Source organism: Pontibacter beigongshangensis (genome assembly GCF_014332515.1).
In the GTDB taxonomy this organism is placed as follows: domain Bacteria; phylum Bacteroidota; class Bacteroidia; order Cytophagales; family Hymenobacteraceae; genus Pontibacter; species Pontibacter beigongshangensis.
Map to the genome: position 1 here is coordinate 1 of NZ_VFSD01000008.1, position 57,671 is coordinate 57,671.

41 protein-coding genes (1 of these 41 running past the window's edge) are annotated in these 57,671 nt (G+C 50.9%); 23 read left to right on the forward strand and 18 right to left on the reverse strand.

The features are described from left to right. Positions 1-1,031: 1,031 nt before the first annotated feature. Positions 1,032-2,249 carry an NAD(P)-dependent oxidoreductase gene (locus FJM74_RS08275; RefSeq protein WP_187262129.1) on the reverse strand — a complete coding sequence of 406 codons (1,218 nt, stop codon included), beginning with the start codon at positions 2,247-2,249 and terminating at the stop codon, positions 1,032-1,034. A gap of 255 nt (positions 2,250-2,504) precedes the next feature. Here FJM74_RS08275 and gcvP point away from each other — a divergent pair, with 255 nt between their 5' ends. The 3 genes from gcvP to FJM74_RS08290 all read left to right on the forward strand — a co-directional run bounded on the left by gcvP (position 2,505) and on the right by FJM74_RS08290 (position 7,509). After that, the gene (gcvP, locus tag FJM74_RS08280; RefSeq protein ID WP_187262130.1) at positions 2,505-5,420 is read left to right on the forward strand and encodes an aminomethyl-transferring glycine dehydrogenase; all 2,916 of its coding nucleotides are present in this window, start codon (positions 2,505-2,507) and stop codon (positions 5,418-5,420) included. A gap of 869 nt (positions 5,421-6,289) precedes the next feature. Next, complete coding sequence (locus FJM74_RS08285) at positions 6,290-6,601, forward strand: hypothetical protein (RefSeq protein ID WP_187262131.1); 312 nt, start codon at positions 6,290-6,292, stop codon at positions 6,599-6,601. 293 nt (positions 6,602-6,894) lie between these two features. Next, complete coding sequence (locus tag FJM74_RS08290; protein WP_187262132.1) at positions 6,895-7,509, forward strand: DUF4136 domain-containing protein; 615 nt, start codon at positions 6,895-6,897, stop codon at positions 7,507-7,509. A 379-nt stretch (positions 7,510-7,888) separates the two neighbouring features. On the opposite strand, the gene FJM74_RS08295 is transcribed toward FJM74_RS08290, so the two are convergent. After that, the gene (locus tag FJM74_RS08295; protein WP_187262133.1) at positions 7,889-9,958 is read right to left on the reverse strand and encodes a glycoside hydrolase family 3 protein; all 2,070 of its coding nucleotides are present in this window, start codon (positions 9,956-9,958) and stop codon (positions 7,889-7,891) included. 41 nt (positions 9,959-9,999) lie between these two features. Beyond that, on the reverse strand, positions 10,000-11,172 hold the full coding sequence (locus tag FJM74_RS08300; RefSeq protein ID WP_187262134.1) for a M20 metallopeptidase family protein: 1,173 nt from the start codon (positions 11,170-11,172) through the stop codon (positions 10,000-10,002). A 988-nt stretch (positions 11,173-12,160) separates the two neighbouring features. Here FJM74_RS08300 and FJM74_RS08305 point away from each other — a divergent pair. The 6 genes from FJM74_RS08305 to FJM74_RS08330 all read left to right on the forward strand — a co-directional run bounded on the left by FJM74_RS08305 (position 12,161) and on the right by FJM74_RS08330 (position 17,936). Continuing rightward, positions 12,161-13,468, forward strand: a complete 1,308-nt coding sequence (locus tag FJM74_RS08305; RefSeq protein ID WP_187262135.1) for a hemolysin family protein — start codon at positions 12,161-12,163, stop codon at positions 13,466-13,468. Between the two features lie 192 nt (positions 13,469-13,660). Further along, positions 13,661-14,620 carry a calcium/sodium antiporter gene (locus FJM74_RS08310; RefSeq protein WP_187262136.1) on the forward strand — a complete coding sequence of 320 codons (960 nt, stop codon included), beginning with the start codon at positions 13,661-13,663 and terminating at the stop codon, positions 14,618-14,620. Between the two features lie 387 nt (positions 14,621-15,007). Beyond that, a complete protein-coding gene (locus FJM74_RS08315; protein WP_187262137.1) occupies positions 15,008-15,364 on the forward strand; it encodes a hypothetical protein in 357 nt (118 codons plus the stop codon). A gap of 131 nt (positions 15,365-15,495) precedes the next feature. Then, on the forward strand, positions 15,496-16,167 hold the full coding sequence (locus tag FJM74_RS08320) for a DedA family protein (protein WP_187262138.1): 672 nt from the start codon (positions 15,496-15,498) through the stop codon (positions 16,165-16,167). Between the two features lie 100 nt (positions 16,168-16,267). After that, on the forward strand, positions 16,268-17,353 hold the full coding sequence (locus tag FJM74_RS08325; protein ID WP_187262139.1) for a lysylphosphatidylglycerol synthase transmembrane domain-containing protein: 1,086 nt from the start codon (positions 16,268-16,270) through the stop codon (positions 17,351-17,353). 367 nt (positions 17,354-17,720) lie between these two features. Next, positions 17,721-17,936: a Sec-independent protein translocase subunit TatA/TatB gene (locus FJM74_RS08330; RefSeq protein WP_187262140.1), complete on the forward strand. Its 216-nt coding sequence runs from the start codon at positions 17,721-17,723 to the stop codon at positions 17,934-17,936. Between the two features lie 357 nt (positions 17,937-18,293). Here the strand turns inward: FJM74_RS08330 and FJM74_RS08335 are convergent, their stop codons facing one another. The 6 genes from FJM74_RS08335 to FJM74_RS08360 all read right to left on the reverse strand — a co-directional run bounded on the left by FJM74_RS08335 (position 18,294) and on the right by FJM74_RS08360 (position 29,832). Further along, positions 18,294-20,495, reverse strand: a complete 2,202-nt coding sequence (locus FJM74_RS08335) for a TonB-dependent receptor (protein WP_241739006.1) — start codon at positions 20,493-20,495, stop codon at positions 18,294-18,296. 725 nt (positions 20,496-21,220) lie between these two features. Beyond that, complete coding sequence (locus FJM74_RS08340) at positions 21,221-23,185, reverse strand: OmpA family protein (protein ID WP_187262142.1); 1,965 nt, start codon at positions 23,183-23,185, stop codon at positions 21,221-21,223. An 18-nt stretch (positions 23,186-23,203) separates the two neighbouring features. Continuing rightward, positions 23,204-24,136, reverse strand: coding sequence for a PorP/SprF family type IX secretion system membrane protein (locus FJM74_RS08345; protein WP_187262143.1), 933 nt, complete (start codon positions 24,134-24,136; stop codon positions 23,204-23,206). Positions 24,137-24,172: 36 nt separating this feature from the next. Next, on the reverse strand, positions 24,173-26,956 hold the full coding sequence (locus FJM74_RS08350; RefSeq protein ID WP_187262144.1) for an ice-binding family protein: 2,784 nt from the start codon (positions 26,954-26,956) through the stop codon (positions 24,173-24,175). Between the two features lie 697 nt (positions 26,957-27,653). Continuing rightward, entirely contained in the window at positions 27,654-28,565 is a 912-nt protein-coding gene (gene lipA, locus FJM74_RS08355) for a lipoyl synthase (protein ID WP_241739008.1), read from the reverse strand. A gap of 538 nt (positions 28,566-29,103) precedes the next feature. Further along, positions 29,104-29,832 (reverse strand): hypothetical protein, encoded by a 729-nt coding sequence (locus FJM74_RS08360; RefSeq protein WP_317175545.1) that lies wholly within the window; start codon positions 29,830-29,832, stop codon positions 29,104-29,106. A 67-nt stretch (positions 29,833-29,899) separates the two neighbouring features. Between FJM74_RS08360 and FJM74_RS08365 the strand changes: the two genes are divergently transcribed. Then, entirely contained in the window at positions 29,900-30,307 is a 408-nt protein-coding gene (locus tag FJM74_RS08365; RefSeq protein ID WP_187262145.1) for an OsmC family protein, read from the forward strand. Between the two features lie 34 nt (positions 30,308-30,341). Here FJM74_RS08365 and ytxJ read toward each other — a convergent pair whose 3' ends face one another. The 3 genes from ytxJ to FJM74_RS08380 all read right to left on the reverse strand — a co-directional run bounded on the left by ytxJ (position 30,342) and on the right by FJM74_RS08380 (position 33,305). Beyond that, the gene (gene ytxJ / locus FJM74_RS08370; RefSeq protein WP_187262146.1) at positions 30,342-30,683 is read right to left on the reverse strand and encodes a bacillithiol system redox-active protein YtxJ; all 342 of its coding nucleotides are present in this window, start codon (positions 30,681-30,683) and stop codon (positions 30,342-30,344) included. Positions 30,684-30,697: 14 nt separating this feature from the next. Beyond that, a complete protein-coding gene (locus tag FJM74_RS08375; protein WP_187262147.1) occupies positions 30,698-31,051 on the reverse strand; it encodes a hypothetical protein in 354 nt (117 codons plus the stop codon). 274 nt (positions 31,052-31,325) lie between these two features. Next, complete coding sequence (locus tag FJM74_RS08380) at positions 31,326-33,305, reverse strand: alpha-ketoacid dehydrogenase subunit alpha/beta (RefSeq protein ID WP_187262148.1); 1,980 nt, start codon at positions 33,303-33,305, stop codon at positions 31,326-31,328. Positions 33,306-33,566: 261 nt separating this feature from the next. Here FJM74_RS08380 and FJM74_RS08385 point away from each other — a divergent pair, with 261 nt between their 5' ends. From FJM74_RS08385 to FJM74_RS08415, 7 genes are all read left to right on the forward strand, one after another. Then, positions 33,567-34,829 (forward strand): M16 family metallopeptidase, encoded by a 1,263-nt coding sequence (locus tag FJM74_RS08385; RefSeq protein WP_187262149.1) that lies wholly within the window; start codon positions 33,567-33,569, stop codon positions 34,827-34,829. A 624-nt stretch (positions 34,830-35,453) separates the two neighbouring features. Beyond that, on the forward strand, positions 35,454-35,903 hold the full coding sequence (locus FJM74_RS08390) for a MarR family winged helix-turn-helix transcriptional regulator (RefSeq protein ID WP_187262150.1): 450 nt from the start codon (positions 35,454-35,456) through the stop codon (positions 35,901-35,903). Positions 35,904-35,955: 52 nt separating this feature from the next. Continuing rightward, positions 35,956-36,774: an aldo/keto reductase gene (locus FJM74_RS08395; RefSeq protein ID WP_187262151.1), complete on the forward strand. Its 819-nt coding sequence runs from the start codon at positions 35,956-35,958 to the stop codon at positions 36,772-36,774. Positions 36,775-37,034: 260 nt separating this feature from the next. After that, entirely contained in the window at positions 37,035-37,520 is a 486-nt protein-coding gene (gene ispF, locus FJM74_RS08400; protein WP_187262152.1) for a 2-C-methyl-D-erythritol 2,4-cyclodiphosphate synthase, read from the forward strand. Between the two features lie 54 nt (positions 37,521-37,574). Beyond that, positions 37,575-39,248, forward strand: a complete 1,674-nt coding sequence (locus FJM74_RS08405; protein ID WP_187262153.1) for a M28 family peptidase — start codon at positions 37,575-37,577, stop codon at positions 39,246-39,248. A gap of 1,053 nt (positions 39,249-40,301) precedes the next feature. Beyond that, a complete protein-coding gene (locus FJM74_RS08410) occupies positions 40,302-41,675 on the forward strand; it encodes a LutB/LldF family L-lactate oxidation iron-sulfur protein (protein WP_187262154.1) in 1,374 nt (457 codons plus the stop codon). A 715-nt stretch (positions 41,676-42,390) separates the two neighbouring features. Further along, positions 42,391-42,849 carry an Lrp/AsnC ligand binding domain-containing protein gene (locus FJM74_RS08415; RefSeq protein ID WP_187262155.1) on the forward strand — a complete coding sequence of 153 codons (459 nt, stop codon included), beginning with the start codon at positions 42,391-42,393 and terminating at the stop codon, positions 42,847-42,849. Positions 42,850-42,933: 84 nt separating this feature from the next. Here the strand turns inward: FJM74_RS08415 and sdaAA are convergent, their stop codons facing one another. Further along, positions 42,934-43,842 carry an L-serine ammonia-lyase, iron-sulfur-dependent, subunit alpha gene (gene sdaAA, locus FJM74_RS08420; protein WP_187262156.1) on the reverse strand — a complete coding sequence of 303 codons (909 nt, stop codon included), beginning with the start codon at positions 43,840-43,842 and terminating at the stop codon, positions 42,934-42,936. Positions 43,843-44,106: 264 nt separating this feature from the next. Here sdaAA and FJM74_RS08425 point away from each other — a divergent pair, with 264 nt between their 5' ends. The 6 genes from FJM74_RS08425 to FJM74_RS08450 all read left to right on the forward strand — a co-directional run bounded on the left by FJM74_RS08425 (position 44,107) and on the right by FJM74_RS08450 (position 52,998). Then, positions 44,107-44,598 carry a hypothetical protein gene (locus FJM74_RS08425; RefSeq protein WP_187262157.1) on the forward strand — a complete coding sequence of 164 codons (492 nt, stop codon included), beginning with the start codon at positions 44,107-44,109 and terminating at the stop codon, positions 44,596-44,598. Between the two features lie 98 nt (positions 44,599-44,696). Then, complete coding sequence (locus tag FJM74_RS08430) at positions 44,697-44,981, forward strand: acylphosphatase (protein ID WP_187262158.1); 285 nt, start codon at positions 44,697-44,699, stop codon at positions 44,979-44,981. A 296-nt stretch (positions 44,982-45,277) separates the two neighbouring features. Further along, on the forward strand, positions 45,278-46,360 hold the full coding sequence (locus FJM74_RS08435) for a site-2 protease family protein (RefSeq protein ID WP_187262159.1): 1,083 nt from the start codon (positions 45,278-45,280) through the stop codon (positions 46,358-46,360). Positions 46,361-46,904: 544 nt separating this feature from the next. Then, positions 46,905-49,028, forward strand: a complete 2,124-nt coding sequence (locus FJM74_RS08440) for an IPT/TIG domain-containing protein (RefSeq protein WP_187262160.1) — start codon at positions 46,905-46,907, stop codon at positions 49,026-49,028. Positions 49,029-49,730: 702 nt separating this feature from the next. Next, on the forward strand, positions 49,731-51,110 hold the full coding sequence (dgt, locus tag FJM74_RS08445; protein ID WP_187262161.1) for a dGTP triphosphohydrolase: 1,380 nt from the start codon (positions 49,731-49,733) through the stop codon (positions 51,108-51,110). Positions 51,111-51,486: 376 nt separating this feature from the next. Next, complete coding sequence (locus FJM74_RS08450) at positions 51,487-52,998, forward strand: NAD(P)H-hydrate dehydratase (protein WP_187262162.1); 1,512 nt, start codon at positions 51,487-51,489, stop codon at positions 52,996-52,998. On the opposite strand, the gene FJM74_RS08455 is transcribed toward FJM74_RS08450, so the two are convergent. The 5 genes from FJM74_RS08455 to atpA form a co-directional block, all read right to left on the reverse strand. Beyond that, positions 52,989-53,909: a UbiA prenyltransferase family protein gene (locus FJM74_RS08455; RefSeq protein WP_187262163.1), complete on the reverse strand. Its 921-nt coding sequence runs from the start codon at positions 53,907-53,909 to the stop codon at positions 52,989-52,991. The two genes, FJM74_RS08450 and FJM74_RS08455, sit on opposite strands and share 10 nt — an antisense overlap. A 282-nt stretch (positions 53,910-54,191) precedes the next feature. After that, entirely contained in the window at positions 54,192-54,755 is a 564-nt protein-coding gene (locus tag FJM74_RS08460) for an inorganic diphosphatase (protein WP_187262164.1), read from the reverse strand. Between the two features lie 60 nt (positions 54,756-54,815). Beyond that, positions 54,816-56,516, reverse strand: coding sequence for an alkaline phosphatase PafA (gene pafA, locus FJM74_RS08465; protein ID WP_187262165.1), 1,701 nt, complete (start codon positions 56,514-56,516; stop codon positions 54,816-54,818). A gap of 174 nt (positions 56,517-56,690) precedes the next feature. Further along, positions 56,691-57,584 (reverse strand): ATP synthase F1 subunit gamma, encoded by an 894-nt coding sequence (gene atpG, locus FJM74_RS08470; RefSeq protein WP_187262166.1) that lies wholly within the window; start codon positions 57,582-57,584, stop codon positions 56,691-56,693. Between the two features lie 70 nt (positions 57,585-57,654). Further along, positions 57,655-57,671 carry the final stretch of a F0F1 ATP synthase subunit alpha gene (atpA, locus tag FJM74_RS08475; protein ID WP_187262167.1) on the reverse strand. The gene runs 1,561 nt beyond the window's last position, so the window shows 17 of its 1,578 coding nt (coding positions 1,562-1,578); its start codon lies beyond the right edge, outside the window; its stop codon occupies positions 57,655-57,657.

The window sequence follows — 57,671 nt, forward strand, 5'->3', positions numbered from 1 at the left end:
ACATCTTTCCTCCTCTTGCGCCGCTCTTCAGCGGCTGCGCCTCAGCGCCTTGTACTCTTAATATTTACTCTAACGCTACTCTCTTTCCTCCTTCGAACCGTCCGCTCTGGAAGGGGATGCAAAGGTAAGAAGCTTTTCTTTCTCTGCAAGCGATTCAGGGAAATTTTTTTTTCTTTTTTCCCTTCCCTCTTTCACTCTTTCCTTCTCCTGCGGCCCCTGTTACGATGCCCTCATGAACAGCTTCCCTCTGGAAGCGGGTGCAAAGGTAAGAAACTTTTTTCGAAGGTGCAAAACAAAAGCGAAAATATTTTTTTCAGCTTCCTTTTCTCTCTCCCTCCCCGGCGCCACTGCCTGGCCATCCGAGCCGCCCTCCCTGGAACGGGATGCAAAGGTAAGAACCTTTCCCGGTCCCGCAAGGGAGCAGGTAAACTTTTTTTTCAACCTCTTAGCAGCCTGCCGGCCGCTCCCCCGTCCCTGCCGGATGGGGATGCAAAAGTAGCAAACATCCCCCGGTTTCCAAGCACCAGGCGCCCATTTACCGGAAGATTTACGCAAACGCCTCAGAAACAGCCAGATTATTTTTCTACTTGCCTATCCTTTTAATGGAACAGCTTTAATTTTCTCCTCCTCTTGTTAGGCTGTTAATTAACAGCTTTCATAGGACCGTTTGTTCCATGGACAGCTGCTTTTTTTCTTAAGGTTTCTCTTCATTTATCTATGCATGCCGTTGAGAAATTTTATCCTACGGCGCAGCAGGTGCAGCAGCAGTAAGGTATTATCGTGTAGAGGGCACTTTTGACTAGAATAATCTGAGGGTTATGACTTCCTTGGTTTCAGATTAGATAAGGATATTCCTGATAGGAGCAGCAGCTATAGCAGAACCTCTGGAGGCATGTTTTCATTCTAATAATTCAGCATAATGCTTTGAAGTATTGCTCCCAAGAAAGCAGCAGTTTCTCTGCAGGCGTTTTATTATTGGTGCCAAGCCAAGTTCAAGTATTTAATTATAGCCCCGCCCACTATTCCATATATCAGCCTGCCGCATCCACATAATCCTGCAGATAAGCGAACCGCTCTGTTAGCGAACCACCCGTGGCTATGGTACCTCGTTTTAGTACGCCATCTTTATCGCCGTTGAACAGGTGCGGGAACACCCTATCGAGTAACTGACGGCTAAAGTTGCGGGAGGCGTTGCGTGGCAGCTCGCAGGGCAGATTGTCTACGGCCATCACAGTTATATTAGTGCTCTTAGTATAAGGTGCCTCCAGGGCTCCCGTCTCTGGATTATAATCGTAGGCGGGTGCATCTATGGTAGCAGATCGCTTGGTGCAGGGAATGGAGCCGTTCACATCGCAGGTGATGTCGGCGATGGTGTTTATCCTGAAGTCAGGTTGCCGGGTTTCCTCCTCAGAAAAAAGCCGGGGCGCGTGCGGGTCCCAGTAAGCGCAAGCCAGCAGCAGGTCCGTTACGCGCGTAAACTTCCGGAAGGTGGATTGGTACAGCTGCGGGTGCTGGTAAAAGTCAGGCGAATCCCACACCTCCACATCGGGTCTTGTGTTGTAGTCGCCGGAGTGGAGCTGGGCGTATACTGGCTCATAAAACTGCTTATAGAGGTAGTCAAAAACGCTCACCTTTTTGATGCCCATTTTATCCAGCACCTCCATGGCGCCTCCTGCTACTCTGCCACCGCCTGTTACCGCAATTTTTATCGGGGGCAGCTTTACCTTGAAGTACTCTTCCTGCATATCTTCCATCTCGCGGCACAGGTAAGCGGGCTTCAGGTCGAAGAGCTTCCATTTGATCCCGTAGGTGCGGATGCCATTGTAAGCCCCTACTATGCCGGCGTAGCGTCCGAAAGCCACCAGCCGCTGCCCCTGTGCATTCGTTAAGGTTTCATAATCAATTAAAGTGATGTTTTTCCGGAGGATGGCACGGAGCAGTTTGGCGTTGTGTGGCTGCTTCTTAATAGTATGGGAGAAGAAGAAATAGGTTTTGCCCGGAATCAGCTGCTCCACCGGCACCTCCTTCACTCCCATCAGGATGTCGCAATCTTCCAGATCCTGCTGCAACGGGACCTCCAGCTCCCGGTACTCGGCGTCGGAAAAGCAGCGCTTCGCGCTTGGCTGCACCACCACCTGCGCACCCGGGAAAGCGGCCATCAGCTCCACGCATTTTTTGGGAGTGAGCGGCACCCGTTTATCTAAAGGCGTTTTGCCTTCCTCTATAATTCCGATTTTCAGTTTCTGCATGAACGAACAAACTTGAATTTTTATGCTGCTTCAGATGTTGAAAGAATGCGGCAACGGGCTTCAGCGCAACAGCTTTCCTTTTGATTAACAACATATAGCGGCCAACAGCAGCATATACGTAAAGTCAGAACTATTTAGCCTTGCCGCATCTGTACAATACACAATTCCTGTTACTTTTGTGTGAACAATAAATAAAGTATTTTAGCTGTAAAGCCTTTTAATAAATGCTATATTCCCAATCTATATTTCGTACCCATGATATTCAAAACTAAACCTGCCGATGTGTTTAAAGAACGCCACAATGGTCCGGATAAGGAGCAGATGCTGGACATGCTTAACACGATCGGGGTAACTTCGCTGGATCAGCTGATAGAGGAGACAGTGCCGGCTGCTATTCGCCTGAAAAAGCCGCTGAACCTGCCCAAAGGCCTTTCCGAAAAAGATTTCCTGAAAGAGTTTGGCGCCATTGCCAGGCAGAATAAGGTGTTTAAGTCCTACATAGGCTTAGGATACCACGACACGATTATGCCGCCTGTTATAATGCGCAACATTCTGGAGAACCCGGGCTGGTACACCGCTTACACACCGTACCAGGCAGAAATTGCGCAGGGGCGCCTGGAGGCGCTGATCAATTACCAAACCATGGTGATGGAGCTGACAGGCATGGAGATCGCCAATGCCTCCTTGCTCGACGAGGGCACGGCAGCCGCAGAGGCCATGGGTATGTTTTTTGCCCAGCGCAAAGGTTCCCGCAAGAGCGCCACCCGCTTTTTTGTATCGGAGCTTTGCCTGCCACAAACTATTGATGTGCTCGTTTCGCGCGCCACACCGCTTGGCATTGAGCTGGAGATCGGCGATCACCGCCAGGTTAACCTGGAAGATCCTGCCTATTTCGGAGCCATACTACAGTACCCGGCCGCAGATGGCGAGGTGTTTGATTACGCTTCTTTTATAGCTGCTGCACATGCACAGGAAATATTGGTGGCCGTGGCTGCCGACCTGCTTTCGCTTACCCTGCTCACTCCTCCGGGCGAGATGGGAGCCGATGTGGTAGTAGGCACAACGCAACGCTTTGGCGTTCCGATGGGGTATGGCGGCCCGCATGCCGGCTACTTTGCTACCAAAGATTCCTTTAAGCGCGTAATTCCGGGCCGTATTATAGGTGCCTCCATAGATGCGCAGGGCAACAAAGCCTACCGTATGGCGCTGCAGACGCGGGAGCAGCACATCCGCCGCGAGAAAGCAACCTCCAACATCTGCACAGCGCAGGTGCTGCTGGCCGTTATTGCCGGCATGTATGTCGTTTATCACGGGCCGCGCCGCCTCCGGTACATCGGCCTGAACACGCATGCACTGGCACAGCAGCTGGAGAACGGACTCAAAACCCTGGGCTTTGAGCAGCAGAACAAGCAGTATTTCGATACCTTGAAAATAGCCGTGGAGAGTGCCGACATGCAGGCAGCTGTGCGCAAAGAGGCTGAGGCAGCAGGCATCAACTTCCGCTACTTCAACAATACCTATATTACTATCTCTCTGAACCAGAACACCGACCTGCAGGATGTGAAAGACATTCTTGCCGTGTTTGCCAAAGTGGCCGGCAAACCGGCAGAGGTTTTAACAATAGACGAGCTGCCGGGCGAGACAGATATTACCTGGCCCGAAAGCCTGATCCGGAAAAGCGAATACTTAAAGCAGGAGGTCTTTAACAAGCACCACTCCGAAAGCGAGATCCTGCGCTACATGAAGCACCTGGAGAACAAAGACTTCTCGCTGGCACATGGCATGATTCCGCTTGGCTCCTGCACCATGAAACTCAACGCCACGGCCGAAATGATTCCGATAACCTGGCCGGAGATCGCGCAGCTGCACCCTTTTGCCCCTGCTGACCAGGTGCAAGGCTACAGGCAGATCTTTGAAAACCTGGAAGGCTGGCTCTGCGAAATAACCGGTTTCGATGCCGTGTCGCTGCAGCCGAACTCCGGTGCGCAGGGCGAATTCGCCGGTCTGATGGTGATTCGCGCCTACCACGAGTCGCGTGGCGACCATCACCGTAACATTGCGCTTATCCCTTCTTCGGCACATGGCACCAACCCGGCCTCTGCCGTTATGGCCGGCATGAAAGTGGTCATAGTGAAGTGCGATGAGAAAGGCAACATTGATGTGGCCGACCTGCACGCAAAGGCGGAGCAGCACAAAGACAACCTTTCGTGCCTGATGGTGACGTACCCGTCTACCCACGGGGTGTACGAAGAGAGCATCATCGAGATCTGCGAGACCATTCACCAGAACGGCGGCCGCGTGTATATGGATGGTGCTAACATGAATGCCCAGGTAGGCCTGACCTCACCCGCCACAATTGGTGCCGATGTTTGCCACCTGAACCTCCACAAGACCTTCTGCATTCCGCACGGCGGTGGTGGTCCTGGTGTGGGCCCTATCGGTGTGGTAAAAGACCTGGCTCCTTTCCTGCCCGGGCATGCGGTTGTTAAAATAGGTGAGGAAACGGCCATCAATGCGGTATCGGCGGCCCCATGGGGTTCTGCCAGTATTCTGCCTATCTCCTATGCTTACATCTCGATGATGGGTGGTGAGGGTCTGGCAGAAGCCACGAAATTCGCCATCCTGAATGCCAACTACATAAAAGCCCGCCTGGAGAAACACTACCCGGTGCTGTATGTGGGCAGCAAAGGCCGTTGCGCTCACGAAATGATTCTGGATTGCCGTGGCTTTAAGAAATTTGGCATAGAGGTAGAAGACATCGCCAAACGCCTGATGGACTATGGTTTCCATGCGCCAACAGTTTCGTTTCCGGTAGCGGGCACTTTGATGGTGGAGCCGACGGAGTCGGAGGCGCAGGAAGAGTTAGACCGCTTCTGCGAGGCCATGATCCTGATCAGGGAGGAAATTCGTGCGGTGGAGGAAGGCCAGGCCGACCAGAAAAACAACGTGCTGAAAAATGCGCCGCACACCGCACAGGTAGCGCTTGCTGACAACTGGGACAGGCCGTACAGCCGTGAGAAAGCGGTATACCCTTACGAACATGCACGGCATTACAAGTTCTGGCCAACCGTTAGCCGCATCGACAGTGCTTACGGCGACCGTAACTTGGTCTGCTCCTGCGCCCCGATAGAGAGCTATAACGAAGAGCAACAGGAAATGACGGCTGTGTAAGCTTTTGCCCTGTCCGGGTTTCATTTATTTTTTACTTTTACAAAAGAGGCTGCCCGGTTGGGGCAGCCTCTTTTGCTTTTTAGTGCACCAGTTACTACCAATTCTCCTCAACCCCCTTCCATATAACTTTTATTTTTCTGTCAGCTCGGAAAGATCTGGGTAGCTAGATCCATCAGTGGTCGCGAAAGGCAGAAAGAAAGTACCGAGGCAATAGAAGGCAGTTAATATGAATTGGTAAAATATGGCTTAGACAGCCTTCCTATAATGGGAGTCTGGACTAACGAAAATCCCATAATGGGAAAAACGATTACTCAGAGGTGCATGTCGAAATATAGTCACGGAAAAAATCTAAAATATATTTACTTCGCCATATATATTATTATTCCAGAAAGTGTACAATTTAAGGTGCTGGTTGTAACACCTATTGTCCAATTACAGGGGTATGTAGCGTTGGCTGACTGTGCCAGACATGCCTTACAACGATCCTGGAGCCTGCTTCCTAAAATTAGTGGTACTTAAATTGTTTTGCTTAGGCATACCAGGCCGGGCAATTAAAACCTCATCCTGGCCCGAGCCACTACTCCCATTCCTGAAAGCAAACCTATAACAGAGCTGTGTGATCTTACAAACGTATTAGGATCAGCCACAACACTTATGCCTGGCCTTTAGCAGCAGCAGAAAATACCTCTGGAGGGGCATTTTGATTTAAATAATTGCCCCGGTGCCTGACAGACCATCAGGTATCGGGCGTTAAGTGCTACCAGCTAACAGAGAGGCTGGCATTAAGGAGGTGGTTATCGTCGTAAATAATTCTGTCCTGGCCCGCACTTATCTTACTAAGTAGAAATTGTGCGGTAAAATTTGCTAACATGAAAGTGCTCCTATTTGTTACTTGCCTTGCAGGCTTCAGCCTGACAGCAGCTTCCTCATCTGCTCAAATGTCGGCAGCAGGTGCCACCGATAGCAAATATGTATATCCAGCTGCCTTAGATGCTCAGCAACAGGCCCTGGTCTATCATATGGCAGAAACACCCGGAACGCCAGAAACAGAACCTGACGCTAAAGCAGCCGCGGCAACAAAAACCATGTCTGAAGAGCTGAGCATATGGGTAGAGAATAAGCAGGCTGTTATTGATTCCTACAAACGGCCAAAGCGCCGTAAAGCGCAGCCTCCGCTGTAGCGATCCTTTTAAAGGCTGAATGAGTGAGTGACTAGCGTTTTACAGTACATTGAATTTTTTGAGCTGAAAAGTATGTCCGCTTATGGTCAGCAATTCAACTGATCGGCATTTGTTTCAACTTTTATACAAATAATAAAATGTCGTGATACGAGTGTCGTTTTTCTCAAGGTGATGCCAGGTATGATTCCGGGAAGGTAAGTTCAGAGTATACTTAGTTTATCGCAGTTTAGTCAGTTGTGGCACCTCTTCCGTATAGTTTGTGAACAAATCGCTAAAACTATCTTCACAAACATATGCGCGCCAACCCCATTTCTCTTTATCGCAGGCTGGTTCTTGCTTCTGTCTGGGCACTTGCCCTGCTGGCAGGATGTGGCTACGTCAGGCTCAATGTGCAAAGCGACTACGACCGGACGGTGAGCTTTCAGCCCTACCGCACGTTCGCCTTTTACGAGCCTGAGGTCTCTATGCAGCTCAATGGCGAAACTCCTCAGTACAATACCTCTATAGACGAGCAGCTAAAAGCAGCCATTGCCAGCGAACTGGTTATTAAAGGCCTGACCCCTGCCACCGATACCACCCCCGATCTGCTGATTGCCTATGATATCGCCATCGAAACAGGCCCCGAAACTGAAAGCAGCACCGTTGTGCCCGGCTACGGGTATGGTTACGGGTACTGGTATGGCTACCGCTTCAACTACGATTTTGCCGGAGTTCCGACGTACCGCAGCATACACGATTACCAGGTGGGCACCCTCGTTATCGACTTCATTAACACTGGTCTCAATGCCCTGGTCTGGCGAGGATGGGCAGATGGGGGCATCACGGTAAATGAATCGAACCAAGGCCGACTAAACAGGGCTGTATCCAGTATTTTAGCCCAGTACCCTCCCGGAGACATCCAACGCTGATTTTTTATTTGTCGATTGTTGGTTGGTGATTGTTCATGGTTGATTTTTAATCTGAGGATTTGGAGATTTGGAGATGAATTTCAGGCAACCTTTAAGAATGATCAACCCACAACTCTTGACTATCAAAAAAAGTCCTGTGTCTTAAAAAAACCTCCGGAGGGGCAAAATCATTGGAATAATTTGCGGAACAGGCGCCTTGCCTGCCACTGCGGCCTTGGTCCTTGCGCTCCATTCCTGATTTGAAAGGCAGAAGGGTTGGCACATCCTGGTTCTTTTCCTGCTGCTTTCAGAGAGAAGCTGAAGCAGGCGTGGCGGGGTGCTTTGAATCATCAGGCCCTGCACACGCCGGGTGCAGGTGTACAAAGCACTTTTCCTGAGGCTATTTATTGGAGCCGTACCCCAGCCCTTCCCCAAACCGGAATAAAGCATAGCCATCGCCTTCCTTGTACCCGGGCAGATCTTCCTTGTTATTTTCTACAGCCTGCTGGCTTACGGGCGTGGTAAAGGGCATTTTGCCGGTAGGGTTAAATTTCCCGGACACCACATCCAGCAGTGCGGTGGGCTCTACTCCAAAGGTTGCCAGTATACCAGGAAAACGGTTAGTCGTCTGCTGGTTATACACCTCATCAATTACAAAAGGATTGGCAAAGTTGATAGCCAGAATAGTCGGCTTCCTGGCAGTAAGCTTATTTACATAGTTCACATCTACCGCGCAGGCCGAAAGATTCACCTGCAGGGGCGAGTTGTTTGAGGGAAAGAGCGGGCGGATGGAAGGCTTCAGCCAGAGCAGGATCACATCTGCTTCTTCGGGAGTGGCGACAAAGGTAAGCCCTTCGTAGACTTCTGAATAGACCTTGCCCGGGCCCGGTGACATCTTGTTGTAGAGTTTACCGTAATCCTCGAAGTAAACTTTTGTGCCCTTTGCCAGCGGGAGAGCATTTTTATTGTTGCGCAGCAGCACGATGGACTTGCGCTGGGCTTCTTTCCCGGCCTCTACAAACTCCGGCTTGCCCACTACCTCCCCAGCCTTATTCTCATCTACATACGGGTTTTCGAAAAGGCCGAGCTGAAACAGCTCCACGAGCAGCAGCGTAACCGATTCGTCTACATACTGCATCACCTCCGGGTGCGCTTTCAGGGTTTTCAGGAGCTGGGTAGGATCGGCATTGCCGGCAAACAGGTTGGTTCCTGCCTCCAGCGCTTTTACATAGCGCTGTTCAATCGTGAGCTTCTCCACCCCCCACGGCATGGATTCGATAGGCCCGGTGTCGGAGTTGATGATTCCTTTAAAGCCCAACTGGCCGCGCAGCACGTCGCGCAGCATGCCCCGGTTATAGGCATAGGCTACTTCTTCGTACTTAGTGTCTTTGGGCAGCGAGTAATATGGCATGATGGAGGATGTGCCGGCTGCGATGGCAGCCTTAAAGGGAAGCATGTTTTCTTGTAGCTGGCCTCCCGGAAACACGGCAAAGCGGCCATAGTCGTAGTGCGGATCAAACCCTTTGTACGCTGACCCTCCTCCCGGAAAGTGCTTGGTGGTCATGGCCACCGACTGATGATTGAGCCTGGGCCCCTGAAAACCTAAGGTGATGGCCCCGATGGATTGTGCGGCCAGGGCAGGGTCTTCCCCGAAAGTGCCTTCAATGCGCTGCCAGCGGGGCTCGGTGGCCAGGTCGGCCATGTACATATACCCTTTGCGTATGCCTACTGCCAGCCATTCCTGCCGTGCCATATCGCCGAACCGGTGAATCATGGCTGAATCAGCCATGGCTCCCAGCCCGATCTCGGAGGGCCACCTGGAAAAGCCGATGGTAGTGGAGCCGGTGGCACCCAACGACCCGGTGCTGATATGGTTGCGAGGATTGGAAGCGAACAGCACCGGTATGCCCAGGCTATCGCTTTCAGCCAATGCCTGCACCTTGTTGGCCCAGCGCGCCATGGTATCAGCCGGAGCCGTGGTTGTTCTCCAGATAAAACGGCGCATCTTATGCTGCAGTATTCCTTTAGTAGTGCCTACCGTGTTCATTACCGGAAATGGGAGCGGCTCGCCGGTAAACTGGTTTTTGTCGATGACTATATCCTGCTCATTAAACGTGCTGGTGATAGGCTCTGTCTGCCCGGAGGCCTCGAGCATAAACGCTTCGTTGTGCATGCGCATGTCTGCTATCAGCAGCATCCCTGCCTTCTCCTCCAGCGTCATGTTGCGTAGCAGGTCCTGGCTTCTTTCCTCCGGCGATAACCGCCAGTCTTCGTATTTGTCTAACCGGCCATTGCGGTTGAGGTCTTTAAACTGTAAACCGTCAGTCTCCAAAATTTGAGCGGAGCGGTAACCCAGGTCAGGCTGGGTGGCCTTTCCTGCTCTGGTTTCGGTTTCGGTATTGGACCGGCCGCAGGCATTGAGCATGGCAAACAGGATGGTCATAGAGAGGAGGGTATGGATAGTTTTCATATTTGATTAAACATGTTGCCGGCGAAGAACAGAGATGCTTGCTACTTGTTCAGGTAATCGAGGATTATTTGTACCTGGGCTTTTACCCCGCTCTGCAGGGCGCTTTCATCCACCATGAATTTGGGGTTGTGGTTTGCTGCCCCTTTCCCGATGCCAAGTGTCATAAAACTGACGGGAGCTATTTTTCGGTAGTAGGAAAAATCTTCACTGGCCGTCATCATGGGACCGTCGAAGACCTGATCCTTTCCTAATATGGCAACCGCACTGTTCCTGGCATGGACATTGAGGGCGGCATCGTTTTGTATGGCCGGGTAGCTCGGGGTGTAATCCAGTTTGTAGGTAGCCCCGTAGGCTTTGGTGATGTTGTCGATGATTTCTTTTATCCTGATTTCCACCATTTTCCTGGTTTCATCTGAAGTGGTGCGGATGCTGGCACCCAGCTCCGCCCTGTCTGCAATCACGTTGAAGGCATTGCCCGACTGAAACTTACCGATGGTGACCACTGTCATCTCGCCCGGCTCCACATTTCGGGATACGATAGATTGCAAAGCACTGACAATGGCAGAGCCTACCACAATGGGGTCTATGCCTAAATGCGGCATGGAGCCATGCGATCCTTTGCCGATAATGGTCAGACGGAATCCGTCCTGCGCGGTAGAGGCAGCTCCATGAGGCAATATACCCACGTGGCCGGCAGGGAAATCGGGCAGCACATGCATCCCGAAAAAGGCATCCACGTCCTTCAGAGCTCCTGAGTTTACAATATCCAGCGCCCCACCGGGTGGCTGTTCTTCTGCGTGCTGAAAAATAAAGTAGACCGTTCCCTTTAGCTGGTTCTGCATTTTGGAGAGGGTGGCGGCAGTTCCCAGCAGCATGGCCGTATGGGCATCATGGCCACAGGAATGCATCACATTCTTCACTTTTGAGCTGAACGGCAAACCGGTTTCTTCCTGCATGGGCAGGGCATCCATATCGGCCCGAAAAGCCACTGTCCTGCCCGGCCTGGAGCCTTTGAGTACGCCGATAACGCTTGTTTTGGCAGGTTTTATGATCTCGATGTTGGGGAACGACTTCAGCACCTCTTCCACATACTGGCTGGTTTTCTCCTCCTCAAAAGACAGTTCCGGGTTTTGGTGGATATGCCGCCGCCAGGTGATCACATCGTCTGCCGGAATGTTCTTCGTCCAGGCAGCGGCCGGTTTCGTGCTTTCCATTTTAGTGCTTTTTTTTGGTTTGGGCACACAGTACGCCACTTAGTAATACGGCAAGTATAAACGGCGGAAATCTTTTCATGCTCCTTTTTATTTTAAATGCCAGGCTCCAGCCTCTTAGTACGCCTTGAGTTTACTGTTTACGTACTTATGTGGCCCATATAAGCGGCAGGCCAATCATTTGCCAGGCGGGCGGGTAAAGAACAGCACCTCCCGCCATTAAAGCAGGCGAAGTACCGAAAGGCTGCGCAGGGCGAAAAATGGTATAACCGCAGAAAATCAGAGCAAGTATCTGGTTGTACGACAGATGGCTGCCATAGTTGATCCTACTGGCCGCTCTGCCAGGTAGTCAAATAAAGATAATCTACTTTGGCTAAGAACCTCCTTACCTGCTGATCCGGCAAGGCATGCATGCAGCCTCCTTTAAAAGAGCTTTGGAGGATGAGAAAGGAGGCCCTTTAAAAAGCCTTGTTAAGACTGAGACATTCCTGCTGCCTGAGCGGTTGTTTTCAGGTTCTGCCACAATTATTTGAATAAAAATGCCCCTCCGGAGGTTTTTTTTAAGACACAGGACGCAAGACACAGGATTTTTTCTTCCTCGCCGGGCGCAGTTTCCGACTACGCCCGGCGTTTTTTAATGTCTGCACGCGCCATTCATCTTTAAATTTCAAAACCCTCAAATCAACAAAAAGCAACCAGCAAATTATTTAAATGGGAACGGCCCTCCGGAGGTTTTTTTGATCACTTTGCCTGGCGGGTTCCTCCGGTGTGTTTTCCATTTTCGCTGCACCGGAATGCGGTTGCGGGGAGCGGGGAGCAGAAACCAAGGCAGCATCTTTGTGTCCGGATGGTCGGAAAGCCCATTGCCTTTTTTGTTTTCGTCGCCCAAACTTATTTCACCAAATCACAAGCATCCATTATCTTTCTGCGTACGAGACATTTGAAAATTCCTCATCTTTGAACCGCGGTATATAGAAGCTCTGCTCATGCTATGGAAATAATCGTTTTGCTGGTACTGACACTGCTCAACGGGTTTTTCGCCCTTTCAGAGATATCCATTATCTCGGTGAACAGGAACAGGATCGAACACCAGGCACAGGAAGGCAGCAAGCGGGCACAAACCGTGCTGCGGCTACTACAGAACCCGGAAGACTTTCTTTCGGCGGTGCAGGTCGGTATTACGCTGATCGGTATTGTTTCGGGCGCTTATGGTGGCGCCGCCCTGTCTGGCGATGTACAGGCCTGGCTGCTTACCATACCTGTTCTGGCTCCTTATGCCAGCACGCTTTCGCTGGTTGTCGTAATCGGTGGGATCACGTATTTTTCCATCGTCATCGGGGAGCTTATTCCCAAGACCATCGCCCTCGGCAACTCCGACAGCATTGCCCTGGCCGTAGCCCCCGTCATTAAGGTGTTCACCTCCCTCACTATGCCTTTGGTAAAGCTTCTTTCCGGCTCTACAAACCTGGCCATCAAACTTTTCGGAATAAAGGAGCCTGCCGAAGAAAAAATGTCGGAAGAAGAGATCAGGCAGATTATTAAAACGGCGGGCCGGCAGGGCATCCTGGCCAAAGAGGAGCTCGAACTCCACCAGAATATATTTGTCTATTCCGATCAGCGGGCCAAGAACCTGCGCACCCACCGCATGGAGGTAGAGTGGATTGACATCAATACTACAGTAGAAGGCATAAAGGAGGGCATTAAGTCTAGTGCCCACTCCAAGTTCCCGGTTTGCGATGGCAGTCTGGATAACCTGGTGGGCGTGCTTCAGTCCAAGGATTTTTATGAGTATCTGCTCTCAGATCAGCAGGAGCCGCTGAGCAGCATCCTCCAGAAACCACTCTATATTTCGGAGTCTATGCTGGCAAACTCGGTCCTGAATCTGTTTAAAAGACAAAAGCAGTACCTGGGCATCGTGATCGATGAGTTTGGGGCCATTGAAGGAATTATTACCTTGCACGATATTCTGGAATCGATTGTGGGGGACCTGCCCGATGTGGATGAGCAGGACGAGCCCGCCATTGTGCGGCGGGATGATGGCTCTCTGCTGGTGAGCGGCTCTATTTTGGCCCGGGACCTGAACAGGTGGCTGGAGCAGGAACTGATTCCGGAAGAGTCGGAGGCCTTCTCCACCCTGGCCGGCTTTATCATCTATCACCTGGACAGATTCCCCAAGGTGGGGGAGACGTTCCGCTACAAGGATTTTGACCTGGAGATTCTGGATATGGATGGCGTGCGGGTTGACAAGATTCTGCTGTCGCACAAACCTGAGCCCCAGAACATGGAGAGTCCACAATAGCGTTTCCCTGGTTATACCGGTTTGTCTGCCCAGTATATATAGGCAGTGACAAAACGTATCGGAACTCAACATTTTATTTGTATTGATTATTAAAAATCCTGCGTCTTATGTCCTGCATCTTGTGTCCTGTAGCAAATGGCCGTACAAATGCGATCCCGGGAAAATTAAGTAGCTGTTTATAACCCTTTTATCATGATACTGAACATATTCCTCTTACTGGTAGGCTTTGTAGTGCTCATTTATGGAGCAGACAAACTTGTAGAGGCTGCCTCCAGCCTGGCCGCCCGCCTGGGTGTCCCGTCTATCGTTATTGGCCTTACCATTGTAGCTTTCGGCACTTCTGCTCCGGAACTGGTCGTGAATGTTTTTGCCTCGTTGGAGAACAAGACAGAACTAGTGCTGGGCAATGTGCTGGGCAGCAACATTTTTAATGTGCTGGGCATTCTGGGTGTTTGCTCCTTAATCTACCCTTTAACGGTAAAGTCAAATACTACCTGGCTTGAGATCCCGCTTAGCCTGCTGGCTGCCGTTGCCGTACTGACAATTTCCAGCGACGTGCTCCTGGATGGCGCCACCGTTAATTCCGTGAGCAGAGTCGAAGGGCTTATTCTGCTTTTATTCTTCTTTATTTTTCTGGTGTATAACCTGATGGTGGCAAGGAGAGGCGCAGGAGAAGAGGTAATAGAGACGAAGGGCTACAGCTACCTTAAATCGGCGCTTTTTATTTTGGTGGGACTGGTAGGGCTTGTGCTGGGAGGCAGGCTTATCGTAACAAGTGCAGTGAGCATTGCGCAGACGCTAGGTATGTCGGAACGCATCATCGGGCTCACGATCGTGTCGGTTGGCACCTCGCTACCGGAACTGGCCACCTCCCTTGCGGCTGTCCGGAAGCGGAACGTAGACATCGCGATCGGCAATGTGGTGGGGTCCAATATTTTCAACATATTTCTTATCCTGGGCATTTCCTCTGTTACCAGGCCGCTCCAGGTACAACAGGCGGCCTTCACCGATATCGCCGTAAACATAGCGGCTGGCCTGCTGCTGTTCATCTTTGTTTTTACAGGCAAAGGAAGGCAGATAGTTCGTTGGGAGGGCGTAGTGCTGCTGGCGGTGTATGCCGGGTATTTGTTTATGCTGGTCTCCAACGAATAGAGTATGCCGGGGCACCACCGTGTGTGGTGCGGTTGGCCAGGGCAAAGTCAAATTATTCTAATGAAAAGGGCCCTCCGGAGGCTCTTCTGCTCCGATCAAAACCTGGCTGCTTAAGCGCAACAGGCGGTTTAGACATAAGAATGCGTCGGCTTTATAAATGAAGCCGTGCGCACAGGGGCTTTAACTTCCTGAACTCAGGGGGCCGAAATGGCAGACCAGCTTCACTCCTTTAGTAAAGGTGGAGCAGGTGGCCGGCATGTTCGGTTCGATTTCACGTCGGGGAAAGCGGAAACTGCTAGTCCTTCGCCACCACCACGTCGGCTTTCAAGTATAAATTAAAGCCGGCTCCTATTTGTTTTCGAGCAAACTACCAGTTTTATTTGTAGCATGGGTATACACAGGACACAGATAAACAGTGTCGGCACCATGGTGCTGACGATGCTATTGTGCCTGGTTATCTGTATTGCGCTGCCCCCGCAGACACAGGCCAGCAGCCTTCCTGAAAAGGATTTGCTGGAGTTGCGACAAAAGGAGCAGGCCCCCATCACCATAGCCCTGCAGGAATCAGGCAAGAAAAGTGCCCGCCATGTGGCCCAGAACGACAGGCTGCTGCTGGCCCGTTTAACTTCTTTTAAGCTTTGTATTGGCTCCCTGCCTTATTACAGCCACATTACCCCCCTGCCTGCGGTGCCGGTTTTTAAACGGGTCTCGCCATCCAGCCCCATTCAATCCAAAGGCCCTTAATCTCTTCCAGAACCACTTTTGTCGCGTAGCCTTACCTTATAGGCTTAGTTGTTTGGCTGCAAAGGTCCTCCCTAAAGCGTGCCGCATCATTTTCTGGCCTTCATCCTGAGGCCTCCTCATCTTTGTTATGTATGGAATTCATAGAACACCTTATTTCTTTTATCCTGCACATAGATCAGCACCTGGTGGAACTGGTCAGCACCTATCAGGGATGGATCTACCTGATCCTGTTCATCATCGTTTTTTGTGAGACAGGGTTGGTCGTTACTCCTTTTTTGCCCGGCGATTCGCTTCTTTTTGCCATCGGGGCTCTGGCTGCTAACCCGTCGTCCGGGCTGCATTTGTCTATCTTGCTGGTACTGCTGATTGTGGCCGCCATTCTGGGAGATTCCTTTAACTACTTTGTGGGCAGCAAGATCGGGGAAAGGGTCTATCTCCGCGATTTCTGGTTTCTGCGCAGGCGCTATATCGACCAGACCCAGCGTTTCTATGAGCGCTATGGCGGAAGGACGATCATCTATGCCCGGTTTGTGCCCATCATCCGTACGTTTGCCCCTTTTGTGGCGGGAATAGGCCAAATGGATTACCGCCGTTTTCTGTACTTCAACATTGTGGGCGCTGTGGTCTGGGTGCTGTTTTTTACTCTGTCCGGCTACATATTCGGCAATATTCCTGCTGTAAAGAGCAACTTCTCGCTGCTGATCCTGGGCATTATTGTGCTTTCAATTCTTCCGCCCATCATAGGTATCCTGAAGCGCTGGTTCGCCTCCAGACGGGCGGCCGTAAAAGCGGACAGCGACTAAACCTGCGGGTTATGAAAGGGAAAGACTATGGCTGCGTGTTTGCTGCCCATACCCTAAGGGTGGACCTGACAGAAACGGTGCGGCAAAATTTTACCTAAACATGGCGTTAGACGATCAAAAATTACAGCGGCAGTTCTCGCTCCGCAAGGTGCTGCTGCCCATGCTGCTGGGGCTTGGCGTGGTGGGCTACATGTTTTACCAGACTTATGAACCCGGCCAGCTTCAGACATTAAAACAAGCCAGCTTGCTGTGGCTCTTTGTTACGTTTCTGGTGCTGCTCATCAGGGACTTTGGTTATATGTACCGCATCCGGTATGTAACAGACAAAGCGCTTTCGTGGCGGCAGAGCTTCAGCGTTATCATGCTGTGGGAGTTTGCCTCCTGTGCCTTGCCCTCGGTGGTAGGCGGGTCTACGGTGGCGGCGTACCTGCTGCTGAAGGAGAAGATTCCGCTCGGCAGGTCTGTTGCGCAGGTGATGGTTACCGCCATGCTCGACAACATGTACTTTGTGCTGGCCATGCCCCTGGTGCTTCTGTTGGCTGGCAGCGAGACCTTACCGGCCCTGGAGTCTTTGGGCGATACCGTGAGGTACGGCCTGGGCACCGCTTTTGCCGTTAGTTACCTGCTCGTTACCCTGTATGCCTTCCTGATGTGTTACGCGCTTTTTTTGAACCCGAAGTCAGTGAAGCGGCTGCTGGTCAGGATCAGCAGGCTGCGCTGGCTACGAAGGTGGCGCCTTGGCATCTACAACCATGCCAACGAGTTGCTGATCTCGTCGCAGCACCTGCGCCGGAAGGAGCCGGCCTATTGGTGGCGCGCCAGTATTTCCACCATCTTTGTCTGGACAGCCCGGTACGCCATTATTGGCTGCCTGATAGCGGCCTTTACCCACCTGGAGGCCCATGAGCACCTGCTGATCTTTGCGCGGAACCTGATTTATAAAATCGTGCTGATGATGTCGGTAACGCCAGGTGCGGCCGGGGTGGCGGAGATTGCCTTTCCCGCTTTCTTCGGCATGTTCCTGGGGAGCTTTACCACCGTTATCGTGCTGCTGTACCGGCTGCTTACTTACTACCTTTACCTGCTGCTGGGAGCGATCGTGTTCCCCAGGTGGGCCGCCCGCGTGTTCAGCAGCAAGTCTGAGATGGCGGAGCAGGCACCAGTGGTAACCGAAAAACAACTATAACATTGCCATTTACATCGAAGCTGCACAGATGAGACAGCACCAACCAGGCGAAAAAGGGAGCCGGCAGGCAATTATTCTAATGAAAATGTCCCTCCGGAGGTGCTTCCAGCTATACCGACAGGCATAGGGCAACAGCAGCTTGTTTGTGTATGGCATTAGGCACCATACTCCCCGCTTTACAGGCAAACTATTTTAAAAAGCTATTAGCATGCGTCTGATCTATCTTTTTATCTTTCTTTTCCTGCTGACCCTGCTTGTATTTTACTTTCGTTGGGTAGACCGCCATAAATAAGACCGCCGGCCCGGAGCTGCCAGGGAACAAAATAATGCGCATAAACATTTATTAACTGATTAAACAAAAACGAACATGACTACTTTAATAATCTTCGCCTTTATTGGTGGTATCGGAGGAACAGAAATGATGGTAATTCTTTTTGCTATCCTGTTGTTCTTTGGAGCCAAACGCATTCCTGAGCTAGCCCGAGGGCTTGGCCGTGGTATCCGTGAGTTCAAGGACGCCACACAGGAAATCAAAAGTGAGCTGGAAGATTCTGTGAAGGACACTGACAAAAAGCAAAAATAGCAGCTGCCAGCCCTTTTGGTAAGGCAGGCCGCCCCTGTCTGGCAAGTCACGAGCCTATTTCCCGTTTGGCATGAAGGAATTATTAGCTGAATGGAGGTAGTGCTCCTCCAATGCGATTATTGGAGGAGCACTATTAATGGCTATACTAATACTCCAATTATGTGTTAGGCACTCAAATTATTCTAATCAAAATGCCCTTCCGGAGGTGAGATCTGCGCTGCAGTTGCTCTCTATTTGAAATAACTGGAATCCAAACCCATTTATAGGAATTCCTCTTCTAAACTCACCCTTAAATACGACACCATTCCATAAAAAACATTCAGTCATTCACTAACCCACTCATTCAAAATTCACCATTCAAAGTGTGTATCTGAGCGAAAGGCCACCATAATAATTTCTATCGGCAGCGGGTTGGAAGAAACGGCCACCGAAGGCGTTGAGGTCATTGCCAAGGCTGTACTTTTGGTTGGTCAGGTTCTCGGTACCTGCAAAGGCATCTAGTGTAAGGTTTTTGCCCAAAGGCTTTCTAAAGCCGGTGCGCGCGCCCAGAATCAGGAAGGAGTCTGAAAAAACGGTGTTTTCATCGTTAAGCGGAATATCAGCCACATAATTTGCCGTCAGGTTCAGGTAAAACCCGGGGCTGGTGGCCAGGTCGAGGCCAGTAGTAGCCATGTGCGGAGCCACTCCCGTGAGTCTGTTGCCAGATAAAACCGTTTCCCCCTGCTGATATTCTTTAAACCTGAAATGGTTGTAGGTGTAACTTCCCCAAATCTTCAATAAGCTCAGAGCAGCCGCTGGTTCTTCCACCACCGTAAAGGCCAGCGCTGTTTCTACCCCATTCTGCCTGGTAGAACCCACGTTCCGAAACACGGCAATGCTCGACACCTCCTGGCGGCTCACAATGGTCTCGTTCAACCGGAAAGAAAAGCCCACCACATCGAAACTCAGGCGGCCACCCAGCAGCAATCCCCGAACGCCGGCCTCATAGTTCAGCCCTTTCTCCGCCTCCAGCTCCTGGTTCAGTACGCCATCGGAGGTCAGAATTTCTTCTTCGGTTGGGGGGGAGTAGCCGGCACTCACACTGGCATGCGCCGAAATAGTATTGGTAAGCCGTTTGAGCAAGGCCACTCTCGGCGATAGCACCGCGTTAAAATCCCGGACAAACTGGAAATCGGTGCCAGCGGCAGCTTGTTGCAGCCTCGTTATGTCGTAGCGGGTGTCGTTGTAGCTGAGGGCTGCCGTGGCGAGCCAGTTGCCGGGCAGCTTAAACTCGGCCTGTGCAAACAGCAGTCCTGTTTCAGAAATCAGTTCGTCGTCAGACCGCATGGCACCCACCGCACCGCCGTTGTTATCGTAGGTGCGGGCCACCTGAAATCCTCGCTGATACTCTCCGCCTACCGTAAAAATTGCCTCTGCTGCTCCTAACCTGGTGGTGTAGGCAAGCCGTGATCTGGCACCGTATTCCTGGTTGGCATTGCGCTCGTAGTCAGTGTTGAAGGGATGGTCCTGGGCACGAATCAGCCCGTAAACCGAGGTGATATTGCGCCACTTGCTGCTCAGTTTATACTCATGCGACAGCCCTACATTCACCCCATCCATGTTCATGGTGGCATTCTGTGCTACACTTCCGAACATGCCGCCACGTGCCTGCCGTGGATTTTCGTTGTACTGCTCCTGGGTTAAGGCTCCCGGCAACTGGTAAAACAGGTCCGAGTATATCAGGAAGGCCGATATGGTTTGCTTTTCGGTAGGGTGAAACTGCGTAGAAAGGAGAAAAACGTCGCGGTTCATGGCCGTATGCTCGCGGTAGCCATCGTATTGCTGCCGGGTGTACTGCACGAGCGCATTGGCTTTCTCGCCTCCTGTAGCGGCAGTTACGGCATAGCGCCTGAACCCGTAAGAGCCGGTGGTCGCACCTACCTCCAGCCGGTGCTCACCAGGCGCGGCACGTTTAGGCTCCAGCAAAATGGCCCCGCCTGTGCCTGCCCCATACATACTGCCTACCGGGCCTTTCAAAATCTCCATCCGGTCGATGTTGCCGGCATCGAGCATGTTGAGCATGGTCACGCCACTGGCCTCGGTAAGCGGCACATCATCCAGATACATTTTTACGTTACGCACGCCGTACGGAGACCGAAGACTGCTGCCCCGTATAGAGATGCGGTAACTGGCGGGGGCTCTCTCCTCCATCCGTACTCCCGGCACGGTGTTCACGGCCCGCACCAGCGAGCTCTCGTCGAACCGCTGCATTACCTCGCTGTCTACTATGCTTATGGCTCCCGCCGTTTCGAGCAGTGGCCGGTTTGCTTCATAACCCGTCACCACTACTTCTGACAAGTTGGTGGCGCTGGGCTGCAACGACACCAGTAACGTTTCGGAGTAAGGCAAACGAACAGAAACCGACCTGGTTGTGTACCCGATCAGCTGGAAATTGAGTGTGGCAGCGGCTCCTTCGGCAGGCAAACTGAAATGGCCGTTCGCATCGCTGATTATTTGCTGGCCGGTAGCACCAGCCGTAATGGTTACCCCATCGAGCGGCTGCCGGGTTCGAGCATCCATCACCTGCCCGTTAAGTACTGATTGAGCCTGTACGGGTTTGGGAAAGATCGTTATCAGCAAGAAAAATAAAACGAATATTGCTTGTAGGTGATGTTTCATGAAATGGAGCATAATTTTAACAACAACGTGCAGGCCCGCCTAAGGGTTGATCATTATTCAGGCGAAGGCAAAATACAGCGCTTAAACTATGTTGCTTTTAAACGAGGAGCAAATTATTTGAGTGTATACCATATTTTGAGGCAATTATATTCTGATACATCTTGGTTCCACCATTTTTAGCTGATGCTCTTTCCGTTGCCCTCTTACTATCTTGTTGTATGGTGGAAGTCTTAGCGCTCACGGCTGGGGAAGGGGCCCCCTTTTAGGCTCGCTCTCGCTCAGGCTGCCACTAACGTGGCACCGGACCTCTCAAATAGAGAGCCCCTACCCCCTGCGCCTCAAGCCAGAGACCGGGATTTTTTAAATAGCCTGCTCAGGTCATTTATTTGCAAATCTTCTCATCTTCAAATTTCCAAATTGAACAATTAACACATCAGCACATTAAACCATCAGCACATTAAGCTAAATTATTCTAATGAAAAAGCACCTCCGGAGGCTCTGCTGCTACTGCTCTTACACTCGTGCTGCTTCGCGATGCTGTAACCATGTAAAAGGAAAAAGCTCTGCAGAAACTGCAGAGCCTTTCCAAGCTATGAAATTTAAAAAACAATGATCTTTGGTGAGGCTTACCTGATTTTGAATTCGGTTCTTCTGTTCAGCTGATGCTCCTGCTCAGAGCAGGGAATCCCATCGATGCAATGGTTCACCAGCCTGGTTTTACCATATCCCTTGGCGGTCAGGCGGTTTCTGTTAATGCCTTTAGAGACCAGGTAATCTACCGCTGCATGTGCCCGCCTTTCAGAAAGCCGTTGGTTATACTCAAATCCCTCGCGGCTGTCGGTGTGGGAGCTCATCTCAATCCTGATGCTCGGGTTGGCTTTCAGTACTTTTACCAGCTTGTCGAGTTCCCGGGCAGCATCCGGACGGATATCCCATTTGTCGAGGTCGTAGTAAATTTTCTCCAGCACAATGGCTATGCCTGCGGTGCTCTTATCGAAGAGGAGCGTTACCTCTACGGTATCGTGTGCTGTTTCCGGCACTTCCAGATCTACTGCCTGGTTCAGGAAACCTTCTTTTGTGCCCTGAAAGGTGTAAGTGTTTCCTTTGCGGCTATCGAGGAAGTATTTCCCGTTTACATCTGTTACAAACACTGTAGAGTCGGATTGCTGCTGTTGCGTAGCCACTACCCTTGCCTGCGGCAGCGGCGCTTCTACGGTCCGTTTCTGCTCGTTCTGCTTCCGCTCGAGTGTTCTGATGGCAAGTACCACCGGCTCCTGCAGCATCCTGAACTGGTAGATATCGTCAGTTCCGTTGGCGGCATCGCGGTTAGACGACAACAGGCCACTTACGTTCACACTGTCGAACATAATGCCGTAGTCGTTTTTGGGAGAGTTTATAGGGTAGCCAAGGTTTTTGATGCCGGTCCAGGCATCGTGCTGCCCGTCTGCCACAAAAATATCTAGGCCGCCCAGCCCCATGTGGCCATCGGAGGCAAAATACAGCTTGCCGTTCTGGTCTACGTACGGGAAGCTTTCGCTGCCTGCGGTGTTTATAAGGCTTCCGGCATTAGCGGGTTCGCTCCAGCTGCCGTCCTGCTGGCGAATGGAGTAGTAAATATCGGTTGCTCCTTCTCCACCAGGCATATCAGACACAAAGTACAGGATGTTTCCATCTGGCGACAAAGCCGGATGCCCTACCGAATACTCCGCTACTTTATTATGAACGAAAGGTTCCACGTTGGTCCAGGCATCTCCCTGTTTCCGGGCACTGAAAATCTCGAGGCGGCTCACATACTCCTGCTCCTGCTTGTCCTGCTTTACCCAACTGGTAGGGTCAGGGTTTCGGTAAGCCTGGTTTTTAACGAGCTGCGTTCTGGTAAAGTAGATCTCCTGTCCGGCTTCGGCCGCTGTGGCCGTGGCATTGTGGTAGGGCGCATTTACTTCGGCAGCCAGTGGGGCAGGCGCACTATAGGTGCCGGCTGCATCTTTTTCTGCCTTAAAAAGCTTTAAATATGGCCTGCCGGTCCAGCCAAATGTCGCGGCCTGGGCACCGGCACCCCGGTCAGAGCTAAAAATAATTCCCTGCTCAAAAGCTAACGGACTGAAGTCGGCATATCCGGCTGCATTAAGTTGTGGCACGGCCTTAACCTCTGCCACCGGAAGCCGGCTCATGAGTTCTGCCGCCTTATCACAGGCCAGTATCAGTTCCTGGGCCCGGGCAGCAAATTCAGGCATCTCTTCGCCTAAGGCCATGTATTGTTTCTTGGCTTCTTCGCACTTGCCGTTGCTGCGGAGCGCTTCGGCATAATAATACAGGTTCAGGGGGTGCCGCCCTTCCATGCCCACTACTTTGGCGTACCAGGTTTCTGCCTCCTGGCTGCGGCGCGTCAGGCGGTAGGCATCGGCTATGCGCTGAGCCGTTTGCAGATCAGGGGTACGCTTGGCAACAGCCTGCTCATACTGTTCCAGCGCCAGGGCAAACTGGTAGTCATGGTACAGTCTGTCTGCTTTGCGCAGCTGCGCCTGTGCACTGGTTGCCAGGCATAGCATAAGGGCAATAGAAAAGTAAAGAGTAGTATATTTAAGGTTCATATAATCTGATGCTAAAAATTAAAAGTATTGAGGGGTGAGCATAGGAGCATCTTTTTTCCCGAACAGGTAATACCCTACCGAGATCTCGTGCGTGCTAACTCCTCTGAAATCATTCAGCATTACATCATAAGCATACCCCAGCCTGAATGATCTGTTTACATGAAGTTCTCCGATCAGCGCCACAGCTGTTCTGTTGCGGGCATCTGTTGCAGGGTTGTCGTTGAAGAGGTTCATGCTGGTGCGGTAGGAGCTGCCCAGCCACAAAATCTCTTTAATCAGCAGAAAAGCATTCAGGTCCACGTTGGCGGGCGCGTTAAAGTCTTCTTTCACGAGTACGCTTGGCTTAAACTTCAGGGAGCTGCTCAGGTCGAATACGTAGCCGGAGGTGAAGAAATAGTGCCTGTGGGTGGTCAGGGCCATGTTATCGCTAAACTGCAGCAGGTTAGAGGCCGACACTCCGGCGTAGAAACGGCTCGTGTTAAAATACATCCCCAGTTTCACGTCTGGTTGCAGGGCTGTCTGGTTTCCTGTCGGAATCGACGGATCATCCATAATCCCTAATTCGTTGCCGTTCATAGAACGCTGTATGAAGCCCGGTGCCACCCCTAAACTTAGGGTAGCCCCCTCACTTAGTGGCACCCTGGCCGCCACATTGGCATAAGCCGAGAGGTTTGTGAGTGCCCCAATCTTATCTCGGGAAATATCCAGGCCCACACCAAGTCTATTTTTGGCCACCAGCCCATCTACGAGCAGGCTGCTGGTAGTGGGTGCTCCCTCCACCGATGCCCATTGAGAGCGGTGAAAAGCATTGAAGTTAAGCACCTGCTTGCTCCCGGTATAAGCCGGGTTAATGGCCATGCTGTTAAAAATGTATTGCGAGTACTGTGGGTTTTGCTGGGCACTTGCCACAAACGTCAGCAGAAGGGCCAGCAGCGTATAAAGTAATTTCATATTCTGATTCGTATTATATTATTATCACCTCTGAGCCTATCGGAAGATCATGACATAGCCCGTATATTCCCGGCTGGTATTATCGCACTGCTGCACGCTTACTCTGTAGAAGTATGTTCCCGCTTCCAGGCCATTGCCATTCCAGTCGTTCTGGTAATTGGTTTTGCGGTAAACCTCCGATCCCCATCGGTTAAACAGCGTTACCTGGTTTGCGTATTTGGTGATATTGGAGACAGCCCAGTTATCGTTAATGCCATCGCCATTCGGGCTAAAGGCTTTCGGAAACTCCAGTGCTCCATCAGCACGGGCCAGGTCTATGGCAGTTCTAACTAGAGGGGCATCGCAAACGCCGTTGCTGGTTACCAGCGTTACATCCCCAAAGGCATTCGGCGAATCGGCCCGCACCCGGATAGAGGCAGTTCCCTGGCCAGAAAGAATAGTAAAGCCATTCGGTACGCTCCAAGTATAAGAAGTAGTTCCGGCAACCGGGCTGACGCTATAGCTAAGGCCATTACAGATGTCGCTGTTGTCGGCAATGTTCGCTGCGGTCACTGGCGGCACAGCCGTAACATTTTGCGTAGCTTCTCCTGCGCCGCAGGCGTTAGCCACAACCACCGAAACGGCGCCATTGGCTGTTCCTGTTGTTACGGTAATGCTGTTTGTTCCCTGGCCAGCGGTAATAACCCAGCCGGCAGGAACAGACCAATTGTAGCTAGAAGCTCTTGCTACAGCACCTATGGAGTACTGCAGGCCGGTAGTTCCCGCACAGCTCGAGGCTGGCCCTGCTACGGTTCCTACTGCACCCAATGATTCTGATGCCGTAACATTTAAGGTAGTAAAGGTGCTCTCGCCGCAGCCGTTAATTGCTCTTACCGAGACAACACCGGCACCGCTGCCTGCTGTAGCGGTAACAGAAGTGCCCGTATTATCACCGTTAATTGCCCAGTCTGTGCCGGTCACGCTCCACTCGTAGCTCGCGGCATTGCTAACCGGGCTGATGCTGTAAGTAAGCTGCTCTCCGATACAGGCGCCGCCACCTGCCGAAATAGCTCCGGGTGCGGCAGGTGCGCCGGCCGAAACAACTACGGTAACAGGCGTGGCAGAAATTTCTCCGCAGGAGTTGGTAGCGGTGAGCGTAAGCGAGCCGGTAGTTGCGGCATCAAAGCGTACACGAATCTGTTGACGGCCGTTTACTGTTTCCTGGCCTAACACCGTCCAGTTGCCCGAATAGTCCCAGGCATATTCCGCACCAGCAAGGGCAGGCACAGCATAAGTTGCCTCGCTCCCCGCACAGATGGCGGCAGGTCCCTCGATGGCACCTACAGCGGCAAGCGGTGTTGTAATGGCAATGGTGGTAGTGGCAGGAGGGCTCGTGAGCAAACAGCTGTTGCTGGCCATCACTGTTAAGGTGCCGCCGGTGCTGCCTGCTCTAACAGTAACGGTACTGCCAGTGCTGTTCACTAATTGTAACCCGCCGGTAACAGCCCAGGCGTAGGTTAAGTCTGCACTGGCGCCCGTTATGGTATAGGTGGCTTCGCCATTAGCGCATATGGCTGCTGGCCCGCTAACAGTTGGGGCAGTTGGAACAGCGCTTAACAGCCCGATGGTTTGTGTGGCAGTGTAGGTGTCGCCGCACTGGTCTGTTACGCGCACGGTTAAGGTTCCTCCTGTTAAACCGGCACCAGGCCCTACTACTACTTTATTGCCGGTCTGTGACAAAATTGATAGCCCACCTGTTACTTCATAGGCATAAGTACCGCCTACTACCTCCGTTACTGTATAGTTTAAGGAAGTAACCCCCGGGCAGAAAGAGGCATCCCCCGTGATGGTCAGGTCCGGATTTGTACATATCACGACAATAGGATCTTCATCTTCGTCATCTTCCGGGTCAGGATCCGGCGTGTCGGAAATAACCACCACATTGTTGACCAGGTTACCGGCTGCCAGAATCTTGAAGGTAATGGTGAGCGTGGCCGATGTCTCTGCTTCTATGTCTCCCACAAGCCATACATTTGTTTGCGGGTCGTATGTTCCTTTAGATGGCGTAGCGTTTACAAATTCAAGGGTACTGGGAAACTGTTCGCTTACACGCACATTGGTAGCAGTACCGGAGCCTTCGCCGCTGTTACGTGCCGTAATAACATAGGTAACTGTACCGCCAACGGTGTAGCGGCCCTCTGCGGGCTGTGCCACTTTGGTTACGCCAAGGTTAGCAAAAACAATAGTGGTGAGGTAGATGTTGTTATTGTTCAGGTTTACGCTACTGTTTAAGGATATGGCGCTGCCGATGAGGCTGGCCCCGGAACGGAGCGTAACACTTTCCTGCGCCACAATGCTGCCCATCAGTAATGTAGATACCCCGATATCGGCTTTACCTTTTACAACCCACAGGATGTTCTTTGCCTGTGTTCCGTTCTGCGGGAGCACGCCGGCGCTGGTAGTTCCTGGCGAGGCCGGAGAAGTGGACGCAAAGTCGCCGTCTATGATAAAGATGAACTGAGAGTCAAAACTCAGCTGCCCATCCAGGATCAGGATATCCGTCAGGGTTGCGTTTCCGGGTATGTAGTAAACCCCGGGCGTTAAAATCTGCTTTTTGCCAATTACATTGCCCAACTGCCTGGTAACCGGCCTTGCAGAAAGCTCCTCGTAAGCCTGCTGTGCAACAGCCTGTGCATTTGCTGCTGTATTAGACCCAAGCTCCCTAACACCAGAAACAACCAGCCCATTTCCCGGATCAACTATCCGGTTACCGGGATGAATGCCCAGGTTGCCACCCACACTGGTAGTGCCGGTATTGGTAACTTCTGTAGCTGCCAACACAGAATAATTACCTGCATTTCCTAAAATAGACTCTGTTTGGGCGTAACCTACTTGTAGGACTAGTGACAGGGAAGTACATAAAAGAGTAAAAAATTTAAGCATATAAATTATCTAAATTAAAATCAACAGAGTTCTATATATTTATATTAATATATTGCACCGGTTCCATTTACTTAAAAAATCATGAGTAAGTTTTAAATAAATGAAATATTATATAACAAGGTGCATAAAAGCACTTTAATAACCATAAAACAATATTTTTCGCCTTAAAAAAGCTTCACATTATAGCACTCACTCTTTGGAAACATTTTACAAACATAATTGTATTATATTTCAAAAATATAAAAAAGATTAAATATTTATTTCATATTGTTTTGCTGCAACAGCCTGTTTCCCTGATGAATAAGTGCCATTTATTGAACATTTAGCGGACAGGTGGCCTTGAGTGCTTTTATAAACCTTACCTATGTTACCTGCATATCGGCAGGACATTACCAACAGAAAGCATCTGAAAGAAAGGTGTTTACACTTTAACTATTTAACAGGTGTTAGCGCCACATAAAAAGGGCTACCCTATTTTTCCGGGGTAGCCCTTTTTGGACAACTATATTTTGAACACATGCAGATATTTATCAAAAAAAATCTGCACGCATTAGTTATTTAACGTTGGCATAACAACCACTGGGGCCAAGAAGCCTCACACATTAACGTGGCGTTCGGCGTGGTAAGAAGAGCGAACCAGAGGGCCTGACTCCACATACTTAATACCACGGCTCAGACCTTCTTCGCGGTAATGCGCAAAGAGGTCGGGGTGAATAAACTCTGCTACTTCCAGGTGCATTTTAGTGGGCTGCAGGTACTGGCCCAGCGTGAGAATGTCGCAGCCGTTGGCAGCCAGGTCGTCCATGGCCTGGTATACCTGGTCTTTTGTTTCGCCCAGCCCCAGCATAATGCCTGTTTTGGTGCGTTTGCCATATTCTTTGGTGCGGCGTGTCTGTTCCAGGCTGCGCTCGTACTTGGCCTGTGGCCTAACGCGGCGGTACAGCTCTTTCACCGTTTCCATGTTGTGCGACACTACTTCCTGGCCCGGCGAGATCATCGTGATCAGGGCGTCCCAGTTCGCTTTTACATCCGGAATCAGGGTTTCGATGGTCGTGGTTGGCGATAGCTCCTTTACCATGCGTACCGTTTCGTGCCAGATGGCAGCGCCACGGTCTTTCAGTTCGTCGCGGTTTACGGAGGTGATAACGGCATGCTTTACGCCCATTAGCTGAATGGCCTCTGCTACTCGCCTCGGCTCATCTGTATCGTACTCATTCGGGCGGCCGGTGGCCACCGCGCAGAAGGAGCAGCTGCGGGTGCACACATTGCCCAGAATCATAAAGGTAGCCGTACCTGCTCCCCAGCACTCGCCCATGTTGGGGCAATTGCCGCTTTCGCAGATGGTGTGCAGCTTATATTCGTCTACTATGCTTCTTACTTTTGCGTATTCCTTCCCAACCGGCAGCTTTACACGCAGCCAGTTAGGCTTGCGTGGTTTCCCTAAAGCGTTCAGCCCCTCTGCCGCTGCATCAGGCTGTATAACCGGAAGCGTCAATAGTTCATCCATAGTACAAAGATAGGAAGTTCTGCGTTAACACATTAGCCATTTCCCCAGATTTAATACCGGGATGCAGGAAAATAAATCTGAAACAGGAAAGGCACAGGACCTGCAGTGGCGGCGGCAGCAAAACCAAAGGCTCCGGAGGGGCGTTTTGATTGGAATAATTGGTTTAATGTGCTAATGGTTTAATGTGCTGATGTGCTATTTTTTTGATTTGAAGATTTGAAAATGAGTTGCGTATTTCCTTGTAGGCAGGATCAAGTTTTCATTCTTAAAATGGTCTTGTGTCTTATGTCCTGCGTCCTTTATCTCTGTAAAGAGTAGCTCCGGAGGGGCAGTTTCATTCGGATAATTTAAAATCAGGGGTAATCAACCAAATCCTTAAAATCAAGGTTCAGACAAGCAGCAGGAGCAGCAAAACCCTCGGGAGGGCCGATTTTATTGAAATAATCTGGTGAGAAAAGTACTTGGGCCGGTATAGAAACCAGCAGCAGATCTCAGGCATAACAAAGTCCTGGTCTAAATCAATTGCTCAACCAAAACTTTACTTCCGCGTGCCGTAATAGATGTTGAGGTAAACAGAGGGGAAAGTATTGAGATTCTGTGCGTCAGGAATGATGACAGGTCTTTTAAAATAATGCTCCACCAGGAAACCGACTTCAATGCCTGTCACGTTCTCGCGGTAGCGGCCGTACTCGAAGCTAAGACCGGCCTTAAAATGCAGACCGGTGGTCAGGCTGGTTTCGCCGAGCCCTGTAAACACATTGGAACTGCCATAAATACTGTTTCTGTCGCCGTGTATGACGGGGTTGTACTGCTCGGTACGCACATCCTCAACACCGCCCTGGCTGTAATTATACCGGATATAGTAAGGCACCTGCAAACCCAGGGAGGGGCCAATGGCACCAACGGCATTTACCTGCACCCCCGACTCTGCCGCTTTTCTGAAAAGGGTATACTCTACCCCATACTGCGGCCTTACTACATACAGGTAGTTCTGCTTGCCATAAATAAAAAAATCGCCGGTGTTTATGCTGTACCAGCGGGTCTCTTTCGGGTGCTTTACTTCCACCATCTCTACGGCCCAGAACCGGTATAGCCGCTCACGCTTAAAGTGAGAGGAGCGTATAAATACGCCGCCTATCAGGCCACCGTTTGAGTTGAAGTTAATACCATAACTCAACTCGTTGCTGAAGTCGTCGTCTGTTTGCGCCACTGCCTGAGACGTTAGCCCCAGGGCAACAGCTAAAATAATGATGAGGCATCTTACCACCTTCTTCTATTTATATTTATCTAAAACTATCTAAATTTACGATCTTATCAAACTTATAGTTAGCACCATGGCAACCATCCAAAGCATTTATAAAGGCAGCCTTCGCACCGCTGCGCAGCACCTGGCCTCCGGCACCACTGTTATAACCGATGCTCCGGTAGATAACAACGGAAAAGGAGAGGCTTTTTCTCCTACAGATCTGGTTTGTGCCGCACTTGGCAGCTGCATGATGACCATTATGGGCATTCTGTCAGACCGCACCGGCATCGATATAGAGGGCATGGAGATAGATATCACCAAAATAATGGCCGCCGAGCCACGTCGGATTGGAGAGGTGGTAGTTCACTTCAGAATGCCTGCCGTAAATTACTCCGACAAAGAGAAGGCCATGCTCGAAAACGCAGCCCGCACCTGTCCGGTAGCCCTGAGCCTGCACCCTGACCTGAAACAATCCATTCAGTTTCAGTACCAGTAAGAGAACAACCGGCGTAGAAGCTGTTTTAGTATTTCTACGCCGTTACTTTTTTCTTTAAGGCATCCAGGTTAATGCCCAGGTGCGAGGCATTGTAGGTGCAAACCCCATCCTGCACCAGCAGCAACTGCGGCGACTCATGCCTTACCTGCAAAACCTCCGCTATCTCGTTAGACACGGGCCGGTACCGCAACAAATCGAGGTAGTAGGGCTTCACGTGCTCCACACCAGCTTTTTCCCATTGGCGCTCCAGCCTGCTTTTGGCGGTGGCGCTTATGGAGCAGGTGGTACTATGCTTAAAAATGACCACTGGTGCGCTTTTCGACTCTTCTATTACATTTTCTAACTGCTCTGCACTTGTAAGTGGATGCCAATTCATAATATTTTCTTTTTTTAATTAAAAATCCTTTCAACGAGGGTAGGATGCTCGCTGTTATTGAGGTGCCTGCGTTTCACGGCCTCCCCTCTCTTATTGAACCGGAGTTTACGCTTTTCAGTTCGAATAATTTTCTGGCGACCAGTCTTGTCTTTGTTTCTGGCGGGACCGCGCACATCGAGGTGGGTATCCAGATAAATGGTTTCCATCCGCTTTTTTTGTTGCTCCGCCATTTTCTCATCCTCCTTCTGAAAAGCAGATGTCCCATAGCTGATCTGTGCTGTTGCCAGAGCCGGCACCAGCAGGATCAGGAGCAAACTTAGCAGCAGCTTTGTTACAGATACAAATAATTCAGACCTTCTGGTTCTCATATGCCAACCCTCCTATTGAGTATTGCTGAAATTTAAGGCGCAGGCTTTAAACTATAAAACTTTTAAGAACTTTTTTTTCTTTACCAAGCCATTTTTATCTGTCTGCACTTTAACGCCCTCTATACTCTTACCCCCTCCGCCAACAGTAGCACTCGATTTACCTGGTTTCGGGCACTTCAGGCCCTTTCGCTGGCAGGCGGGGCTGGTAGCCAGCGTTAGCAGGAGGACTATCAGCAGCAAAAATTTTGGCTTAAACATATGCTTCTATTTTCATTTAAAAATTCAGTACGGCCTCCACTTTCTGGCGAAGCCGCTGCTTTGGCAGAAACTCCTGCTCCAGCGGCGGAGAGAATGGCACAGCCGTGTCGAGGCTGGCTACGCGGGTAACGGGGCCGTCGAGCAGTTCAAAGCAGTTTTCGGCAATCCAGGCGGCTATTTCGCCTCCTATCCCCCCGGTAAGCGTGTCTTCATGCAGTATGAGTACGCGGCCTGTCTTGGCCACGGTCTCCCGCACGGCTTCTTTGTCCCAGGGCAGCAGCGAACGCAGGTCCAGTATGTCGAAACTGGCATCAGTCATTTCCTGCTGCAGCTGCCTGGCCCAGTGTACTCCCATGCCATACGTAATTATCGAAAGATCGTCGCCGGAAGCCACTAAATTTGCCTTGCCTATTTCAATGGTATAGTAATCGTCCGGAATCTCCTGCGACACGGCCCGGTACAGCAGCTTGTGCTCGAAATACATGACCGGGTTCGGGTCTTCTATGGCCGCATTGAGCAAACCTTTGGCATCGTAAGGCGACGAAGGGTACACCACTTTCAAGCCAGGCGTATGCACAAACCATGCCTCGTTGCTCTGCGAGTGAAACGGCCCTGCGGCTGCTCCTGCCCCTGTTGGCATCCGCACCACCACATCGGCGTGCTGCCCCCAGCGGTAATGGCTCTTGGCCAGGTTATTGATTATCTGGCTGAAACCGCTGCTCACAAAATCGGCAAACTGCATCTCCACCATACTCTTTTTGCCGCGCACCGACATGCCCAGGCCAACGCCCAGTATAGCCGACTCGCAAAGTGGAGTGTTGCGCACACGGTCTTTGCCAAAGGTTTCCACAAAGCCTTCGGTTACTTTAAACACGCCACCATATTCGGCAATGTCCTGTCCCATGAGCACAAGTTCCGGGTGGCGCTCCATGCTTTGGCGCAGGGCATCCGAGATGGCGTCTACAAAGCGCTTCTCGGTTCGGGCATCGGATGTCGGGGCTACCACCTGCTGCTCAAAGGGCTTGTACATGTCGGTCAGCTCTTCCTGCTGGTCTGCTTCAGGCAGTGGCGTGGCGCCGGCAGTTTCCAGGGCCTGCTCAATTTCCTGCTTTATCTCTTCCCGTATGCTGTCCAAGGTCTTCTGCGTCAGCACCAGCTCCTCGAGCAGGTATTGTTCAAAGGTTACCACCGGGTCTTTTTTCACCCATTTCTCAAACAGCTCCTGCGGCACGTATTTGGTACCCGAGGCCTCTTCATGCCCGCGCATCCTGAAGGTAACGGCTTCTATCAGGATAGGCCGCGGGCTCTTCCGGATGCTGTCGGCCGCCTGCCGCACCGTGTCGAACACCTCTACCACGTTGTTGCCGTCTATCTGCAGGGCATCTATGCCGTAGGCCGGGCCTTTGTCGGTAAAATGTCGGAATTTAAATTGTTCGCTATTGGGCGTGGAGAGGCCATAGCCGTTGTTCTCGATCATGAAAATAACAGGCAAGCCCCATACCGCCGCCACATTCAGCGCCTCATGGAAATCTCCCTCCGAAGCACCACCGTCGCCGCTGAACACCAGCGTTACCCGCTCTTTCTGCTCCAGCAGGTCGGCCAGCGCTATGCCATCGGCCAAGGCCAGCTGCGGCCCCAGGTGCGAGATCATGCCCACAATATGGTGTTCGTTGGAGCCGAAATGGAAAGAGCGGTCCCTGCCCTTGGTAAAGCCCGTTTTCTTGCCCTGAAACTGCGCAAACAGCCTGTCCAGCGGCACCTGACGACTGGTAAAAACGCCCAGGTTGCGGTGCAGCGGCAGTATATACTCGTCTGGTTCCAGTGCCAGCGTGGCCCCTACCGATATCGCCTCCTGGCCAATGCCCGAAAACCACTTGCTCACCTTGCCCTGCCGCAGCAGTACTAGCATTCGCTCCTCGATCATCCGGGGCTTAAGTATAGCCTTGTAGAGGGCCAGCAACTCGTCGTCGGTATATTCTTTACGATTGAAATTCATCTGCAAAAACCAAAACTTCGTTATATTCTGGCAAGTTAATCTATTAGCCTAAACCCTGAAAATATGGCGCGTTTTTTTAATTTTGCTCTTAATAGATGTTAGATAGTAGATACCAGACGTTAGACTTTAAGTAAAGAAAGTAAGTGCTGCCTGGACATAGCTGTTTTTCCTTAACTCTTTTGAAGCCAAAGAAAAAGATTACTGGATCCTTAAAGTCTGTTGTCTATCATCTAAAATCTAGCATCTAATATTTAAAGAAACATGATAGAATATAAAGAATTTACACTTGATAATGGCCTGCAGGTAATTGTGCACGAAGATCATAGTACGCCGATGGCCGTGCTCAACGTGCTCTACAACGTAGGCTCCCGCGACGAAGACGAGCAGCATACCGGCTTTGCGCACCTGTTTGAGCACCTGATGTTCAGCGGCTCCAAAAATATTCCGGTATATGACGAGCCACTGCAGCGGGTTGGGGGCGAGAACAACGCCTTCACCAGCCCCGATATTACCAACTACTACCTCTCGCTGCCGGCCCAGAACATAGAAACCGGTTTCTGGCTGGAGTCGGACCGCATGCTGGAGCTGGCCTTCAGCGAAAATGGGCTTGAGGTGCAGCGTAAGGTGGTGGTAGAGGAGTTTAAGCAAAATTACCTCAACCAGCCCTACGGCGACGTGTGGCTGAAGCTGCGCCCGCTCGCTTACCAGCAGCACCCGTACAAGTGGGCGACCATCGGCAAGGAAATATCGCACATCGAGAATGCCACCATGGACATTGTGAAGGCTTTTTTCAAAAAACACTATTCTCCGGCCAACGCCATTCTGGTAGTGGCAGGCAACGTTACCTTTGAGCGGGCCAAGGAGCTGACCGAGAAATGGTTTGGCCCTATTCCGTCGGGCACCAAATACGAGCGGAACCTGCCCGTGGAGCCAGAGCAAACCGAACCGCGCGTGCTGGAGACATCGGCCGATGTACCGCTCAATGCCATTTACAAAGCCTACCACATGCCTGCCCGCACCCACCAAGACTACTACGCCGCCGACCTGGTAAGCGATATCCTGGGCCGGGGCAAATCGTCACGGCTGTACAACGAGCTGGTGAAAGAGCAGAAACTGTTCAACTCCATTACCGCATCTGTGTCAGGGTCTGTAGAGCAGGGCCTGCTCATTATCCAGGGCAAGCTAAACGAGGGCGTGGACCTGCAGGAGGCAAATGCCGCCATAGAGGCCATTAACCAGCAACTCATGGACAATCTCATTGATGAGAAAGAGCTAAATAAAGTAAAAAACCAGGCCGAGACCAGCATTGTGTATTCGGAAATTGAACTGCTGAACCGCGCCATGAACCTGGCCTACAGCAAACTCCTCGGCGACGCTAACCTGATTAACCAGGAAGGGGAGAAAGTGCAGGCCGTAAGGCCGGCAGATATTCAGCGCCTTGCCAAACAGGTGCTGGACCCGAACAACTGCTCTACCCTTTATTATAAGGCCGAGAAGAAAGCCGAACAGGCGGAAGCCGTATAAGTAAACGCTGATTATTATTTTAACGAAGGCAGCTGCAGGTGAATCTGTAGCTGCTTTTTTTGTCTGAACCTTGATGGAAAGGATTTTCCTGATTAACCTGATTGCAGATTATTCGAATGGAAATGGCCTTCCGGAGGTATTTGCTGCTGCTCTTGTTAGATGCTAAACTTGTTGTCTGAATCAGGATTCACAGGATGAGAGGATGAAAAGGATTGCTCATTAATCTAATCGCTGATTATTCTAATAGAAATGGCCTTCCAGATGACCGTATGTCTGCTAATGGTGCTTCTGTTATTGTCTGAATCTTTAAATAGGCCCCCTACCCAGGAATTTACAGAATTAAAGAATGTTCAGATTGTTTCGACCTTTTGGTTTCTGAACCTTACTGATTCTGTACTTCCTATTCGTTAGAACCACTCTAAAATCTTCAAATTTTCAAATTGAATAATTAGCACATCAGCACATGAACCCGATTATTCTAATGAAAAAGGCCTTCCAGCTGCACTGCCCCACTAAACCATGCGGCTTGTCAACCCCCGGCGTCCTAACTTCCCTAAACTTTTCACGCCAAACATTTGTACATACAAACAACAAAACTACATTTGCACTTCATACCATTTACATATGCGGATAGAAGACGAACTCCATCAGAACGATTTTCAGGATGATTACCGCCGTCTGCTCGCCAACCTGCTTTTCACAAACAACTGGGTGAACCAGCAGGTAATGCCCTTCTTTAAGGAACTGGACCTGACCCTGCAACAACACAACGTCCTGACGATTCTGCGTGGCCGGCACCCGGAGCCCGTATGTTTTGGCGAGATTCAGGAGCGCATGGCCGACCGCAACTCCAACGTGACCCGTCTGGTAGATAAGCTCATTGAGAAAGGCCATGTAACCAGAATTATCTGCCCCGACAACCGGCGCATGATCGAAGTACGTATTACCGGAACAGGACTGGAGAAGCTACGGCAAGTAGACGAAAGCTTTCCTCTGCTGCTGGAACGATTTCATACCCTGAGCCAGCAGGAAGCAGTGCAGGCAAGCCAGCTGCTGGATAAATTGAGAGGATAAACCCCAGCCATAGCCGCGCCTGAAAATAACAGATGAACTATACACACTCACTATGAAGCACATTCATGTACAAGGCACCGCGATCCCGGCGCTTGGCTTTGGCACCTTATATTTAGACGAAAAAACAGCTCTCCGCATGGTAGGAGCCGCCATAGCCGAAGGCTACCGCCACATAGACACCGCGCAGATTTACCTGAACGAATCGCCGGTGGGCAGTGCCATAAAAGCATCGGGCGTACCGCGCGACAATATTTTCCTGACCACCAAAGTGTGGTTCGATAAGCTCACAAAAAAAGACTTTCTGCCGTCGGTGGAGGAGAGCCTTCGCAAACTCAAAACTGATTACGTGGACCTGCTCCTGATCCATTGGCCCAACCCTGAAATTCCGCTGGAGGAGAGTGTGGAGCAATTGCAACTGGCCCGCGACAAAGGCTATACCAAACACATCGGCGTCAGCAATTTCCCGGTAAAGCTGGTGGAGCAGACCCTGGCCCTGGGTGCCGACATCATCACCAACCAGGTAGAATACCACCCGCTCATCGACCAGACGAAGCTCCATAGCTACCTGCGCGAGAAAAATGTCACTCTCACCGCCTACAGCCCGATTGCACAGGGCGAGATCATCGGCAACCAACAGCTGAAAGAGATCGGCGAAAAGTACGGCAAGAATGAAATCCAGGTGGCGCTCCGCTGGATGATGCAGCAGCCGGACGTACTGGCCTTGCCGCGCACCTCCAATGAAGCCAACCTGAAATCGAACTTCCAGATTTTCGACTTCGAGCTGACTACAGACGACATGGCACAGGTCGACAAACTAAAGGAACAGAACCGACGCGTGGTAACCCCAGACTTCGCCCCTGAATGGGATTAGGGCTTCGACAAATTAAAAATCAGAAATTTAAAATTAGAAATGTTGGTTGTTACCTCAGCCTGGCAGCTTAGCCACAATTATCACCTGCTTAAAATTTAGGTCAACCTGAACAAAGATCAAAACAGGCCTTTCTGCCATTTATAATTTCTAATTTTGAATTTCTGATTTTGAATTTAAAAGGCAACCTCATCACATTTTAGGCTAAATTTACCCTCTCCCACCCAAAGTAGGTGGGCATACAATAACCTATTATACCATTCATGAAACTGAAGATAAGAACGGGCTTTGGCTACGATGTGCACCAGCTGCACGAAGGACTCGACTTCTGGCTAGGCGGCATTAAGATACCGCACACCCATGGCGCCCTCGGCCACTCCGACGCCGACGTGCTGGTACACGTAATTTGCGACGCCCTGCTCGGTGCCGCCAACATGCGCGACATCGGCTTCCATTTTTCCGACAAAGACCCGCAATACAAAGGCATCGACAGCAAAATTCTGCTCAGGGAGGTGGTGCAACTGCTTGCCCGCGAAGGCTACGAAATCGGCAACATCGACTCTACGGTGTGCCTACAAGAACCCAAAGTAAACCCGCACATTCCGGCCATGAAAACCTGCCTGGCCGAAGTGATGAACATTCCGGAAGACGACATCTCGATAAAGGCGACCACCACCGAGCACCTGGGTTTTGTGGGCAAAAAAGAAGGCGTAGCCGCCTTTGCCACTGTGCTCATTTCTAAACTGTGAAACTAACTGCAACAGCACCCCTTACACTACAACTACAAACACCTGCATCTCAACATGAAGCATAACCTGATTTACGTATATGCACTCGTCGCTGCCTTGTCGGCTGGCTGTGCCTCCACCACCTCCAGCACCTCACCAGGCGCCACTACCACAGCCCCAGTTACCGATGCCGACAGGCTTCGCGAAAAAGCTGCAGATTATGCATCTACCGTTACGTCTGCCGACCTCTCAAAGCACCTGCACATTCTGGCTTCTGATGCGTACGAAGGCCGCGACACCGGTTCCAAAGGCCAGAAAATGGCGGCCGAGTACATTGCCCGCGAATTTCAGGAAGATGGCCTGGCTGGTCCGGTAAAAGAAGGCAGCAACCCTTACTACCAGCAGTTTGAACTGGAGCAGACGCGATGGGGCGAAGGCTACATTGCTGTTAACGACCAGAAATTTCTGATGGGCCAGGATTTCTTTGTGCTGGGTAGCTCCCCGTACCAGACGGAGCAAACAGTAGACGTGGTATTTGCCGGCTACGGCATAGACGATGCTAAGTACTCCGACTACGCCAACCTTGATGTGACCGGCAAAATGGTGGTGGTACTGGCCGGAGAGCCCAGAGGCAGCAACGGCAACATGCTCCTGAGCGGCACCAGCAAATCATCCGACTGGGGCAACGACTACCGTACCAAGCGCAATGCCGCCGCCAGGCGCGGCGCCAAAAGCGTGCTGATTGTAACAGGCGCCAGCAACGATGAGTTTACCAGCCTCACCAGCCGCTACCGCCATGCCAACGGCAGACCCTCGCTTGGCCTGAGGAGCACAGCAGAGGCAGGTGCACAGGCAAGTGCCGCCACCCTGTTTATCTCGCCGCAGGTGGGCGCAGCCCTGCTGGGAACAACACCCGATAAAATGATGGACTACGCCAAAGCCGTTGCAAAGGCGGGCAAACCAACCCCATCCACTTTCACTGCCACCAAAAATGTGAAGGTGAAAACAGAACGAATCAACGCGCCAATTCCGACCGAAAACGTGCTGGGCTTTATTGAAGGGACAGACAAGAAAGAGGAAGTTATTGTAGTAACGGCTCACTACGACCATGTGGGCAAAGATACAACCCTGACAGGCGACCAGATCTTTAACGGCGCCAACGACGACGGCTCCGGCACGGTAGCGGTAATAGAACTGGCCGAAGCCTTTGCGCTGGCAAAGAAGGATGGTTTTGGTCCGCGCCGCAGCATCCTGTTTATGGCCGTAACAGCCGAAGAAAAAGGCCTGCTCGGCTCAGAATACTACTCCGACAACCCGGTTTTCCCGCTGGCCAACACAGTGGCCAACATCAACATAGACATGATCGGCCGCATGGACTATACTTATGAGAAAACGAACGACAGCAACTACATCTATGTAATCGGGGCCGACAAACTTTCGTCGGAGCTGCACCAGATAAACGAGGAGGTGAACCGACAGCACGTAAACCTGAAGCTCGACTACACTTACAACGACGAGAACGACCCCAACCGCTTCTACTACCGCTCCGACCACTATAACTTCGCCAAGCACGGTATCCCAATCATATTCTACTTCAACGGCGTGCACGACGATTACCACAAGGTAACAGACTCAGTTGATAAAATGATTTTTGAAAGTGCCGAGAAAGTAGCCCGCCTGGCTTTTCATGTTACCTGGGAGCTGGCCAACCGCGAAAATCGCATTGTGGTAGACTCCAACAAGAAATAGTTTTAAGTCTGGAGGCTTCCGGCTATTTGCAAACAAAAACCACGCTGCCGGCCAGCGTGGTTTTTGTTTTTATCAGGAGCAGTAGTAGCATTAATGTGCTATTTTTTTAATGTGCTGATGTGCTAATTTTTAAATTTGAAGATTTGGAAATGGTTCGGCCAACAGGAAGTACAGCATCCGTAAGATTCAGAGAACAATAAATAAAAAATCCTGTTCATCCATATATCCTGAAAATCCTTGGGGTAGGGGCCCTATAGAAAGATTCAGACAAAAGCAGCAGCAGCGCCTCCGGAGGGGCATTTTCATTCTAATAATTTGAAATCAGGTTAATCAGGAAAATCCTTTCCATCAAGGTTCAGACAAATTATCCATCCCCCTACAAAGCTAATAAGCCGGGATGATTTACCATCCCGGCTTATAAAGCACCCAAAACTAATCTAACTAAACTAAACTCTTTACTCAACAACCTTCTTGAGCTAAAGATGGACAAAAAAAATTGCACTAACAAACATTCATTAAAAATAATCCAAAAAAATATATAGCTCCGGCAGCTTTCTTTCAGGCTCTCTTCAAATGCGCCTTTGCCAGTAGGCGAACAACAGGGTTAAGCAACAGCAGCCAGAAACAGCTCCTGAGGGCCTTTTTCATTTAAATAATTGCTCCCGAACCTCGTAGAACCGCCTTGCTGCCGCAACCACGCACATTTTCTTTTAATTCTCAGCTTTAGAAGCACTTGCACCACGGAGCTTGCAATTCTTAAAATGGCAAAGTTGCCCAGCTTTATTTTAAAAACTTGCCGCCGTTCTGCTTCATGGCTCATGGAGCAAAGCCGGGTGTTGCTGCCCCCGGACTTTGAACTGTTACGAGCGGCTTCCTGGTCTTCAGAGCCTGTTATGGTGGTTGCTAACAGGCTGATTGGCAGCTGAAACTATTTATATGTACGGCGAAGGGTATAGCGAAGAAGTATTCTTTCGTTATCTTTAAAATTATTTTCGCTTTGTCGAGAGTTCCTGATAAAGTTACTACCTGGGAAAAAGTGTAGGAGAAGTTTGTATGAGTAAATTAAAGCAGTTTCTGCTGGATGCGGAGACAAAATCTTTTGATCTGAACCACCGGGCAACCATCCGGTTTAACATAGGCAAATACAACGCTGCTGTGCAGCGCGGCCTCACCCAGTACACCGACCACGAACTGGCCAGGGAGCGGGCGTCGTTTATAAAGACCACCGTTATCAACAACCTCGACAAGTACCTGATGGAGTTTGAGTCTAACTTCACGGCTCGTGGCGGAAAGGTGATCTGGGCCCGCGACACAAGCGAGGCCCTGCGCGAGATCGGCAACATTATGAAGCGCAAGCGGGCCCGATCGGTGGTGAAATCGAAGTCCATGATAACCGAGGAGATCCACATGAACGATTTCCTGGAGAAGAATGGCATTGAGGTAGTGGAGACCGACTTGGGCGAGTATATTGTGCAGCTGGCTGAGCAGCGGCCGTATCATATTGTAACGCCTGCCATGCACATGTCTAAGAAGGATATTGCCGACCTGTTTGTGCGCAAGCTGAAGATTGCCCCCACCGAAGATGCCCAGGAACTGGTGCTCACGGCCCGCAAGCTGCTCCGCGAAAAGTATACTGCGGCAGAGGTGGGCATTACGGGCGGCAACTTCCTGCTGGCTGATGTGGGCGGTGTGGCCATTACCGAAAACGAGGGCAACGGCAGGCTCTCCACCACCTTCCCTAAAACGCACATCGCCATTGTGGGCATCGAAAAAATGTTGCCTTCTATCATGGACCTGGACCTGTTCTGGCCCCTGCTCAGCACCAGCGGCACCGGCCAGAACGTAACGGTATACAACACGGTGCTTACCGGCCCGCGCCAACCCCAGGAAACCGACGGCCCCGACGAAATGTACGTGATCCTGCTCGACAATGGCCGCACCGAACTGCTGGCCCTGCCCGAGAAGCGCGAAGCCCTGAACTGTATTCGTTGCGGCGCCTGCCTGAACGTGTGCCCGGTATACAAAAACATTGGCGGCCACACCTACGAAAGCACCTACAGCGGCCCGATCGGCTCGGTGATAACGCCGCACCTCAACGGCATGGCCGAAAACAAGCACCTGAGCTTTGCCAGCTCTCTCTGCGGCGCCTGCACCTCGGTGTGCCCCGTTAAAATAAACATCCACAACCTGCTCCTCCTCAACCGCAAGCAAAGCGTGGAAATGGGCATGGCCGACAAGCAGGAGCAAACTGCCTTTAAGTTCTGGACTAAAGCCATGAAAAACCGGAAGCTGCTGAACCTGGCCCCTGCCGGCATCAAAAATTTCGTACTGAAATATGTGCTGAAAGATACCTGGAGCAAACGTCGCGAGCCGCTGCATGTAGCGCCAAAGTCGTTTAACCAGCTCTGGAAAGAACGAGAGAAATAGCTTGAAAGCGCCTGCTGCAGCACCCTGTCAGCAGGCGCTTTTGTTTTTGCACCCTACCGGCTTCGGGAGTTTGGCAACCTCGGATAAATTATTCCAATAAAAAGCCCCCTCCGGAGCTGCTGCTGCTTACACCTTCTTCAGGCAATGTCTTTCCGCACTCATTTCTGACTTCTCACCTGACGTTATACAGCAGGTATTACCAGTTACTACCAACTACCTTCCATAGCATTCGTATCTACTCACTGCATTTCGGACAACTGATGGGATGGATCTTTCCCACAAGATCTCGCCAAGATGACAGAGAATTAAAGATTTTGAGGGAGGGAGTTTAGGCGAATAAGTATAATTTGTTCTCTTTAAAGTATGGTCGTTTCATTCCAAGAAATTTGACACTCTGCCACGAAGGAATTAGTTGAATAAACAGCAGTTATCAAAGAAAGCTCCCTTTTCATAATGGAGGATGTCAATTCCACCCTTCAGGCTTGTTACAGCAGGCTGCGCTCCGGCAGCTTGCCAGGTTTTGTGAATTAGTGCAGAAAAGCAGCAAAACGACTTTTGAGAAATTTTATCAATTTTGTAACAGAAGCCCTGTTTTAGCTTCAAAAATTTGTATACTTTTACCAAAATATCAAATTTTATTTTTATTATTAAAATTTCACCATACTTTTTGCCTGAATTTTATCAAAAGCAGAGCATAAAAAAGCTTTAGATCAATATGAATTACGAAATTGATAATTTGGACCGCCAGATTTTACGGCTGCTCATGCAGGATGTAACCCGTGCCTACACCGATATCGCGAAGGAACTTAACGTATCCGGCGGCACCATTCACGTACGGATGAAAAAGCTGACTGAAATGGGTGTTGTAACCGGATCTCAGCTGCTCATAAACCCGTCGGCTATCGGTTTTGATATCTGCGCGTTTATCGGGGTGTACCTTGAGAAAGGCTCAGCCTACAAAGAGGCCCAGGAACTGATGCGGCAAATCCCCGAAATTGTTGAGTTGCACTACACCACCGGCTCCTACAGCATGTTTGTAAAGCTGATATGCCGCGACACTAAACACCTTCGCGAAGTACTGAACGAGAAAATGCAGGCCATACCAGGCGTATCCCGTACCGAAACGCTGATATCGCTGGAAGAAAGCATCTCCCGGCAAATCAGCATTGTGTAAATTAACGCCTGAATCATAAAGCATCAGCTCCTCCTGCCATATAGCAAGAGGAGCTGATGCTTTGTATGGGTATAAGGTCTGTCGCTACGGTTCGTCCGGTTCGTCGGGCAGAATATCCACATCCTGCACCAGCACCAGCTTTTCTATTTCGCGGGCTCTGGGCGTGTTGGCCAGGCCGCCTTCGGCTGTCTCTTTGTAGCGCCGCTCCATGCTCTCGCCTACCTCGCCCAGCGCAGCCACACACTGGTCTACCGGAATAACAGCGTTTACACCTGCAAGTGCCATTTGCGCCGATGAAAAAGCGATAGCCGACGCACTGGCGTTGCGCACAATGCAAGGGACCTCCACCAGCCCCGCCACCGGGTCGCACACCAGGCCCAGCATACATTGTATGGTAATGGCTACGGCCGTAAACACCTGCTCCACGTTTCCGCCCAGGCAGTACACAATAGCCCCGGAAGCCATGGCTGCGGCACTGCCCGTTTCGGCCTGACAGCCACCCACGGCACCTGCCAGCGAGGCATTCTGCTCAATAATCAGGGCGATGCCGGCAGCCACCAGCAGGCTTTCGTGTATTTTGCGGTCAGGGAGCTGGTGCAGCTCCTGCAGCGTGGTGAGCGTGCCCGGCAAAATACCCGATGCGCCGGCAGTAGGAGCTGCCACCACACGCCCCATACACGAGTTCACCTCCTTCGCACTCAGCGCCCGCGCCACCAGCATCCGGAACTCCCCCGACAGCACCGTTATAGCCGCGTTGGCCACTTTTTTGCCGCTGTTGTTCACCATGCCGGAGCGGGAGCGCATGTCGTCTGTCAGGCCTGTCAGCACCGCCTCCTTCATCACATCGTACGCGCGGGCAAGGTTTTCCCATATAAAGGCCTCCGTGCGGTCTTTTTGCTCTATCTCGTAGGCCAGCACGGGCTGGTAAAGCAGCTCTCCGGTTTCAGCGCAATGCTGTTCCCAGGTCTTAAAATCGTTGAATAGTAGCGACATACTCTTTATACTCTAAGATGGCAGCCACAGTATACTCTAAATATGCAAAATATTTTAGAGATGCCGGATGCCGGCACGGGCAAAGAGTTTTTTTGCAGTGCCAGCCACTGCGCTCAACAAGTTCTGATGATGAGATAGGTGCGCAAAATAAAACACGACAGCGCAAAGCAGTTTTACCCTGAATGCTGATATTTGTAAGCTGAACCAGTGATTGCGCCACAACTGGCCGATATCAATTTACACTTTAACCTTTTTTTACCTGACATGACTAAAAACACAGACCCTGCCTTTGCCGGCATAGCCGCCCTGAAAATAAAGCAGGCCGAGCAACTGGAGCAATTTGAGCAATGGGCTACTGCCCGCACCTGGAACCGCTTCCATAACACACACTACGATTGGTGGATGTTTCCCGTGGAAAAGCCCAGCAGCCACGGTTATACCTGGACCGTAATGAAGGAGGAAGTGCAGCAGCTGAAGCAGGACCCTGAGTACATAGAAAATTACCTGCGCGGCGTAGAGCTGCTGATGCTGGCCTGGGGCTGGAACCTGCAGGCAGAAGAGCTGATCAATAACACTGATCCTTCGCAAACCTGGCATAACTGGCCTATCAGGCTGCACAAATGCGCCAGTTCTCTGCTCCTGTTTGGCTTTCATAAAGAATTTAACTCTGTAAAGAAATACGCGCAGCACCTGATTAAGAAGGGCGAGGATTTTAACTACAACGGCCGCGACCTCAGCGAACTCTTTACAGCTTAGTATTGCCCGAATAAAGAATGAATGGCAGTTAAACCTGCGGCCGCATCTGCCGTTCATTCTTTCAGGAGTAAACATAACTCAGAAGCATACCACCTACCATGAGCAACCATACCAGCCATATTGCCCTACGGGTACATGGCAAAGTGCAGGGCGTGTTTTTCAGGGCCAGCACCAGAGACAAGGCCCGGGAGCTGAGCCTGACGGGCTTTGTGCAGAACGAACCCGACGGCACCGTGTATATAGAGGCCCAGGGAACCCCGGAAGCCCTGAAGCAGCTGGAGCAATGGGCACACAAGGGCCCCAGCCGGGCTCGGGTAGACCAGGTGGAAGTACAGCAATTGCCGCAACTGGCAAATTTTAAGAAGTTCGATGAGAGACGGTAGAAAAAACATCCTGCACCACACTGAACCCACCCAACATATACCTCAGCAGCAATAGCAGCATCAAAAGCAGCAGTTCGTTCGGAGGGGCCTTTTAATTCAAATAATTGGTACATTAGAAAAATCTGAGAACCTGAAAAGGAGGAAATAGGTGGAATACCTCGAGATGCGGCTCATATTCTTTTAATAATTGATACCCAGCAGTTACTACTTCTGAAGCCAGAACAGGTGCAGCTGAATTAAAGCAGCCTTTTGCTTTCAACTCCCGTTACAAAGATATTTAAGTATACAACTGGCGTATGAAATGGTCCCTAAACTTAGGCAGAATAGCGGGCATCAAAATTCTGGTGCACTGGACGTTCCTCATCCTGATCGGCTGGATTGTTTTTTCGGAGATGCGGCGTGGCAGCGATATGGCCACCACCTTGCTCTCAGTGGCCTTTGTGCTCACTATATTTGCCTGTGTGGTGCTGCATGAGCTGGGGCATTCGCTTACCGCCCAACGGTTCGGCATCGACACCAAAATGATCACGCTGCTGCCCATCGGTGGGGTAGCCAGCCTGGAGCGAATGCCCAAAAAGCCGAAACAGGAACTGCTGATAGCCATTGCCGGGCCAGCCGTAAACGTGGTCATCGCCCTGATCCTGTACCTGGTGCTGCCCCCCTTGCGCGAGCTGCCTTCCGAAGACTTTTTAACCCCCATCTCTCCTGCCAACTTCCTGTACCTGCTGCTGTTCGTAAACCTGATGCTGGTTTTCTTCAACGCTATTCCGGCCTTCCCGATGGATGGCGGGCGGGTGCTGCGGGCGCTGCTGGCCTTTAAGCTTGGCCGGGTGCGCGCTACCCAGATAGCGGCTAACCTGGGCCAACTACTGGCCATGTTCTTTATGTTTATCGGTTTCTTTTACAACCCCTTCCTGATCCTGATCGGCATTTTTGTGTTTTTTGGCGCGCACTCCGAAAACATTATGGTGCAGCACCTCGACTTTTTGAGAGGCCATCGCGTACGCGAAGGCATGATGACCAATTTTGTAGCGCTCTCGCCCGCCGATACCGTACGCGATGCGCTGGGCAAGCTGCTGCAGGGCTCCGAACATGAGTTTGTGGTGGAGCAGCAGGGGCAGGTAATCGGCACACTTACCAGGGCGCAGCTTATAGAGGCCGTCAAAAACGATCAGATGCAGAAGCCTGTAGCAAACATTATGACCACCGAGGTCCGAACATTCGATGTGCACGATAAGCTGTCGGAGGCCTATGCGGAGCTTCAGAAAACAAAGGTGCCCCTCTACCCTGTGCTCGAAAACGGTCAGTTGGCCGGCGTTATCAACCTGGATAATATTACGGAATTCATCATGATAAAATCGGCCCTTGCCCAGCATTAGGCAGAGCTGCTTTTAGACGAAAATTATAGATGCGGGGTAATAGTTTTTTTGTCTGAACCTTGATGAAAGCATCTTCCTGGTTAACCTGGTTATTTTAATGATTCGCGTGTATATCTTATGAAGGGAAGTGACTATTCTGGTACATGTTGGTTCCATACTTCTGTTACAGGCGGGCAAACTCCACCCATACACTAATGCACGGGCGGCAGGCGTTATTGTCTACAGCACATGCTTGCTATTTTACTCGATCCTGAAGCAGACAAAAGAGATTCGTAAGCAACCATAAACCACAGGAAACAGATGCGCTACCCGGCAACATGAATTCGTCAGGCGTCTAAAACTTTTAAATCGCTCAACAGTTATTTTATAATTTAAGCTAAATTGCAATTTATCCATGCAGCCATTCTTTCCCGTAAAAAGCAGACCATAGCTTTAAGCGCAGATTTATATGCCAGGTTTACAAACTAAAACCAGGCATAATCGCTTGCTGATGTAGCTGTGAGGCGGTTTGTATCATCTCAAAAAATACATAAGTATTGTATCTATGACCAATCTTTACTTTTTTAACCTTTCCTCTAAAAGAAATAGCCTCACGTGTATTTTTCTGGTTTTACTTCTCATCTCCTTCAACAGTGAAGCCAACGACGGACACCACCTGGTGCCACTGCCCCTGGCCGACCGCATTAAAGGAGCAAGCACCATTGTGGAAGGCGAAATTGTATCGCAGCAGTCGTTCTGGGACACAGAAAAGCACAATATCTATACCTCCAATATTATAAAGGTATACAAAGTATTTAAAGGCGATGTGCAGGAAGAGCAGATAGAGCTCATAACCGAAGGAGGCCAGGTTGGCTTGAAAATACATGTTTTTTCGGCGGCCCTTAAACTCCGGCGCGGGCAGCAGGGCCTGTTTTTCCTGACAGGCGAGCAGCAGCTCCGGAACACGCCCGGCACGAAGCGCCTTACGGCCAGGGCTTTTGGCAGCCAGCAGGGCTTTGTGCAGTACAACCTGGAGCAAGGCACGGCTAAAGATGTTTTCTACCGCTACAACTCGGCTCAGGAGCTCTACAAAACCATTACCACCACTACCGGCACCAACTTCCGGGTCCTGACCGACAATATAAAGCTACGTGTGTCAGGGGAGCCACAGCAGTTGAGAGAGCAGCAGACACTGCTCCTGCCTGTTATCACGAACTTCACACCTACCGAAGCCAGCGCCGGAACAGGCGCTATCCTGACCATAAACGGCAGAGACTTTGGCAGCAGCCGCGGCACCGGCTTTGTAGAGTTCCGCAATGCCGACGATGGCGGCGATACCTGGATCAAGCCGCTTCCCCGCGATTACATTTCCTGGTCGAACACACAGATCCGGGTGCAGATACCCTCTTACGGGCAAGATGGCGGCACCGCCGGCACAGGCCAGATCAGAGTAACCGCCTCCGATGGCAGCTCTTCTATCAGCCCGGGCACCCTTACTATTCCCTTTGTACACTCTAACCTGGCTTTTGATAATGGCACCCGCTCTTTCCGCCCCATACTGTCTGACATAAACGGGCTTGGTGGCTATACCATCCGCTTCGGGCCGGGCATGCAGAGCCGGGCAAATGCGCAGGAAGGTTTCCGGCGGGCCATGAACAACTGGATATGCAATACCCGGGTAAACTGGCGAATCGGCTCCAACACCCCGATAGCTGCCGCTGCCGACGACGATGTGATTATGATCAACTTTGTGCCCAGCTCCCAGGTGGGGCAAAATGTGCTGGCCAGCACCGTGAGTCGCTACGAAGGCTGCCGCAGCGGAAACGATACTCTGCTTTGGATAAACGAGTTCGATATGCAGATAAACAGTGCCATAAACTGGCAGTTCGGCCCCGGCGGCCCCGGTAGAGGCCAGTATGACTTTGAAACGGTAATGCTGCACGAATTAGGGCATGCCCACCAACTGGGGCACGTGATTCTGCGCAACGCCGTGATGCACCATGCCGTGGAATCGCAGGCGCTGTACCGCGACCTTGGCCGTGCCGACATTACCGGAGCCAACTTTGTGATGGCAGCCAGCCTGGTGGCTAATGTCTGCCAGGAGCCGCCCATGGTAGCTAAAATTGATGCAGACTGCAACCTGGCTTCGGAGATAGACTCCCTCAATGTTTATTTTAATACCACAACTACCGTAGAAGTGGCTTGGCGTACAAGTACAGAGAACAATGTAACCTCCTTTGTAGTGCAACGCAGTCAGGATGGTATTACCTGGACAGAAATAGGCACTGTGCCTGCTACCGGCTTCCCTCCCTATTCCTTTATTGATCCAGATCCACTGCCTAAAGAGAGTTTCTACAGGCTCAGAGTAGTTTATAAAGATAACACATCTAAGTTCACCGCCAGAGAGCGAGTTGTGAATCCACTAGATGAACTGGCGCTGTTTGCCTACCCGAACCCGGTTGGTCCTGAAAATGAGGTACTCAGCCTGCAATTTCTGGTGGAGGAGGAGGCCAGCATCCAGTTTAAGCTATACGACCACACCGGAAAGCTTCATAAGGATTTTACGGCTGAGTTTTCGAGTGTAAATGCTCCCGTGGAGCTAAGTATGCATAACCTGGCTGCAGGCCTATATATTTTAAAATGGACACATGGCGACAGGAGCGGCGAGTTGAAGGTAGTAAAACTGTAAGCAAGGTCTTTGCCGCACAAATTAAAAAGGCCAGCTTCTCAGCTGGCCTTCTCGTTTGTTTTCTGGTCATGTCCAAGGGCAAGAGACAGATTTCTGTCTGTTACCGTTAGGATGCGGCGCGTATTAAGTTTGTAGCTTGGAAAGGGTCCGGTTTATGTTATCAAAGGTGCTTAACCTGCGGCTGATAAAAAAGGCATATTTATGCCAAAAAGTAACACCACTATTAAGGTTAAAACAAGTACCCCGACAGGAAAATAGTTTGAAAATAAGCCATATTCAAACATCTAGCCAAAACAAATACCCCTAAAAGTAACATAAAAAACACGAGGCAAATTAAAAAACTATGCATACAGTGACGGGCACTATAGGCAAGCACAGACCAATAGCAGTAAAACATGTCGCATAGAAGCCGGAGCAGCAGAGCCTCCGGAGGTCCGTTTTGATTAGAATAATTGGTTTAATATGCTGATTTTTTATGTGCTAATGAGTTAATGTGCTGATTATTGGTTTGGAAATTTGAAGATGAATTACCAGTTCCTTTGTAGGAGGGAACAAGTTCTCACTCTTATAATGGTCTCCTGTCCTGCGTCTTGTGTCCCTTTAAAGAGCTGAAGCCTCTTCGGAGACCTGTTTGTTTTAAACCAGAGAATTTGGAATGAACTTGTAACTTTGCCTCTGATCAATATCTGTAAGCCTTATACTATGCCACACAGCAGCACTACCTGGGAAAGACTAATCTCGAAAAAGCGATATGAGTCGGTCTCAGATTCGGAGAAATATGGGACGGACGAATCGGTACGCGGGGAGTTCCAGCGCGACTACGACCGCATTGTATTCTCTTCTGCCTTCCGGCGGCTGCAGAACAAGACCCAGGTAATGCCCATGCCCGAGAGCGACTTTGTGCACACCCGCCTTACCCACAGCCTCGAGGCATCGGTAGTTGGCCGCTCACTGGGGCGCATCGTGGGTAAAAGCATACTGGAGCGCCACCCGCAACTGGCCCAGGACAAGCACATCCAGGAAGCTGACTTCGGCGACATTGTAGCGGCAGCCTGCCTGGCCCACGATATCGGCAACCCGCCCTTCGGCCACTCCGGCGAAGACGCTATCTCGGCCTACTTCCTGAGCGAGGCAGCGCAACCGTTTCTGGAGAACCTGTCGGATGCCGAAAAAGAAGACCTGCACCGCTACGAGGGCAATGCCGCCGGTTTCAGGGTGCTTACCTACACCTACCCGGCCCACTGCAACATGCCCGGCGGCCTGAGCCTGACCTATACCACCCTCGCCACCTTTACCAAATACCCGAAAGAATCGCTACCCGCCAGGCCGGGCACCAAAAATACCAGCGAAAAGAAGTACGGCTTTTTCCAGACAGAGCGCAAGTGGTTCAGCACCATCGCCACCGAGCTGGGGCTGCTACCAAAGGGAGGCGAGCAGGAGGTCATTTTTCACCGGCACCCCCTGGCCTTTCTGGTTGAGGCGGCCGACGACATCTGCTACCGCATTATCGACTTTGAAGACGGCCTGAAACTGGGGCTGGTGCCGCAGGAGCAGGGCATGGAGCTGCTCCGCCAGATCCTGAACGATGCTCCCGACCGCGTTTCGCGCCTCTCTTTTTACGACTGGCGCGAAGAGATCGGCTTTTTGCGGGCCCGCATCATCGGCAAACTCATAAACGAGACGGCCGCCATTTTTCTGCAGCACGAGCAGGAGATACTGGCCGGCACTTACGACAAACCGCTCATAAACGAACTGGAGTGCAAACCGGTACTCGACAAAATCAGCAAACTTTCGATAGACCTGATCTACAACAATAAACCGGTGCTGGAGATAGAAGCAGCTGGTTTCGAGGTGCTGGGCGGGCTGCTGGACGCCTGCATGAAGGCTGTTTTCAGGCCGGAGTCGAAGCACCATCGCAAACTGGCCGCCCTCATACCAACCCATTACCTGCAACTGCCCGAAACAGCCACCGACTATGAGCGCATCATCCACCTCACCGACTACGTCACCAGCCTCACCGACCAGGCCGCCCTGGGATTGTACCGGAAGATAAAAGGCATTGAACTGCCCAGGATGTATTAGGGAACATCAGCCTCGTTACAAATTATTTGAATGAAAATGGGCCTCCGGAGGCTCTGCTGCTGCTCTTGTTTGTCTGAACCTTGATGGAAAGGATTTTCCTGATGTACCTGATTTCACATTATTTGAATGAAAAAGCCCCTCCAGAGCTAATCATACAGGGAAAAAATAAAAAGTGCCTATAGATGAAATGCAGCAGGTATTTACTCTTTGCTCAAATTACAGAAAAGTACCTTTACAATGTCCGTTAGCGGTTTCAAAATTTTCACAATAAGATTAACTCCGGACACTATCTCTTCTGCTGCTGCGGGGCCAACAGGGTTTTGGCATCACAGGAACCAGCGCTGCCGTACATGCAAAAGCCCCTAACTGCTATCCTATGAAAATACTGACTGCTGCCCAAACAAGAGAAGCTGACAAGGTTACCATAGCCAAAGAAGGTATTGCATCTGTGGAGCTGATGGAACGGGCTGCCAGGGCCTTTACCTGCTGGTTCGAGAATAAATTTCCGCCTGATCAGTTGGTTTACATCTTCTGTGGGCCGGGGAACAACGGAGGCGATGGGCTGGCTGTGGCCCGGCTGTTGCACCAGCGGGGGTATGCGGCGCAGGTATTCGTAGTGAGCGAGACAGCCAGAACTTCGGCAGATTTTAAGGCAAACCTGGAGGCGCTGCCGGGAGAAGTAAAGCCTGGCCAGGTAAAAAATGAGGCTGCTATCCCCGCTCTTCCTGCTGATGCCCTTATTATCGATGCCCTGTTCGGAACCGGCCTGAACCGCCCCGCAGAAGGCTTGTTTGCCACCGTATTGGCACACTTAAACCAGAGCAAGGCCCGCATTGTCTCCATCGACATGCCCTCCGGCCTCTACTCCGATAGCCAGACACCAGAAGCAGGTGCAGTGGTGCGGGCTGCTTACACGGTCAGTTTTGAGCTACCAAAGCTGGCTTTCCTGCTGCCGCAGCACGAGGAGTTTGTGGGCGAATGGCATGTGGTACCTATTGGCTTAAACGCTGCGCATATAGCCGATACCCCTTCTCCTTACCAGCTTACCTGCCAGCCAGCGGCAAAACGCCTGCTGAAGCCGCGCAACAAGTTCTCGCACAAAGGCACTTTTGGGCATGCCCTGCTGCTGTGCGGCAGCTACGGTAAAATGGGTGCCGCCGTGCTGGCGGCACAAGCCTGCCTGCGCAGCGGTGTGGGGCTGCTCACGGTGCGGGCACCTGCTGCGGGCTACACTGTGCTGCAAACCGCCGTGCCCGAAGCCATGACTTTAGCCGACACACATAAAAAACACCTGTCATCGTTGCCAGATGCTACTGCCGCTTATCATGTTATCGGGGTTGGCCCTGGTATAGGGCAGGAGAAAGTGACCCGATCTATGATGGGGCAGTTGCTGGCTACGGCCGTTCAACCACTCGTGTTAGATGCCGATGCCATCAACCTGGTGGCAGGGAGCGATAAATTAAAAGGCATGTTGCCAGAGAACCGCGTCATCTTTACACCCCACCCAAAGGAGTTTGAGCGGCTTGCCGGCAAAACAGCGAACAACTACGAACGACTGGAGCGGCTAAAGGAGTTCTGCCAGCAATACAGCTGCTATGTGGTGCTGAAAGGAAGCCATACGGCCGTGGGCACACCAGAAGGCAACATCTATTTTAACTCCACCGGCAACCCGGGCATGGCCACCGGCGGCACCGGCGATGTGCTGACAGGCATTATTACGGCGCTGGTGGCGCAGCAGTACAGCCTACAGGATGCCTGCGTGCTGGGGGTATTTGTGCATGGCCTGGCCGGCGACCTGGCAAAGGCAGAGGTAGGAGAGATTTCGATGACAGCCTCAGACCTGATCCGATTCCTGCCCAAGGCCTTTCTGAAGCTGCTTCAGGCATAGAGCGTAGCCAGGTACACGAGGCCGGCATGCAGCAGCATAGCGCCATCGGCCAGCAGGGCGTAATACACTCGTGGCTTATGCTCCGATGAATAAAGAACGACCAGGGCAGCCAGGGCAGCCGCCGCAAGCAGCGCTACTTCTAAAGGGGCATTCTCCATCACCGCCCCGACAACACCATTCAGCAGCAGCAGCCCGAGCGACAGAAGCTTCGTGTTCCTGACCCCAATAAAGCCCGGTACTGTAAGCGTCCTGGTCTTCTGGTCGTAGAGGTAATCGCGTATGTCGAAGAGCAGCGCCAGGGCCAGAATAAACATAAACCGCCTCAGAAACAGCAAGAGCACCTCCTGCTCCCACACAACGGCACCGGCATGCATGATCGGAAAATAAACCGTGACAGCCGCCCAGACATAAGCTATCAGGAAGACTTTCAGCAGCGGCACGCTCCGGAGAGGCCTCACTTTTTTTGATTTGTAGATAATGGGCACGGTATAGCCGATAGAGATGAGCGCCAGGTGCAGGATAAACCACAGGTTGATTTGCAAGCCGTAGTTCCAATAAATTAGAACTGCTCCAGCCAGGCTGGCTATTCCGGTGAGGGCCAGTTCCGACCGGTACCTTTGCACCCACGATAGCGGAACCGTCTGTCTGTATTTCCGGCTTCGGCGGAGCACGCTCTGCACGCTGCTCAGGTTGTAGGTAAACAAGGTTGCCAGAAATACGAAAGTGGCAAGCGGCAGCGAAACAGCAAGGCCTGCCAGCAGAAATGTTTCTACCGTCAGGAAAAAGGCACAGCAGGAAATAAACAAGCTGCTATTCAGCAAAAGATACAGCGTTTGCACAGGCACGGCAAAGAGTCCGCCCTCCGAAAGGCGGTTGCTGTTCCTGAAGCTAATGCTCTCGTCTTTGTTCATTAGGGATTCTTTTTCTCCGATCGTATCTGAAATAGATTCTCAACCGCAAGAGCGGTTATGCCAGACATGGTTCAGTTCAGGATATAAACGGCGTCTCAACTTCCTGGAATTCTCCATGGCAGAAAAAGCTACTCAAATCCCACGACTAAGTCAAGGAGGAATTAGGGATGGTTTTTAATCCGATTTCCGGTAGGTTATGACGCAGTATATATACGGTAAAATCGGGAATAAAAAAGCCTGACGCAAGTTGTTTACGTCAGGCAATTGGAGGCATGCAAAACGTTATGCGATGCTTGTTTTCTCTTTTGCAGTTCTGAAAGTGGCATCGTAGAGACTGATGCTTTCTTTGATAATGCCATAAGCATGCTCACGGCCCAGGAATTGCTCCACAATTACTTCCTTGTTTTCCAGCTTCTTATAGTCCTCGAAGAAACGGCGCAGTTCCAGAAGGGTGTGGGGCGGCAGCTCAGAAATATCGTTGATATGGCGCACCGACATGTCGTTGTTGGCAACAGCTATAATCTTGTCGTCTTCCTCGTTGTTGTCGATCATCTGCATGACACCAATCACTTTGGCGTCTATGAGGCACATAGGCTGCACATCTATAGAACAGATCACCAGAATATCGAGTGGGTCTTTATCGTCGCAGTAGGTTTGTGGAATAAATCCGTAATTGGCAGGATAATGAACAGAGGAGAATAGCACTCTGTCCAGTTTTAGCATACCGCTGTCTTTATCCAACTCATATTTTGCCTTCGAACCTTTCGGTATCTCTATAATTGCGCTTACTACTTCCGGAGCTTCATCTCCGAAGCGCACATCATGCCATGAATTAAATTTTGCCATTTCTAAATTAAATAAATTGATTCTCTTTTTTTCTGGTCCGCCTCACCGTAAGGCAGCTCATTACTTCATTAACTCCTGCAAAGGCCTTCCTACTGTACCGTTTGGCTCTTGTATATACAACCAGGAGGCAATGGTTGGCGCTATATCAGACACCAATACTTCTGCAGAACTCTCACCGGGCTTTACCTGCCAGCCATACCAGACCAGCGGCACATGTGTATCATAATTTGAATAGGAACCGTGTGTAGTGCCTCGGGGAGTTTTGGAGGATCCTCCTTCAAACCATCCCGGGCGCAGCACAATCAGCACATCGCCGGAGCGCTCTGCATTATAGCCGTTAGCCATCCTGTTCACGAGCCCCTCGCCCCAGCCACTGCGCTGTATGCTCTCTGCTGCCATGGCTCTTGAAACGGCATTAAACCGTGTCACATAATCGGCCACTTTATCCTGCACCTCCAGTTTATTCAGCTTTTTAGCTTCTATCAGCTTGTGATTCAGGTAAAGTTGTTGGTTTGTATAACTTTCTACCCATTTTCCTCCGCCATATGTTCTGTTCAGGAAAGCTTCTGTAGAGTCTCTGATGATGCCTGCGTTAGCCACACCTGCCGGCACCTTCTTATCTATCATAAAACCCGGCACATGGGCTGCCCCATGGTCGGCTGTCAGAAAAACGAGTATGTTGTCTTTGCCAATTTGCTGCTCCAGAACCTGCAGCATCTCTTCTATCTCCCTGTCTAACCGCAGGTACACATCCTGCACCTCTATGGAATTTGGGCCAAAGGTATGCCCTGCATAATCAGGAGTAGAGAAGCTTACTGCTAAAAAGTCAGTATGGTTGCCTTTTCCCAGATTTTCAGCGGCCAGAGCCGCCAGTGCGAAATCTTTTGTAAGGGTATTGCCTGCTGGTATTCCCCGGATAAGCTCATAATCCTTTTTGCGCAGTGCCGGAATATTATGCGGAAAAACAGGCCTTTCCTCTCCTGCCAGGGTACCTTCCCAAGGCACATCATCGGCAGTGCTTTGGGTATATTGCTCTATGGGGAGGAGGGTGTCCCAGACCTGGCTCAGAAGTTTATCCGGGTGCTTCTGGTTGTTAAAATGCTGCACCCACCCTGGCAGTTCCTCGGCATAGAAAGTGCTGGTGATCCAGTTGCCGGAAGGAGAGTCGAACCAGTAGGCGCCATTGCCCAGGTGCCCTGCCGGAATTATGGAACCACGGTCTTTCAACGAAATGCCTATTACTTTAGAACCCATGTTTGTAGCCAGCCGCAATTCGTCTGTTATAGTGGTTGTCAGCATGTTTCGCGGAGACATCAGCCCCGCATCAGAAGTGCTTCCAACCGTTTTCACGGTCTTATCTTCTACGCAATAAACTGTTTTGCCTGTTCTTCGGTCGTACCACGCGTTCCCGGCAATGCCGTTGATAGTGGGTACGCTTCCTGTATAAATGGAGGCATGCCCCGGTGCGGTATAGGTCGGCACATAACTGTACTGAGCATATTTGAAATTGAATCCCTCACTCACCAACTTTTTGAAGCCGCCTGCACCATACTGATCCCAATAACGGAACAGGAAATCGTACCGCATCTGGTCTACCACTAAGCCTACAACCAGCTTTGGCCTGGGCAGTGGTTCGGTTGCAGAAAGAACCTGGTTACTATCCTGAGTTCCTGTTTTAGAACTTGTACAGGCGTTGAGCAACAGCAGGGCCAAAACCGACACTCTTAAGAAGACGTTGATTTTATTTTTTTTGTAATTCATGTTTTGTATAGGGAGTTTGCTACAAATGTAGCCAGCCCATTCGCAAACTGAAATTAACCTTTTGCAGAAGTAAATAATTTAACAATTTCATAATTTATTGCTCTTCATGCAAGCATATAGAACAAAAAACGCCCATCTGTAGGATGGGCGTTCCTTTTGAGGCTGTTATTATCTTTATTCTGCTGCCAAGGCTTCTGCACCACCCACAATCTCCAGGATCTCTTTGGTGATGGCCGCCTGACGGGTTCTGTTGTAGGTAAGCTTGAGCTCCTTCAGCAATTCGCCGGCGTTTTCAGTGGCCTTGTCCATCGCTGTCATTCGGGCGCCATGTTCCGATGCGTTAGACTCCAGCACCGCTTTGTACACCTGAATTTTGAGTGATTTAGGAATCAGCTCTACTATAATCTCTTCTTTTGATGGCTCAAACGTGTAGTCAACAGCCATGGCAGAAGCGGCATTCACATCGGCCGGTTTCTCTTCTATTGGCAGAAACTGCTCCGTACGAACTATCTGGGTGGCAACGTTTTTGAACTCATTGTACACCAACACCACCTCATCAAACTCTTTGTTTACAAATCCGTCCATAGCGCGTTCTGCTGCGGCACGCACTGTATCGAAGGAGAGGTTGGAGAATAGCGTGTTGTAATCGCCAATGGTTTTGAATCCTTTTTTTACGAAAGCTTCATGACCTTTTTTCCCGATGCCCAGGAATGTTACCTGACCAGCTGCATACTGGCTCTTGTATTTCCCGTTTATCAGCGTAGTGGCTGCTTTAATAATATTAGAGTTAAAGGCACCAGCCAGACCACGGTCGGAGGTAACGGCAATAATCAGCACACGATTTATCTCGCGCTTCTCTGAATAGACATTTGTTACGGAACCTTCGTCGGTAATGGCAGACAAATTTGCCAGGATTCCGCTCAGGCGCTGTGCATAGGGGCGCATGCGCATGATGTTGTCCTGGGCACGTCGCAGTTTCGCAGCGGCCACCATTTTCATGGCTTTCGTGATCTGCTGTGTAGAAGATACTGACGTAATTCGGGCTCTAACCTCTTTTAAACTTGCCATATATTCGCTGTTATGAGTAAAAGGAGGGGCTAATTCTCGTTAACCCCTTCCTCTCACATAACTTATTTACTTATTTATACCTGGATG

Excerpts from the sequence above, each read along its gene's own strand:
- FJM74_RS08335 (WP_241739006.1), bottom strand. The coding sequence starts at position 20,495 with ATGGATGCTCGAACCCGGCAGCCGCTCGATGGGGTAACCATTACGGCT.
- FJM74_RS08425 (WP_187262157.1), top strand. The coding sequence starts at position 44,107 with ATGACTAAAAACACAGACCCTGCCTTTGCCGGCATAGCCGCCCTGAAA.
- FJM74_RS08430 (WP_187262158.1), top strand. The coding sequence starts at position 44,697 with ATGAGCAACCATACCAGCCATATTGCCCTACGGGTACATGGCAAAGTG.
- gcvP (WP_187262130.1), top strand. The coding sequence starts at position 2,505 with ATGATATTCAAAACTAAACCTGCCGATGTGTTTAAAGAACGCCACAAT.
- FJM74_RS08405 (WP_187262153.1), top strand. The coding sequence starts at position 37,575 with ATGAAGCATAACCTGATTTACGTATATGCACTCGTCGCTGCCTTGTCG.
- FJM74_RS08345 (WP_187262143.1), bottom strand. The coding sequence starts at position 24,136 with ATGAAATTACTTTATACGCTGCTGGCCCTTCTGCTGACGTTTGTGGCA.
- FJM74_RS08320 (WP_187262138.1), top strand. The coding sequence starts at position 15,496 with ATGGAATTCATAGAACACCTTATTTCTTTTATCCTGCACATAGATCAG.
- FJM74_RS08330 (WP_187262140.1), top strand. The coding sequence starts at position 17,721 with ATGACTACTTTAATAATCTTCGCCTTTATTGGTGGTATCGGAGGAACA.
- lipA (WP_241739008.1), bottom strand. The coding sequence starts at position 28,565 with ATGGATGAACTATTGACGCTTCCGGTTATACAGCCTGATGCAGCGGCA.
- FJM74_RS08315 (WP_187262137.1), top strand. The coding sequence starts at position 15,008 with ATGGGTATACACAGGACACAGATAAACAGTGTCGGCACCATGGTGCTG.
- FJM74_RS08300 (WP_187262134.1), bottom strand. The coding sequence starts at position 11,172 with ATGGAAAGCACGAAACCGGCCGCTGCCTGGACGAAGAACATTCCGGCA.
- FJM74_RS08460 (WP_187262164.1), bottom strand. The coding sequence starts at position 54,755 with ATGGCAAAATTTAATTCATGGCATGATGTGCGCTTCGGAGATGAAGCT.
- FJM74_RS08305 (WP_187262135.1), top strand. The coding sequence starts at position 12,161 with ATGGAAATAATCGTTTTGCTGGTACTGACACTGCTCAACGGGTTTTTC.
- FJM74_RS08450 (WP_187262162.1), top strand. The coding sequence starts at position 51,487 with ATGAAAATACTGACTGCTGCCCAAACAAGAGAAGCTGACAAGGTTACC.
- atpG (WP_187262166.1), bottom strand. The coding sequence starts at position 57,584 with ATGGCAAGTTTAAAAGAGGTTAGAGCCCGAATTACGTCAGTATCTTCT.
- ispF (WP_187262152.1), top strand. The coding sequence starts at position 37,035 with ATGAAACTGAAGATAAGAACGGGCTTTGGCTACGATGTGCACCAGCTG.
- FJM74_RS08340 (WP_187262142.1), bottom strand. The coding sequence starts at position 23,185 with ATGAACCTTAAATATACTACTCTTTACTTTTCTATTGCCCTTATGCTA.
- FJM74_RS08455 (WP_187262163.1), bottom strand. The coding sequence starts at position 53,909 with ATGAACAAAGACGAGAGCATTAGCTTCAGGAACAGCAACCGCCTTTCG.
- FJM74_RS08385 (WP_187262149.1), top strand. The coding sequence starts at position 33,567 with ATGATAGAATATAAAGAATTTACACTTGATAATGGCCTGCAGGTAATT.
- FJM74_RS08390 (WP_187262150.1), top strand. The coding sequence starts at position 35,454 with ATGCGGATAGAAGACGAACTCCATCAGAACGATTTTCAGGATGATTAC.
- FJM74_RS08295 (WP_187262133.1), bottom strand. The coding sequence starts at position 9,958 with ATGAAAACTATCCATACCCTCCTCTCTATGACCATCCTGTTTGCCATG.
- FJM74_RS08275 (WP_187262129.1), bottom strand. The coding sequence starts at position 2,249 with ATGCAGAAACTGAAAATCGGAATTATAGAGGAAGGCAAAACGCCTTTA.
- FJM74_RS08290 (WP_187262132.1), top strand. The coding sequence starts at position 6,895 with ATGCGCGCCAACCCCATTTCTCTTTATCGCAGGCTGGTTCTTGCTTCT.
- FJM74_RS08380 (WP_187262148.1), bottom strand. The coding sequence starts at position 33,305 with ATGAATTTCAATCGTAAAGAATATACCGACGACGAGTTGCTGGCCCTC.
- FJM74_RS08440 (WP_187262160.1), top strand. The coding sequence starts at position 46,905 with ATGACCAATCTTTACTTTTTTAACCTTTCCTCTAAAAGAAATAGCCTC.
- FJM74_RS08285 (WP_187262131.1), top strand. The coding sequence starts at position 6,290 with ATGAAAGTGCTCCTATTTGTTACTTGCCTTGCAGGCTTCAGCCTGACA.
- FJM74_RS08325 (WP_187262139.1), top strand. The coding sequence starts at position 16,268 with ATGGCGTTAGACGATCAAAAATTACAGCGGCAGTTCTCGCTCCGCAAG.
- FJM74_RS08310 (WP_187262136.1), top strand. The coding sequence starts at position 13,661 with ATGATACTGAACATATTCCTCTTACTGGTAGGCTTTGTAGTGCTCATT.
- sdaAA (WP_187262156.1), bottom strand. The coding sequence starts at position 43,842 with ATGTCGCTACTATTCAACGATTTTAAGACCTGGGAACAGCATTGCGCT.
- pafA (WP_187262165.1), bottom strand. The coding sequence starts at position 56,516 with ATGAATTACAAAAAAAATAAAATCAACGTCTTCTTAAGAGTGTCGGTT.
- FJM74_RS08410 (WP_187262154.1), top strand. The coding sequence starts at position 40,302 with ATGAGTAAATTAAAGCAGTTTCTGCTGGATGCGGAGACAAAATCTTTT.
- FJM74_RS08375 (WP_187262147.1), bottom strand. The coding sequence starts at position 31,051 with ATGAGAACCAGAAGGTCTGAATTATTTGTATCTGTAACAAAGCTGCTG.
- dgt (WP_187262161.1), top strand. The coding sequence starts at position 49,731 with ATGCCACACAGCAGCACTACCTGGGAAAGACTAATCTCGAAAAAGCGA.
- FJM74_RS08415 (WP_187262155.1), top strand. The coding sequence starts at position 42,391 with ATGAATTACGAAATTGATAATTTGGACCGCCAGATTTTACGGCTGCTC.
- ytxJ (WP_187262146.1), bottom strand. The coding sequence starts at position 30,683 with ATGAATTGGCATCCACTTACAAGTGCAGAGCAGTTAGAAAATGTAATA.
- FJM74_RS08365 (WP_187262145.1), top strand. The coding sequence starts at position 29,900 with ATGGCAACCATCCAAAGCATTTATAAAGGCAGCCTTCGCACCGCTGCG.
- FJM74_RS08435 (WP_187262159.1), top strand. The coding sequence starts at position 45,278 with ATGAAATGGTCCCTAAACTTAGGCAGAATAGCGGGCATCAAAATTCTG.
- FJM74_RS08395 (WP_187262151.1), top strand. The coding sequence starts at position 35,956 with ATGAAGCACATTCATGTACAAGGCACCGCGATCCCGGCGCTTGGCTTT.